Origin of the sequence: Flavobacterium sp. UBA6135 (genome assembly GCF_002428305.1) — a bacterium.
Lineage (GTDB): Bacteria > Bacteroidota > Bacteroidia > Flavobacteriales > Flavobacteriaceae > Flavobacterium.
The window spans coordinates 1-57,671 of sequence record NZ_DIVJ01000007.1 but is presented as its reverse complement, the minus strand read 5'-3'; the positions used below and the strand labels follow the sequence as shown (position 1 = coordinate 57,671).

Annotated in this window: 56 protein-coding genes (1 of these 56 running past the window's edge); 22 read left to right on the top strand and 34 right to left on the bottom strand. The window is 33.1% G+C overall.

The features are described 5' to 3' along the window. From B3L86_RS02035 to B3L86_RS01975, 13 genes are all read right to left on the bottom strand, one after another. Positions 1–1,129, bottom strand: partial view of a TonB-dependent receptor gene (locus tag B3L86_RS02035; RefSeq protein ID WP_291114522.1) — the 5' portion only. It extends 1,250 nt beyond the left edge of the window; only the first 1,129 of its 2,379 coding nucleotides appear in the window; its start codon is at positions 1,127–1,129; its stop codon lies beyond the left edge, outside the window. A 129-nt stretch (positions 1,130–1,258) separates the two neighbouring features. Next, the gene (locus tag B3L86_RS02030; RefSeq protein WP_291114571.1) at positions 1,259–3,481 is read right to left on the bottom strand and encodes an NADP-dependent isocitrate dehydrogenase; all 2,223 of its coding nucleotides are present in this window, start codon (positions 3,479–3,481) and stop codon (positions 1,259–1,261) included. A 280-nt stretch (positions 3,482–3,761) separates the two neighbouring features. Continuing rightward, positions 3,762–4,112, bottom strand: a complete 351-nt coding sequence (rplS, locus tag B3L86_RS02025) for a 50S ribosomal protein L19 (protein WP_291114519.1) — start codon at positions 4,110–4,112, stop codon at positions 3,762–3,764. 236 nt (positions 4,113–4,348) lie between these two features. Beyond that, positions 4,349–5,110, bottom strand: coding sequence for a tryptophan synthase subunit alpha (gene trpA / locus B3L86_RS02020; RefSeq protein ID WP_291114516.1), 762 nt, complete (start codon positions 5,108–5,110; stop codon positions 4,349–4,351). 2 nt (positions 5,111–5,112) lie between these two features. Further along, entirely contained in the window at positions 5,113–6,297 is a 1,185-nt protein-coding gene (trpB, locus tag B3L86_RS02015; RefSeq protein ID WP_291114513.1) for a tryptophan synthase subunit beta, read from the bottom strand. After that, on the bottom strand, positions 6,294–6,920 hold the full coding sequence (locus tag B3L86_RS02010; RefSeq protein ID WP_291114510.1) for a phosphoribosylanthranilate isomerase: 627 nt from the start codon (positions 6,918–6,920) through the stop codon (positions 6,294–6,296). The genes trpB and B3L86_RS02010 overlap by 4 nt, the downstream gene beginning before the upstream one ends. Then, complete coding sequence (trpC, locus tag B3L86_RS02005) at positions 6,917–7,702, bottom strand: indole-3-glycerol phosphate synthase TrpC (RefSeq protein WP_291114507.1); 786 nt, start codon at positions 7,700–7,702, stop codon at positions 6,917–6,919. Before trpC ends, B3L86_RS02010 begins: the two co-directional genes overlap by 4 nt. Next, positions 7,699–8,694 carry an anthranilate phosphoribosyltransferase gene (gene trpD / locus B3L86_RS02000; protein WP_291114504.1) on the bottom strand — a complete coding sequence of 332 codons (996 nt, stop codon included), beginning with the start codon at positions 8,692–8,694 and terminating at the stop codon, positions 7,699–7,701. Before trpD ends, trpC begins: the two co-directional genes overlap by 4 nt. Before the next feature lie 79 nt (positions 8,695–8,773). Beyond that, on the bottom strand, positions 8,774–9,340 hold the full coding sequence (locus tag B3L86_RS01995) for an anthranilate synthase component II (protein ID WP_291114502.1): 567 nt from the start codon (positions 9,338–9,340) through the stop codon (positions 8,774–8,776). Between the two features lie 4 nt (positions 9,341–9,344). After that, positions 9,345–10,745, bottom strand: coding sequence for an anthranilate synthase component I family protein (locus B3L86_RS01990; RefSeq protein ID WP_291114499.1), 1,401 nt, complete (start codon positions 10,743–10,745; stop codon positions 9,345–9,347). A gap of 286 nt (positions 10,746–11,031) precedes the next feature. Beyond that, positions 11,032–11,601 carry a YceI family protein gene (locus B3L86_RS01985; RefSeq protein WP_291114496.1) on the bottom strand — a complete coding sequence of 190 codons (570 nt, stop codon included), beginning with the start codon at positions 11,599–11,601 and terminating at the stop codon, positions 11,032–11,034. A gap of 24 nt (positions 11,602–11,625) precedes the next feature. After that, complete coding sequence (locus tag B3L86_RS01980) at positions 11,626–12,258, bottom strand: NAD(P)H-dependent oxidoreductase (protein WP_291114493.1); 633 nt, start codon at positions 12,256–12,258, stop codon at positions 11,626–11,628. A 12-nt stretch (positions 12,259–12,270) separates the two neighbouring features. Further along, positions 12,271–12,726 (bottom strand): MarR family winged helix-turn-helix transcriptional regulator, encoded by a 456-nt coding sequence (locus B3L86_RS01975; RefSeq protein WP_188362604.1) that lies wholly within the window; start codon positions 12,724–12,726, stop codon positions 12,271–12,273. A gap of 132 nt (positions 12,727–12,858) precedes the next feature. On the opposite strand from B3L86_RS01975, the gene B3L86_RS01970 reads away from it, so the two are divergent. The 7 genes from B3L86_RS01970 (at position 12,859) to priA (ending at position 19,129) form a co-directional block, all read left to right on the top strand. Next, the gene (locus B3L86_RS01970; protein ID WP_291114488.1) at positions 12,859–13,392 is read left to right on the top strand and encodes a TlpA disulfide reductase family protein; all 534 of its coding nucleotides are present in this window, start codon (positions 12,859–12,861) and stop codon (positions 13,390–13,392) included. 6 nt (positions 13,393–13,398) lie between these two features. Beyond that, positions 13,399–14,010, top strand: coding sequence for a thioredoxin family protein (locus B3L86_RS01965; RefSeq protein ID WP_291114485.1), 612 nt, complete (start codon positions 13,399–13,401; stop codon positions 14,008–14,010). Between the two features lie 127 nt (positions 14,011–14,137). Further along, positions 14,138–14,452 (top strand): rhodanese-like domain-containing protein, encoded by a 315-nt coding sequence (locus B3L86_RS01960; protein ID WP_291114482.1) that lies wholly within the window; start codon positions 14,138–14,140, stop codon positions 14,450–14,452. A 73-nt stretch (positions 14,453–14,525) separates the two neighbouring features. Continuing rightward, positions 14,526–14,744, top strand: coding sequence for a YgaP family membrane protein (locus B3L86_RS01955; protein WP_291114479.1), 219 nt, complete (start codon positions 14,526–14,528; stop codon positions 14,742–14,744). Between the two features lie 110 nt (positions 14,745–14,854). After that, positions 14,855–15,712, top strand: a complete 858-nt coding sequence (gene nadC, locus B3L86_RS01950) for a carboxylating nicotinate-nucleotide diphosphorylase (protein ID WP_291114476.1) — start codon at positions 14,855–14,857, stop codon at positions 15,710–15,712. A gap of 1 nt (position 15,713) precedes the next feature. Then, positions 15,714–16,640: a YihY/virulence factor BrkB family protein gene (locus B3L86_RS01945; protein ID WP_291114473.1), complete on the top strand. Its 927-nt coding sequence runs from the start codon at positions 15,714–15,716 to the stop codon at positions 16,638–16,640. A 38-nt stretch (positions 16,641–16,678) separates the two neighbouring features. Beyond that, positions 16,679–19,129, top strand: a complete 2,451-nt coding sequence (priA, locus tag B3L86_RS01940) for a replication restart helicase PriA (RefSeq protein WP_291114470.1) — start codon at positions 16,679–16,681, stop codon at positions 19,127–19,129. Here priA and B3L86_RS01935 read toward each other — a convergent pair. Further along, positions 19,126–19,821: a LytR/AlgR family response regulator transcription factor gene (locus B3L86_RS01935; protein ID WP_291114569.1), complete on the bottom strand. Its 696-nt coding sequence runs from the start codon at positions 19,819–19,821 to the stop codon at positions 19,126–19,128. The two genes, priA and B3L86_RS01935, sit on opposite strands and share 4 nt — an antisense overlap. A gap of 168 nt (positions 19,822–19,989) precedes the next feature. Between B3L86_RS01935 and rpsF the strand changes: the two genes are divergently transcribed. From rpsF to rplI, 3 genes are all read left to right on the top strand, one after another. Beyond that, positions 19,990–20,328 (top strand): 30S ribosomal protein S6, encoded by a 339-nt coding sequence (rpsF, locus tag B3L86_RS01930; RefSeq protein ID WP_291114467.1) that lies wholly within the window; start codon positions 19,990–19,992, stop codon positions 20,326–20,328. A 5-nt stretch (positions 20,329–20,333) separates the two neighbouring features. Further along, positions 20,334–20,630: a 30S ribosomal protein S18 gene (rpsR, locus tag B3L86_RS01925; RefSeq protein ID WP_112087383.1), complete on the top strand. Its 297-nt coding sequence runs from the start codon at positions 20,334–20,336 to the stop codon at positions 20,628–20,630. A gap of 62 nt (positions 20,631–20,692) precedes the next feature. After that, entirely contained in the window at positions 20,693–21,130 is a 438-nt protein-coding gene (rplI, locus tag B3L86_RS01920; protein ID WP_188362594.1) for a 50S ribosomal protein L9, read from the top strand. 56 nt (positions 21,131–21,186) lie between these two features. Here rplI and B3L86_RS01915 read toward each other — a convergent pair whose 3' ends face one another. Genes B3L86_RS01915 through tsaD form a run of 3 tightly spaced genes read right to left on the bottom strand, consistent with a single transcriptional unit; the run spans position 21,187 to position 23,559 of the window. Next, a complete protein-coding gene (locus B3L86_RS01915; RefSeq protein WP_291114463.1) occupies positions 21,187–21,822 on the bottom strand; it encodes a DUF4159 domain-containing protein in 636 nt (211 codons plus the stop codon). Between the two features lie 5 nt (positions 21,823–21,827). Then, positions 21,828–22,535 carry a 16S rRNA (uracil(1498)-N(3))-methyltransferase gene (locus B3L86_RS01910; RefSeq protein ID WP_291114460.1) on the bottom strand — a complete coding sequence of 236 codons (708 nt, stop codon included), beginning with the start codon at positions 22,533–22,535 and terminating at the stop codon, positions 21,828–21,830. 1 nt (position 22,536) lies between these two features. Beyond that, positions 22,537–23,559, bottom strand: coding sequence for a tRNA (adenosine(37)-N6)-threonylcarbamoyltransferase complex transferase subunit TsaD (tsaD, locus tag B3L86_RS01905; RefSeq protein WP_291114457.1), 1,023 nt, complete (start codon positions 23,557–23,559; stop codon positions 22,537–22,539). A gap of 77 nt (positions 23,560–23,636) precedes the next feature. On the opposite strand from tsaD, the gene B3L86_RS01900 reads away from it, so the two are divergent. From B3L86_RS01900 to B3L86_RS01880, 5 genes are all read left to right on the top strand, one after another. Next, entirely contained in the window at positions 23,637–28,112 is a 4,476-nt protein-coding gene (locus tag B3L86_RS01900) for a translocation/assembly module TamB domain-containing protein (RefSeq protein WP_291114454.1), read from the top strand. A gap of 167 nt (positions 28,113–28,279) precedes the next feature. After that, positions 28,280–29,266, top strand: coding sequence for a 6-phosphofructokinase (gene pfkA / locus B3L86_RS01895; RefSeq protein WP_291114451.1), 987 nt, complete (start codon positions 28,280–28,282; stop codon positions 29,264–29,266). 32 nt (positions 29,267–29,298) lie between these two features. After that, positions 29,299–30,300, top strand: a complete 1,002-nt coding sequence (gene gap, locus B3L86_RS01890) for a type I glyceraldehyde-3-phosphate dehydrogenase (protein WP_291114448.1) — start codon at positions 29,299–29,301, stop codon at positions 30,298–30,300. Positions 30,301–30,364: 64 nt separating this feature from the next. Then, positions 30,365–31,216, top strand: a complete 852-nt coding sequence (locus B3L86_RS01885; RefSeq protein WP_291114445.1) for an N-acetylglucosamine kinase — start codon at positions 30,365–30,367, stop codon at positions 31,214–31,216. 84 nt (positions 31,217–31,300) lie between these two features. Continuing rightward, positions 31,301–31,921, top strand: a complete 621-nt coding sequence (locus B3L86_RS01880; RefSeq protein ID WP_291114442.1) for an L-threonylcarbamoyladenylate synthase — start codon at positions 31,301–31,303, stop codon at positions 31,919–31,921. Positions 31,922–31,969: 48 nt separating this feature from the next. Here the strand turns inward: B3L86_RS01880 and B3L86_RS01875 are convergent, their stop codons facing one another. The 3 genes from B3L86_RS01875 to B3L86_RS01865 form a co-directional block, all read right to left on the bottom strand. Beyond that, on the bottom strand, positions 31,970–32,806 hold the full coding sequence (locus B3L86_RS01875; RefSeq protein ID WP_291114439.1) for an OmpA/MotB family protein: 837 nt from the start codon (positions 32,804–32,806) through the stop codon (positions 31,970–31,972). 72 nt (positions 32,807–32,878) lie between these two features. After that, positions 32,879–33,889 carry a glycosyltransferase family 2 protein gene (locus B3L86_RS01870; protein ID WP_291114436.1) on the bottom strand — a complete coding sequence of 337 codons (1,011 nt, stop codon included), beginning with the start codon at positions 33,887–33,889 and terminating at the stop codon, positions 32,879–32,881. Next, positions 33,882–34,340, bottom strand: coding sequence for a type I restriction enzyme HsdR N-terminal domain-containing protein (locus B3L86_RS01865; protein WP_291114433.1), 459 nt, complete (start codon positions 34,338–34,340; stop codon positions 33,882–33,884). The genes B3L86_RS01870 and B3L86_RS01865 overlap by 8 nt, the downstream gene beginning before the upstream one ends. Before the next feature lie 65 nt (positions 34,341–34,405). Here B3L86_RS01865 and holA point away from each other — a divergent pair, with 65 nt between their 5' ends. From holA to B3L86_RS01845, 4 genes are all read left to right on the top strand, one after another. Further along, positions 34,406–35,410, top strand: a complete 1,005-nt coding sequence (gene holA, locus B3L86_RS01860) for a DNA polymerase III subunit delta (protein ID WP_291114431.1) — start codon at positions 34,406–34,408, stop codon at positions 35,408–35,410. A 74-nt stretch (positions 35,411–35,484) separates the two neighbouring features. Then, positions 35,485–35,667 carry a CAL67264 family membrane protein gene (locus B3L86_RS01855; RefSeq protein WP_188362582.1) on the top strand — a complete coding sequence of 61 codons (183 nt, stop codon included), beginning with the start codon at positions 35,485–35,487 and terminating at the stop codon, positions 35,665–35,667. 22 nt (positions 35,668–35,689) lie between these two features. Then, positions 35,690–37,384 (top strand): energy-dependent translational throttle protein EttA, encoded by a 1,695-nt coding sequence (ettA, locus tag B3L86_RS01850; RefSeq protein WP_291114428.1) that lies wholly within the window; start codon positions 35,690–35,692, stop codon positions 37,382–37,384. Positions 37,385–37,458: 74 nt separating this feature from the next. Next, the gene (locus tag B3L86_RS01845; RefSeq protein ID WP_291114425.1) at positions 37,459–39,651 is read left to right on the top strand and encodes a tetratricopeptide repeat-containing hybrid sensor histidine kinase/response regulator; all 2,193 of its coding nucleotides are present in this window, start codon (positions 37,459–37,461) and stop codon (positions 39,649–39,651) included. Here B3L86_RS01845 and B3L86_RS01840 read toward each other — a convergent pair. From B3L86_RS01840 to B3L86_RS01830, 3 genes are all read right to left on the bottom strand, one after another. Continuing rightward, on the bottom strand, positions 39,648–40,898 hold the full coding sequence (locus B3L86_RS01840; protein WP_291114423.1) for a DEAD/DEAH box helicase: 1,251 nt from the start codon (positions 40,896–40,898) through the stop codon (positions 39,648–39,650). The genes B3L86_RS01845 and B3L86_RS01840 overlap by 4 nt on opposite strands. Positions 40,899–40,948: 50 nt before the next feature. Then, positions 40,949–41,797: an HAEPLYID family protein gene (locus B3L86_RS01835; protein ID WP_291114421.1), complete on the bottom strand. Its 849-nt coding sequence runs from the start codon at positions 41,795–41,797 to the stop codon at positions 40,949–40,951. Between the two features lie 84 nt (positions 41,798–41,881). Beyond that, positions 41,882–42,925, bottom strand: coding sequence for a formimidoylglutamase (locus B3L86_RS01830; protein WP_291114418.1), 1,044 nt, complete (start codon positions 42,923–42,925; stop codon positions 41,882–41,884). 98 nt (positions 42,926–43,023) lie between these two features. On the opposite strand from B3L86_RS01830, the gene B3L86_RS01825 reads away from it, so the two are divergent. Next, on the top strand, positions 43,024–43,908 hold the full coding sequence (locus B3L86_RS01825) for a hypothetical protein (RefSeq protein ID WP_291114416.1): 885 nt from the start codon (positions 43,024–43,026) through the stop codon (positions 43,906–43,908). Positions 43,909–44,011: 103 nt separating this feature from the next. Here B3L86_RS01825 and hutI read toward each other — a convergent pair whose 3' ends face one another. Further along, on the bottom strand, positions 44,012–45,247 hold the full coding sequence (hutI, locus tag B3L86_RS01820; RefSeq protein WP_291114413.1) for an imidazolonepropionase: 1,236 nt from the start codon (positions 45,245–45,247) through the stop codon (positions 44,012–44,014). 79 nt (positions 45,248–45,326) lie between these two features. On the opposite strand from hutI, the gene corA reads away from it, so the two are divergent. After that, the gene (gene corA / locus B3L86_RS01815) at positions 45,327–46,409 is read left to right on the top strand and encodes a magnesium/cobalt transporter CorA (protein ID WP_291114410.1); all 1,083 of its coding nucleotides are present in this window, start codon (positions 45,327–45,329) and stop codon (positions 46,407–46,409) included. 176 nt (positions 46,410–46,585) lie between these two features. Here the strand turns inward: corA and B3L86_RS01810 are convergent, their stop codons facing one another. The 9 genes from B3L86_RS01810 to B3L86_RS01770 all read right to left on the bottom strand — a co-directional run bounded on the left by B3L86_RS01810 (position 46,586) and on the right by B3L86_RS01770 (position 52,880). Further along, positions 46,586–47,170 (bottom strand): hypothetical protein, encoded by a 585-nt coding sequence (locus B3L86_RS01810; protein ID WP_291114407.1) that lies wholly within the window; start codon positions 47,168–47,170, stop codon positions 46,586–46,588. Positions 47,171–47,275: 105 nt separating this feature from the next. Beyond that, positions 47,276–48,208 carry a transglutaminase domain-containing protein gene (locus tag B3L86_RS01805; protein WP_291114404.1) on the bottom strand — a complete coding sequence of 311 codons (933 nt, stop codon included), beginning with the start codon at positions 48,206–48,208 and terminating at the stop codon, positions 47,276–47,278. A gap of 21 nt (positions 48,209–48,229) precedes the next feature. Next, positions 48,230–49,081: a substrate-binding domain-containing protein gene (locus B3L86_RS01800; protein ID WP_291114401.1), complete on the bottom strand. Its 852-nt coding sequence runs from the start codon at positions 49,079–49,081 to the stop codon at positions 48,230–48,232. A gap of 11 nt (positions 49,082–49,092) precedes the next feature. Then, positions 49,093–49,710 carry a GNAT family N-acetyltransferase gene (locus B3L86_RS01795; RefSeq protein WP_291114398.1) on the bottom strand — a complete coding sequence of 206 codons (618 nt, stop codon included), beginning with the start codon at positions 49,708–49,710 and terminating at the stop codon, positions 49,093–49,095. Next, positions 49,710–49,943: a hypothetical protein gene (locus tag B3L86_RS01790; protein ID WP_291114396.1), complete on the bottom strand. Its 234-nt coding sequence runs from the start codon at positions 49,941–49,943 to the stop codon at positions 49,710–49,712. The genes B3L86_RS01795 and B3L86_RS01790 overlap by 1 nt, the downstream gene beginning before the upstream one ends. A gap of 47 nt (positions 49,944–49,990) precedes the next feature. Further along, positions 49,991–50,857, bottom strand: a complete 867-nt coding sequence (locus tag B3L86_RS01785) for a nucleoside phosphorylase (protein WP_291114393.1) — start codon at positions 50,855–50,857, stop codon at positions 49,991–49,993. Positions 50,858–50,952: 95 nt separating this feature from the next. Then, the gene (locus B3L86_RS01780; protein ID WP_291114391.1) at positions 50,953–51,288 is read right to left on the bottom strand and encodes a translation initiation factor; all 336 of its coding nucleotides are present in this window, start codon (positions 51,286–51,288) and stop codon (positions 50,953–50,955) included. An 84-nt stretch (positions 51,289–51,372) separates the two neighbouring features. Continuing rightward, positions 51,373–51,771, bottom strand: coding sequence for a GxxExxY protein (locus tag B3L86_RS01775; RefSeq protein WP_291114388.1), 399 nt, complete (start codon positions 51,769–51,771; stop codon positions 51,373–51,375). Positions 51,772–51,929: 158 nt separating this feature from the next. Then, positions 51,930–52,880, bottom strand: a complete 951-nt coding sequence (locus B3L86_RS01770) for an isopenicillin N synthase family dioxygenase (RefSeq protein WP_291114386.1) — start codon at positions 52,878–52,880, stop codon at positions 51,930–51,932. A 190-nt stretch (positions 52,881–53,070) separates the two neighbouring features. Here B3L86_RS01770 and B3L86_RS01765 point away from each other — a divergent pair, with 190 nt between their 5' ends. Beyond that, the gene (locus B3L86_RS01765; RefSeq protein WP_291114383.1) at positions 53,071–55,047 is read left to right on the top strand and encodes an alpha-ketoacid dehydrogenase subunit alpha/beta; all 1,977 of its coding nucleotides are present in this window, start codon (positions 53,071–53,073) and stop codon (positions 55,045–55,047) included. A gap of 251 nt (positions 55,048–55,298) precedes the next feature. On the opposite strand, the gene B3L86_RS01760 is transcribed toward B3L86_RS01765, so the two are convergent. Then, on the bottom strand, positions 55,299–57,671 hold a 2,373-nt coding region (locus B3L86_RS01760; protein WP_291114380.1), incomplete at its 5' end, for a T9SS type A sorting domain-containing protein.

Here is a 57,671-nt window from a genome sequence, read left to right as displayed (position 1 = left end):
AGTTATAGTTTTTAATGCCACTATTCCATTCAAAACCAACAAAATCAAGTTCTAAACCGTAGTAATAATCAGAATATATAAACGACATATTGCTGAATAATTTATCTGAAAACAAATGATTCCATCGCAAATTCAACACTGTATTTCCGTAGGTATTCACAAACGTATTGTTCAAAGTAAAAACATCACGACCAAAATAACCTGAAAAGTAAATGTTATTATTGTCATTTATTTTGTAACTCAATTTGGTATTCAAATCATAAAAATAGGCAGAATTATCAATGTCGGTGAGTTTCAAAAAAAGATGAGCATAGGTTCCTCTTCCGGCAACTAAAAAAGAACCTCGGTCTTTCACAATCGGTCCTTCAGCAAGTAGTCTACTGGAAATTATTCCAATACCTCCATTCATGTGAAAATCTTTACTGTTTCCTTCTTTTTGATAAATATCCAAAACGGAGGATAATCTCCCGCCATAACGAGCCGGAATACCACCTTTGTATAATTTTAAATCTTTGATGGCATCGGGATTAAAAACAGAGAACAAACCAAATAAATGCGATGAATTGTAAATGGTTGCTTCATCCAATAAAATCAAATTCTGGTCAGCACCACCACCTCTAACGTTGAATCCGGATTGCCCTTCGCCGGCACTGGTAACACCCGGCAAAGTAAACAACGATTTAACGATATCAACTTCGCCTAACAAAACAGGCATTTCTTTGATTTCCTGAATGGAAAGTTTGTTCACACTCATTTCAGGTTTTCTGATTTCCGATTTAACTTTTCGGTCCGTAACAATAACTTCATTTAACTGTTGGCTGTTTTCCAAGAGTGAAAAATTCTTTCGAATATTTTTATCCAACACGATATTCTCTTCAATCGTTGCAAAACCCACATAACTAATTTGCAGCGTATATTCGCCTTTTGGCAGTGAAATGGAGTAAAAACCATATTCATTTGTAGTAGCACCTGTTTTTAATTCCGGAATGATAATATTGACCCCAATTAATGTTTCATTATTTTTTTGGTCCATAATTGTTCCACTGACAGTAAATTTTTCTTGAGCTGAAAGAGTTAATAACCCTGCTATAAATAGAAGCAATGAAAAACTTGTTTTGTTGAAAAACATAACCTTTTATTTTTAACAAAATTGACAAATTTTTTTCAGAAAATTTATACATCAGTTGTTAAAGTAGGGTTAATAAAAAAAGAGACAATCTTTTTGAAAGTCTCTTTTTTTGAAAAGAAATTTTATTTTTTAATTCAACTTCGCTAAAACAGCATTTAAAGTCTCACTCGGACGCATCGCTTTTTCTAATAATTTAAAATCAGGTTTATAATAACCACCGATTTCTTGTTTTTTGCCTTGCGAACCAATTAATTCTTCATTGATTTTAGCTTCATTTTCAGTTAATTCTTTGGCAATAGGAGTGAAGAGCGTTTTTAACTCAGCATCTTTATTTTGTTCAGTCAACGCTTGAGACCAATATAGAGCTAAATAAAAATGCGAACCTCTATTATCAATCTGACCTACTTTTCGGGCAGGCGATTTATCGGTTTCTAAGAATTTTTCGGTAGCCAAATCTAATGTTTCTGAAAGAACCAATGCTTTTGCATTATTCAACGACTGCCCTAAATGTTCTAGAGAAACGCCAAGAGCTAAAAATTCACCCAATGAATCCCAACGCAAATAGCCTTCTTCGATAAATTGTTCTACGTGCTTTGGAGCAGATCCACCGGCACCGGTTTCAAATAAGCCACCGCCATTCATAAGCGGAACGATAGATAACATTTTAGCTGAAGTGCCTACTTCCAAAATCGGAAACAAATCGGTTAGGTAATCACGTAACACGTTTCCGGTAACAGATATGGTGTCTAATCCTTTGATGATTCTTTCTAAGGTAAAAGTAGTCGCATCAACCGGATTTAAAATTCGAATGTCTAATCCGCTTGTGTCGTGGTTTTTTAAATATGAATTTACTTTTTCAACAATTTGTCTGTCGTGAGCTCTGTTTTCATCCAACCAAAAAACAGCAGGCGTGTTGGATAATCTTGCACGGTTTACGGCTAATTTCACCCAATCTTGAATAGGAGCATCTTTCACTTGACACATTCTGAAAATATCGCCTTTTTCAACGGCTTGTTGCATCAACACAGCACCTTCACCATTGATCACTTTTACAGTTCCATACTCATCCATTTGAAAGGTTTTATCGTGTGAACCATATTCTTCCGCAGCTTGAGCCATCAAACCAACGTTAGGAACACTTCCCATGGTTTTTGGATCAAAAGCTCCGTTTTTTTTACAAAAATCAATCGTAGCGGTATAAACTCCGGCATAACATCTATCCGGAATAATCGCTTTAGTATCTTGAGGTTTTCCTGCGGCATTCCACATTTGTCCTGAAGTTCGAATCATTGCCGGCATTGAAGCATCTACAATCACGTCGGAAGGAACGTGAAGGTTGGTAATTCCTTTATCAGAATTTACCATTGCAATAGCCGGTCCTTTTGCCATAGCTTCCGTTAAAGCAGCTTCCACTTCGGCTTGTTTTGGATGACCGGAAATTTTATCATACACATCACCTAAACCATTTTTAGTGTTTACACCTAGTTCTTTAAACAAATCGGCATATTTTTCAAAAACAGCTGCAAAGAAAACATCCACAATAGCTCCAAAAATAATTGGATCGGAAACTTTCATCATGGTTGCTTTTAAATGCACGGAAAACAAAACGCCTTTTGCTTTGGCATCTTCAATTTCATTTGAAATGAATTTTTTCAAAGCATTGATGTTCATCACAGAACTGTCAATAATTTCACCAGCTTTTAAAGGCGTAGAATCTTTTAAAGTTTTAGTTGAACCGTCTTTTGCTTCAAAAACAATTTTAAATGTTCCCGCTTCTAGGATTGCTACTGATTGTTCGCTTCCATAAAAGTCACCTTCATTCATGTGAGCCACATGTGTTTTGGAATCGCTACTCCAGGCTCCCATACTGTGAGGATGTTTACGAGCGTAATTTTTAACAGCTTTTGGTGCACGACGATCAGAGTTTCCTTCACGTAAAACAGGATTAACAGCAGAACCTAAAACTTTTGCAAATTTAGCTTTGATGATTTTTTCTTCTTCGGTTTGTGGATTTTCAACAAAATCAGGAATGGCATATCCTAATTTTTGTAGTTCTATAATTGCTTCTTTTAATTGAGGAACAGAAGCAGATATGTTAGGTAGTTTGATGATATTAGCTTCCGGAGTGGTTGCCAATTGACCTAATTCTAATAAATCATTATTGATGCGTTGGTCTTCTTTTAAATAGTCAGCAAAATTGGCTATGATTCTTCCTGCTAAAGAGATGTCTCTGGTTTCTACTGAAATATTTGCAGGAGCAGTAAAGGCTTTAACAATTGGTAATAAGGAATGAGTGGCAAGCATAGGAGCTTCATCCGTAATTGTATAAATAATCTTGGATTTTGACATGATGTGTGTTTGTTTGTTTTTGTTTTGTAAGCTATTCTGAAAAAATCAGGATTACAAAGATAAGAAAATCATAACTATTTTATAAACTATGCATTCACGAAATCGATTGAATTGTAGATATGTCAATCAAATCATTTTAAAATAGTAATTTAATAATTTAAGCATTGATTTTTGACAATACTTAAAAATATTTGATGAGAATTTGGTTTTATTATTTGAAGAACCAAATAAAAAAATCCCGCTCTGAATTTCAGAACGGGACTTTTTATGAGTAGAAAGTTGATTATCTTCTTCTTTCTTTGATTTTTGCTTTTTTACCAGTAAGGTCTCTGAAGTAGAAAATACGAGCTCTTCTAACTTTACCTCTTTGGTTCAATTCAATTTTTTGAAGAGCAGGCATGTTAACCGGGAAAATTCTTTCCACTCCAACAGCACCTGACATTTTACGGATTGTAAAGGTTTCAGTTGCACCAGAACCTCTTCTTTGGATTACAACTCCTTTGAAGAACTGTGTTCTTGTTTTTTCACCCTCTTTAATTTCATAATAAACAGTGATAGTATCACCAGCTCCGAATTCCGGAAAGTCTTTTTTTGTAACAAATTCGTCTTGAACGAATTTCATTAAATCTGCCATAACAATTAAGTTAAAATAGTGATTATCAGAACAACGTACACGATTTTCGTCAGAGGTTGGTCCAATTGTGGGTGCAAATTTACAATTTATTTTGAAATCAACATTAAATAGGTAGTTTTTTTAATCAAAATATTTAGGGTCGTGTTTTTTAATTATTAAAAAGGATTGAAAATTATCTAAAAAACTTGTAGTTTCATTTTGCTTTTTGGTGAATGAATACTATTGAAATAGTTTGATTAAAAAAAAATATTGATATAATTTGAGATATTTGATGCAGCATTGTCATTAATAAAATTGATAAAACTGCTTCCAATAATAGCTCCTTTCTGATGTTTGGTTGCTTGTTGAAAGGTAGTCTTGTTTGAAATTCCAAAGCCAATGATTTGAGGGTTTTTTAATTTCAAAGATGCAATTCGTTCAAAATAGTTTTCTTGAACTTCATTAAATCCGGATTGATTTCCGGTGACAGTTGATGAACTAACTAGATAGATAAAACTGTCTGAAATGGCATCAATTTTTAAAATTCGTTCTTCGGAAGTTTGTGGTGTAATTAAAAAAATGTTCTTTAAGTCATACTTTTCAAACAGTTCTTTGTACTCCGATTCATAGATTTCTAAAGGCAAATCCGGAATAATCAAGCCGTCAACACCCACTTCTTGGCATTTTTGACAGAACTTTTCCACGCCAAATTGCATCATCGGATTAAAATAACCCATAATAATCAACGGAATTTCAACGCTTTCGCGAATGTTTGTTAGTTGTTGAAACAAAAGTTCAGTTGTCATTCCGTTTTGCAACGCTTGTGAAGAACTCGCTTGTATGGTTGGTCCATCGGCTAACGGATCACTAAATGGCAATCCGATTTCAATCATATCGACACCACTTTTTTCCAATTCAGTTATGATTACTTTAGTATCATTTAAATTCGGATAACCTGCTGTAAAATAAATGGATAACAGTTTTTTGTCTTCTTGCAATTTTTTATTTATTCGATTCATTTCTAGTGTAGATTAAAATAATCAATGTAGGTACTCAAATCTTTATCACCGCGACCGGAAAGATTAATTACCACAATATCAGTAGGTTTAAACTGTTTTTTATCTAAAACCGAAAAGGCATGAGCCGTTTCAATCGCTGGAATGATACCTTCTGTTTGCGATACTTCCCAACCGGACTGCATGGCTTCTTTATCGGTTATCGCTATAAATTCCACTCGATTGGTTTGATGTAAATGCGAATGTAGCGGGCCAACTCCCGGATAATCCAAACCGGCAGAAATCGAGTAAGGCTCTGTAATTTGTCCGTCTGACGATTGCATTAAAAGCGTTTTACTTCCGTGAATGATGCCGATTTTTCCTAAAATGGATGTCGCCGCACTTTCTCCGGATTCAACTCCTTTTCCAGCCGCTTCCACCGCAATTAGGTTGACATTTTCATCTTCCAAAAAATGGTAAAAAGCTCCGGCAGCGTTGCTTCCGCCACCGACACATGCAATTACATAATCAGGAAATTCTGTTCCTTCTTTTTCCTCTAATTGAGCTTTGATTTCTTCAGAAATAACAGCTTGAAAACGGGCAACCATATCAGGATAGGGATGAGGTCCCACCACTGAACCAATGATGTAATAGGTGTTTTCGGGATTGTTAATCCAATCGCGAATCGCTTCATTGGTGGCATCTTTGAGGGTTTTTGAACCTGAAGTGGCGGGTCTGACTTCAGCACCCAACATTTTCATTCGAGCCACATTGGGAGCTTGCCGTTTGATATCGACTTCGCCCATATAAACCACACATTCCAAACCCATTAAGGCACAAACTGTTGCAGTCGCCACCCCGTGTTGACCTGCTCCTGTTTCAGCAATGATTCTGGTTTTGCCTAATCGTTTGGCAATCAGTATTTGACCAATGGTATTGTTGATTTTATGAGCTCCGGTGTGACATAAATCTTCTCTTTTTAAATAGATTTTGGTATTGTATTTTTTCGATAAACGTTTGGCGAAATAAAGAGGAGTAGGTCGCCCCACATAATCCACTAACAACTCCATAAATTCTTTCTTAAAACTCGGTTCTGCTGTTATTTTTAGGTAATTCAAACGAAGTTCTTCAATGTTCGGATAGAGCATTTCCGGAATGAACGCTCCGCCAAATTCGCCATAAAATCCTTTTTCATCTACTTGATAATTCATCGCAATTGATTTAATTTTTCTTGAAACTCTTTAATTTTTTGTTTGTTTTTAATGCCGGGTTCTTCTTCGAATTGACTATTGATATCAATAGCAAAACAGTTTTTTGCGGCTTTAGATTGAAGAAATTTTTCCAGGTCAGGCCATTCGTCTAAGCTTATACCGCCACTTAAAAAGAATGGAATATCTTCGTTATAATCGTTTAAAATTTCCCAATTAAACGTTATTCCGTTGCCGCCGGGAAGTTCACCTTTTGTATCAAAAATATAATAATCAATACAGTCTTTGTTGTAATTTAATTCATTGAAATTAAAATCATTACTTATAGTTATTGATTTTATTACTTTAACATTTGTTTTTCTAATTTCGTTACAAAAATCAGGTGATTCATTGCCGTGTAATTGCACAAAATTTAGGTTATGTGCAATAACTTTATCAACAATCTCATAGTAATCAGCATTAACAAAAACTCCGACTTTTAAAATATCGTCCGGAATATTTTCAATGATGTCTTCGCAAAAACGTATGGAATCTTTCCAAAAAATAAATCCCAAAAAGTCAGGTTGCAATTCACAGATGGAATTGGTATTCTTCTGATCATTCATGCCGCAAATTTTTAGTTTCATAGTTTCATGTTTTTAATAAATTCTTTCATCTCATTTTCAGGATTTTTACTTTTCATAAAATATTCCCCCATTAAAAACCCTTTAAATCCGTATTCTTTTAATTCTAAAATTGCTTCAACCGAATCAATTCCGCTTTCTGAAATTTTAATGAATTCTGATGGAATATGTTCTGCCAATTGCCTGCTGTATTCTAAATTTACATCAAATGTTTTCAAATTTCGGTTGTTTACACCAATCAAATCTAAAGTCGGCATCACTGATTTTTCGAGTTCTTGTTGGTTGTGAATTTCTAATAGAACTTCTATGTGCAATGATTGGGCTAATTCCGATAATGTTTTGATTTCATCTCGAGTTAAAACCGCTGCAATTAATAAAATTACATCGGCTCCAAACGCTTTGGCTTCAATGATTTGGTATTCATCTACCATAAAATCTTTTCGTAGAAGTGGTAAATTCATTGTAGCTCTTGCAAGGATTAAATCCTCCAATGAACCGCCAAAATACTGGCCGTCAGTAAGTACAGAAATTCCGGAAGCACCACCATTTTCATAACTTTTCACTATATCTTCTACGGAATGTGATTGGTTAATTACAGATTTGGATGGCGATCTGCGTTTGTGTTCAGCTATTATTCCTCTCGAACTATTGGATAAATGATGAACCAATGAATTCGTTTTTCGTTCAAATAAAAACGATTGTTCCAATTGTTTTATTGGAATAATCGATTTTTTTAACGCTACTTCTTTCTTTTTAGAAACGATTATTTGATCTAAAATAGTCATGAGCGACTCAAATTTTGAAGTATTTTTAATTTTTCAAGAGCTTTTCCGCTCAACAAACTTTCTTTAGCGATTTCTAAACTGTCATCAATTGCTATTTTTTTCATCATCGAAATGGCCAAAGCTGCATTCGCAAAAACCACCTCATTTTGCATCTGCGTTCCGTTTCCGGAAAGAATTCTCATGAAAATTTCCGCTGCTTCTTCAACGGTTTCACCACCTTTAATTTGATGTAAAGTGACTGATTTTGTGTTGAAATCTTCTGGTTTTAGGATTTTTTCAGATGTATTTGAAATGATCTTGACATTACCGGTTAGCGAGACTTCGTCAAAACCTTCTAGATCGTATAAAATAGAAAAATTGGTTGTCGTATTTTGATACAAATAAGCATACATCCGAGCCAATTCCAAACTAAAAACACCAACTAACTGATTTTTGGGAAATGATGGATTTACCATTGGACCAAGCATATTAAAAAAGGTTTTCACGCCTAATTCTTTTCGAATAGGTCCCACATTTTTCATGGCCGGATGAAATAACGGAGCGTGAAGGATGGCAATATTGGCTTCCTCTAAACATTTTTCCAAATATTCCTGCTGATTACTGAATTTTACACCCAAATTTTCCATCACATTACTTGATCCAGAAATAGATGAAACCCCATAATTTCCGTGCTTTGCGACTTTAATTCCCCCTCCGGCAACCACAAAAGAAGCTAAAGTTGAAATGTTGAATGTGTCCTTTCCATCGCCGCCGGTTCCGCATAAATCAATGGTTTCGTAGTTTGAAAAATCGATTGGGATGCAAAGTTCTAACAACGCTTCACGAAATCCGGTTAACTCTTCGATGGTAATGCTTCGCATCATATAAACCGTCATAAATACCGCCATTTGACTAGCATTGTATTGTCCGGAAGAAAGGTTAATCAACACATTTTTAGCTTCTTCTTTCGTCAGCGTTTTGTGATTGATTAAGTGATTGAGTATGTTTTTCATTTTAGTTTTTAATTAGTGAAAATGGATTATAAATTTAGATCAGTCATCGGAAAAAAGACAACCGACATCCGACAACAGATTAACTTTCCAACCAGTTCTCTAAAATCTTCTTACCATAAGGCGTTAAAATGCTTTCCGGATGGTATTGAACCCCTTTTACATCCAATGTTTTGTGTCGGATTGACATAATTTCGCCGTTTTCATCCACGGAAGTGATTTCTAAATCTTCCGGAAAATCATTGGGATTAATGACCCAGGAATGGTAGCGACCGACTTCAAATTCAGTCGGCAAATCGTTAAAAAGACTATCTTCTTTCTGTATTTTTACTTTAGATGAAACACCATGATAGACTTTTTCTAAGTTAATTAAGCTTCCGCCAAAAACTTCACCAATGGCTTGTTGACCCAAACAAATGCCGAGAATGCTTTTGGTTGAAGCATATTTTTTGATGACATCCAGCAACAAACCGGCTTCTTCGGGAATTCCTGGGCCGGGCGAAAGTAGAATTTTGTCGAATTTTTCTAATTCATTCAACTCAAATTCATCGTTTCTAAAAACGGTAACTTCTGCATTCAAATCCTCTAAATAGTGAACCAAATTATAGGTAAAACTATCGTAATTGTCGATAATGATAATTTTTTTCATCGAATTATATTTTTTCTGCCATTTCTAAGGCTTTGTTTAATGCGTTTAACTTGTTAAATACTTCTTGCAATTCACTTTCTTCTGAGGAATTTTCCACAATTCCGGCTCCGGCTTGGTAGTGCAAATAATGGTTTTTACTCAAAAACGTTCGAATCAAAATTGCGTGATTGAAATTACCACTAAAATCCATAAAACCAATGGCTCCACCGTAAAAACTTCGGTTCGTGTTTTCAATTTTTTCGATTAGTTGCATCGCTTTATGTTTTGGAGCTCCGGTTAAAGTTCCTGCGGGAAACGTTGAAGCCACTAAATCCATCGTTTTGGCTTCCGGTTTTAGCTTTCCAATGACTTTTGAAACCAAGTGAATAACATGTGAAAAGAACTGAATTTCTTTATATTTTGCTATTTTCACTTGATTGCAATTTCGACTTAAATCGTTTCTCGCCAAATCTACTAACATAACGTGTTCACTATTTTCTTTGACATCTTCGGCTAATTTTTTGGCTCGAATGGCATCGCTTTCATCATTTCCTGTTCTTTTGAATGTTCCGGCGATGGGATGAATTTCGGCTTCACGGTTTTTGACAATCAAATGTGCTTCGGGCGATGATCCAAAAAGTTTAAAATCACCATAATCAAAATAGAATAAATAGGGTGAAGGGTTGATATTTCTAAGAGCACGATACACATTAAATTCATCGCCTTTAAATTCTTGCGAAAATCTTCGGGATAAAACTAACTGAAAAACATCACCACGATGACAATGTTTTTTGGCTAAAGTGACGTGATCTTTGAAATCTTCATCCGTTAAATTAGAAATCGTTTCTCCCACTTTTGAAAAGGAAAAAGAGGCGAAATTTTTTACTTGAAGCAATTGCTCCATTTCATCAATATTAGAATAGTCTGAAATGCTGTGGCAAAAAAGATAGGCTTCGTTGTTAAAATGATTGATAGCGATAACGTTTTGGTAAATGGCATAATACATTTCAGGAATTTCAATGGAATCATCTTTTTTTGAAATTTCAATTTTTTCAAAATAACGAATGGCTTCGTAGCTGGTAAATCCAAATAATCCGTTATAAGCAAATTTTAAATTCGGACCATTTGTGGAAAATTTTAGCATGAAATTGGAAATTTCAGTAACAACCGAAGTTTCATTTTTTATGGCAGTGTTTTCTGTGTTTCCATCTGGAAAATGCCTTGTTATCACATTATTTTCAACCTTAAAACTCGCAATTGGATTACAACATATATAGGATAAACTATTGTCGCTGGTGTGATAATCGGAACTTTCTAATAATATACTGTTAGGAAACTTATCCCGAATTTTTAAGTAAACACTCACCGGTGTGATGGTGTCGGCTAAAACCGATTTATGCGTAGTATTTAATTTGTATTGCTTCATATTTATTGAATTAAAAAGAAAAAGGGCTTGTCGTGTTTGACAAGCCCTTTTGAATATTTGGAAAAATATAACTATAGGTAGCTAGCTCACGACGACTGACGTAAGTTGTTCCACCACCAAGCTGTATTTAAAAATGTGTTCATGTTTTATTTTGAATTACAAATGTAGGGATGTAATTGGAATATCCAAACGAATATTTTAAAATTATTGCTTTTTGTGATTTGTTTAAGCAAAAAAAATCCTGACACTTTCGCATCAGGATTTAGCAATTTTTCCCATGTGTTTTTTAGAAAAACAAAGTAACAGTCAATTCAAAATTGTCATTGATAGCTTTATCTCCTAAATTGTCAAAGAAACTTCCAGATCCATATTTTATATCATATTTTGTTCTATCTACCATGAATGAAGTTCTAACTCTTTCATCAGTAACAGCTAATTCAAAAGTAATTGGTTGTGTGATATTTTTGATAGTAAGATCAGCAGTTATGGTATAAGTACCATTTCCTTGGTCAGCAATTTTTTTAAAGTCTAGTTTTGCTGTTGAATGTTTATCAACACCAAAGAAATCATCAGCTTTTAAATGACCTTCTAACTTTTCTTTTCCTTTTCCGGCTTCTAAATCTAAAACAGTTATTGAGTTCATGTTTACCTCAAAAGAACCACCTTTTAATTTTTTTCCGTCAAATACCAAAGTTCCTGAGTTGAAATTAATGGTGCCATTGTGAGCTCCGGTTACTTTTTTACCAACCCATTCGATTTTACTTTTCTCAACGTTGATTTTTTTGTTTTGTGCAACTACTGAAGCAGTAGAAAATACAGCCACTAATACAATTGCGATAGTTTTTAAATTTTTCATTGTTTATTTAATTTTAGTTATAATTTATAATGTTGTGAATAATTCTTCTTTTGGTTTTCTTACTTTATTGTAATGTTGTGTTGCGTCTTCGTTGTGTCTGTATCCAATAGTTGCAATCAAAGAAGCATTTAAGCCCATTTCATTGAAACCTAAAAGTTCATTAACTTTTTCAGGTTCAAAACCTTCCATTGGTGTTACATCAATTTTTAATTCGGCAGCAGCATTTAATAAATTTCCTAGGGCTAAATAGGTTTGTTTTGATGTCCAATTATTTCTGTTTTCAACAGGCAATTCGTTGATTTTCATCTTCATAAAGTCTGCATAACCTTTTACACTTTCAACGGGAATACCTCTTGTATTGGCTAAATTAGCGATATAATTATCAATTTCGGCTTCTCCAAAGTTAGTAATATTTGCGAAAACTAACACTTCTGAAGCATCAACAATTTGAGATTGACCCCAAGCTAGTGGTTGAAGTTGTGCTCTAAGTTCCGGGTTTTCAATAATAAAAATTCGGTAAGGCTGTAATCCATAAGAGGATGTACTCAATTGAATTGCCTCTTTTAAGGTTTCGAAATCTTGTTGAGAAATTTTTTTGGTAGCATCAAATTTTTTGGTAGCATAACGCCATTTTTGGCTTTCTATAAAATTATTCATAGCAATTTTTGGTTATAAAGTTCTGTATTTTTCTAATAATATGTTCAAATTTTCTAATTCAGTTGAAGTCAAATTTTTTGCAAACAAATTTTCATGAGCTTCAATTTTTGGATCTAATTCTGATAAAAGTTGTAGTCCTTTTTCAGTAATAGTGATTTCCATTTTACGACGATTCACTTCGCAAACTTCTCGAATAACTAATCCTTTCAAAAGTAATTTATCAACCAATCGGGTAGTGTTGCTGGTTTTTGCAATCATGCGTTCTTGAATGACACACATGTTTGCAGGTTTTCCTTTTTGACCTCTTAAAATTCGCAAAACATTAAATTGTTCTGAAGACAAATCGGATGATTTCAAAAGTTCATTGAATTTATCTGCAATTACATTTTGTGAATACATAATATTTAACACAGTTCGTTTTTCAATCGAAAGTGCAGAATTAGATTTTATGATTTCTTCTATCTTCATTTGTAATTACAAAATTTGTAGGTACAAATGTATGATAATATTTTAATTGTATATACAAATGTCTATTAAATTTTTGTTAAAGATTTATTGTTGTGAAATTTTACTACTTATTTTTATAGAAATTTATACTTCATGATACTCAATTTTTATAAGTTTATAGTGCTGTTAGTAACATTACTACTTACAATCTTGGTTTCAGCTCAAAAGGGCGTGAGTAAACCATTACTTACTTATGAAAAAGAAGGAATCAAATTAAACTCTTATACTTATAGTGGTATTGAACATTTGTTTCATCAAAAGAATGACACTACTTATGTTGTCAATTTTTGGGCAACTTGGTGTTTGCCGTGTGTTGAAGAATTGCCTCATTTTGAAAAATTGAATCAAAAATACAAAGACGGAAAATTTAAAATGATTTTAGTGAGTTTGGATTTTCCAAAAATGGCAGAGAGTAGGGTTATTCCATTTATCAAAAGAAAGGATTTACAAGCAGAAGTAGTTTTGTTAAACGATCCTGACGCAAACAGTTGGATAGAAAAAGTCAGCAAAGATTGGTCAGGAGCCATTCCTGCTACAATTATTTATAGAAATGAAAAACGAAAGTTTTTTGAAAAAGCATTTACTGAAACGGAATTAGAAAACGAAATTAAATCCTTATTAAATTAAAAAACTATGAAAAAATTAAAACTAGCTTTAATGTTTATTGTGGCTGTTGTGGCAGCTTCGTTTACTTTGGTAACTTCTGAGAAAGGATATGAAATTGGTTCCATTGCTACAGATTTCACTTTAAAAAATATTGATAATCAAACAGTTTCTTTGCGAGACATGAAAGATGCCAAAGGTTGTATCGTGATTTTCACTTGTAATCATTGCCCGTATGCAGTAGCATATGAAGATCGAATTATAGCATTAGATAAAAAATACAAAAAATTAGGCTATCCTGTGATTGCTATAAACCCTAACAACCCTGAAAAACAAAAAGAAGACAGTTTTGAAAAAATGCAAGTTCGAGCCAAAGAAAAAGGATTTACTTTTCCTTATTTATTTGATGAAGGACAAAAAATTTATCCACAATATGGAGCTACAAAAACACCTCATGTTTATATTTTAGAAAAAACCAATAAAGGAAATGTAGTAAAATATATTGGAGCTATTGATGACAATCACGCTGACGAATCAGCTGTTAAAGAAAAATATGTTGAAAATGCAGTAAATGCTTTGCTAGACAATAAAGAAGTAAGCGTAAAAACTACAAAAGCTATTGGTTGTTCGATAAAAGTTTAGAAAACAGGTACTGAGTGGCTAAGGTTCTAAGTGACTAAGTTTTAATTTTTAAAAGTTAGTTATTCTTTATCTTTGTAGTCAGAACCTCAGAACCTTAGAACCTCAGACTCTTAGCACCTTTAAAAAAATGAATTTACAACAAGAAAAATGGTGGGTAGATGCCCAAAGCGATGATAACGCTATTATTTTGGACGTTAGAACTCCGGAAGAATTTGAGCGAGGCATTATTCCGAACGCAATAAACATTGACATTTATAAAGGTCAAGGTTTTATCTATATGTTGGAAGAATTGGATAAATCAAAATCCTATTATGTGTATTGTCATGCCGGAAGCAGGAGTGCAAAAGCCTGTGAAATAATGCAACAATTGGGATTTTCAACAACCTATAACCTTATTGGAGGGATTTCAGAATGGGAAGGACCAATTGTCAATCCAAACTAAATCATGATTTTTTAAGAATTGAATATTTTTTTTCTTAATTTTAGCAAAACAAATACCAAATTATTTACTAATTATGAAAAAAAATATTGGCAACACCGATCGATTTGTTAGAATCATGTTTGGGATTATATTGCTTATCTTATTTATGTCCGGAGCATTATCTGAAAATCCCACAATAAAATGGATTATACTAGGAGTCAGTGCTATTTTAATCATAACTTCTTTCACCACATTTTGTCCGCTTTATGCTGTTTTAGGAAAAAGCACCTGTGAGGTAAAGAAAAAGAAATAAAAGATTTAATGATTATGAAAAACCACGTATTTGCGTGGTTTTTTTATGGATTAATAACATAAAGATTCATTCCGATTTCCTAATTTAGCAATTCTATTAAAAAGCATTTTATGATCAGCGAAGCTCAATTTCAAAACGAATTAGAACTCATTATAAAAAACGGTATACGGGAAGATATTGGTGAAGGTGATCACAGTTCTTTGGCTTGTATTCCAAAAACAGCAATCGGAAAAGCAAAATTATTAGTTAAAGACAAAGGTATTATTGCAGGAGTTGAATTTGCAAAAATGATTTTTCAATATGTAGATCCGGCTTTGGATGTTGAAACATTTATTGATGACGGAACTACAGTGCAATACGGTGATGTTGTTTTTCATGTTTCGGGGAGTTCTCAATCCATTTTAAAAGCAGAGCGATTGGTTCTGAATTCCATGCAACGCATGAGTGCCATTGCCACAAAAACCAAAAAGTATGTTGACTTATTAAAAGGAACTTCTACAAAAGTTTTGGACACAAGAAAAACTACTCCGGGTTTTAGAGCGGCAGAAAAATGGGCAGTAAAAATAGGTGGAGGCGAAAATCACCGATTTGCCTTATATGATATGATTATGTTGAAAGACAATCACAATGATTTTGCGGGAGGAATTTCTGAAGCCATTCAAAAAACAAAAGACTATTTAAAAGAAAACAAACTGGATTTAAAAATAATCGTAGAGGCAAGAAACCTAGAAGAAGTAGGAGAAATTCTTGAAAGTGGAGGTGTTTATAGAATCTTGTTGGATAATTTTGATTTTGAAACGACCAAAAAAGCGGTGCAACTAATCGGAAACAAATGTTTAACTGAAAGTTCGGGAAATATTAATGAAAAAACCATTAGAAATTATGCTGAATGTGGTGTGAATTACATTTCTTCGGGAGCCTTAACACATTCAGTTTATAATATGGATTTGAGTTTAAAAGCAATCTAGTATGTCTATTGAAATTGAAGAACAACTTGATAAAATACCGATTTTAAAACACATCGTACGTTTTATTAAAAAGATAAAATTACCGTGGTTAGAAGGTTTGTCTTTTTATGATTTAATGGAATTGTATTTTTTAGGAATTATAAAAGGAGCCTTTTCCTATCGTGCTGGTGCTATTGCTTTTAGTTTTTTCATGGCTTTATTTCCGTTTGCTTTATTCATTTTAAATTTGATTCCTTTTATTCCAATTGAAGGATTTCAGGATGATTTTTTGAAATTTGTTGAAGACGGAGTGCCACCAAACACGTATGAAGCAATTAAAAATATAATTGACGACATTTTAAATAACAGTTATCAAGGATTACTTTCTTCGGGTTTTATATTGTCCATTTTTTTGATGTCAAATGGAATCAATGCCATTTTGGGCGGTTTTGAAACGTCGTATCATATCACCATTTCAAGAAGTTTTTTGCGTCAATATTTTATAGCTCTTGCCATGTCATTGCTGTTTTCATTATTGTTAATTGTCACAGTCGCAGCAATTTTAATCTCGGAAATTTTTATACAAAGTATTCAATTTCATGAAGTTGTTGAAGGAAATATTTCTTTAATTCAACTTTCACGTTATGGATTTGTTATAATTATGATTTTAATCACAACCTCATTATTATACAAATTTGGTGCAAAGGAAACATCTAATATATCTTTTATAAGTATTGGTTCAGTTTTTACTACAATTTTGATACTTTTATCATCCTATTTTTTTGGTATTTATGTGGTAAAATTTGCTAAATATAATGAACTTTATGGATCCATCGGAACCTTGTTAATTTTGATGTTTTATATCTGGATTAACTGCATGATTTTGTTACTTGGATTTGAATTGAATGCTTCTATCAATAAATTGAAGCGAAAAAATCTTTTTGATTAAGCTACAAAAAAATAGTATCAGCCCTTAAAAAAAGAATTATGCCTTACTTTGTTGAAGTCATTTTGCCATTAGCATTAAACAAAACCTTTACCTATTTAGTATCGGAAACAGAGTTTCATTTCATACAGCCCGGAATGCGAATTGCTGTTCCATTTGGCAAAAGTAAAATCTTTACAGCAATTGCACTTGAACTTCATCAAAATCCTCCAACATTATATGAGGCTAAAGAAATCCATCAAATATTAGACGAAAAACCTGTTGTAAACCAATGGCAATTGAAACATTGGCAGTGGATTGCAACGTATTATATGTGCTCGATTGGCGAAGTTTTTAGAGCGGCAATGCCGTCAACATTACTTTTAGAAAGCGAAACAATACTCTCTGCAAAACAAGAAACAGTCGTAGATGATTTATCGCTATCTGATGATGAGTTTCTTATTTTTGAAGCTCTTCAGCATCAAAGTTCTTTAAAAATTAATGATGTAATTGCAATTTTGAACAAAAAGAATGTTTTTCCAATTATTCAAAAATTAATCGATAAAAACATAGTGTTGCTTCAGGAAGAAATTCAGGAAGTATATAAACCCAAACAGGTGCGATACATTCGAATGCATGAAAATTATGCATCTAATGAAGCTTTAAGTGATTTATTAAATACCATAAAAGCTAAAAAGCAAAGTGAATTATTGTTGGGATTTTTTCAGTTGCAAGCAGTAGAAAAAAAACCAATTTCAGTAAAACAATTACTTGAATTTACTTCAGTTTCTTCAACGGTTCTGAAAGTTTTGATTGATAAAGCAATTTTTGAAGAATACCATTTGATTGAAGACAGAACAGACTTTAAAACAGATGCAATGGATTCCGAATTAATTTTAAGTGAAGCTCAACAGAAGACTTTATTAGAAATTAAATCGCAACTTATCCAAAAAGATATTTGTTTACTTCACGGCGTCACATCAAGTGGAAAAACCGAAATTTACAGCAAACTGATTCAAGAATCCTTAGAAACCGGCAAACAAATTTTATTTTTGTTACCCGAAATAGCATTAACAACTCAATTACTTTCAAGATTACGAAAGTTTTTCGGAAATAAAGTAGCCGTTTTTCATTCAAAATACAGCAACAATGAAAGGGTGGAGGTATGGAATCAAGTTTTAGAATACTCACCAAAAGCCCAAGTTGTGATTGGAGCTCGATCCGCAATGTTTTTGCCCTTTTCTAATCTGGGATTGGTGATAGTTGATGAAGAACACGAACAAAATTTCAAACAAGTAGATCCGGCACCACGTTATCATGCTCGAGATGCTGTGACTGTTTTGGCTAATTTTCATCAGGCAAAAGTGGTTTTGGGTTCTGCAACACCGAGTTTAGAAACCTATTACAACACTCAAAATAATAAGTACGGATTGGTAGAGCTATTTGAACGTTACAATAACGTGCCAATGCCGGAAATTCTTTTAGTTGATTTGAAAGACAAATATTTCCGCAAGCGAATGAATGGTCATTTTAGCGATACTTTATTGGAGGAAATTACAAGTGCACTTTCATTTGGCGAACAAGTTATACTTTTTCAGAATAGAAGAGGATATGCTCCTTTATTAGAATGTATCACTTGCGGACACGTGCCGCAATGTCCGAACTGCGATGTGAGTTTGACCTATCATAAGTTTAAAAACCAATTGCGTTGCCATTATTGTGGTCATTCTATTGCTAAACCTACCAATTGTCATCAATGTTCCAGTGTAGATTTAGTTACAAAAGGATTTGGAACTGAACAAATAGAGTTGGAGTTGGCCACATTATTTCCCAATAAAAAGATTCAACGAATGGATCAAGATACCACTCGTGGAAAATTTGGCTATGAGAAAATCATTGATAAGTTTCAAAATCGAGAAGTTGATATTTTGGTTGGAACACAAATGCTTGCCAAAGGATTGGATTTTGACAACGTGAGTTTGGTTGGTATTTTGAATGCGGACAATATGTTGTATTTTCCTGATTTTAGAGCTTTTGAACGTAGTTATCAAATGATGTCCCAGGTTTCAGGAAGAGCAGGAAGGTCAGAAAAAAAAGGTAAAGTTGTCATTCAAACCTATAATCCTAATCACAACACCATTCAACAGGTAACTCATACTGATTATAAAGGAATGTATAAAGAACAATTGTATGAAAGACAAATTTTCAAATACCCGCCTTTTTATAAATTAGTAAAAATTACTTTGCGGCATAAAGATTATGAAAAGGTAAAAGAAAGTGCTCTATGGTTATATCAGGTTTTGAACCAACACTTGCAAATGCCTGTTTTGGGCCCTGAAGAACCGGCAATCAGTAAAATTCGTAATGAATATATCAGAACAATTATGATTAAAATTCCTGAATCAGTTTCGCTACAAAACACAAAAAAAACTATCCAGAAAGTACTGAATAGTTTTGATGTTATCTCACAATATAGATCGGTAAAGCTTGTTGTAAATGTAGATGTTACTTAAGCAATAGCTAAAGCTTTTTTCAAATCATCTTTTTTATTTCTGCTTAAAGGAATCTTAGTAACTCCAATCTCAGCAAACTTGCTGTTGAAACGCTCGATTTTTTCAACATTAACAATGTAGGATTTGTGTACGCGTAAAAAACGTTCTTTGTCAAGATCTTGTTCAAAAGATTTCATTGTTGAAAGAACCAAATTACTGTCTTCATCGGTTACTACTTTAACATAGTCGCCATGAGCTTCAATCCATTTGATTTTTGAAGTGAATATTTTCAATTTTTTCAAATTACTTTTTATGAAAATAAAATCTCCTTCTTCGTCATGAACTTCATTTCGAAGACGATACAAGTCCATAGCACGTTTTACAGAGGCATCAAAACGCTCAACAGAAATAGGTTTTTGTAGGTAATCTGTTGCATCATAATCAAATGCTTTAACTGCATAATCTGCTTTGGATGTAATAAAAATAATCTGAGGTTTCATTTTAAGTCCATCAAGAAAATCAAAGCCACTAATAATTGGCATCTCAATATCGAGAAAGATTAGGTCAACAGAGTGAATCGACATACAACTCTTTGCCTCAATAGCATTAGAAAAATCCCCGACCAGATTGAGATTCTGGTGGTTATTAACTAATTTGGTAATGATCATTCTTTGGATAGAACTATCATCAACAACGACACAATTTAGTTTCATAATTCGTATTATTATAGATTTGGTGGAACAAACGTAATGCATTTCATCGATAAAAACAAGCATTTCTCCGATTTTTTTGCGTTACATCGAAAAAAACCTTGCCAATATTGCCATTTAAAATAAAAAGACTATTTTTGCACCCAATTTAACAATTTTAAATAATTTATTATGAATCATTATGAGACTGTTTTCATCTTGAATCCCGTTTTATCTGAACAACAGATAAAGGAAACAGTGAGTAAGTTTGAAGATTACCTTACTTCTAGAGGAGCAAAGATGGTATCAAAAGAGGATTGGGGCTTAAAAAAATTAGCTTATGAAATCCAACACAAAAAAAGTGGTTTTTACCATTTATTTGAATTCACAGCTCCAGGAGAAATCATTATTGGTTTCGAAACTGAGTTTAGACGTGACGAAAGAATTATGCGTTTCTTGACTGTAAGTCTTGACAAACACGCTATTTCTTGGGCAGAGAGAAGAAGAGAAAAATTAAAAGTTAAAGCGTAATTACTATGTCAACAATCGAGCAATCAGCTAAAGGAAAAAAAGAAGGAGATATCAGATATCTTACTCCTTTGAACATAGATACGAACAAAACTAAAAAGTATTGTCGTTTCAAAAAGTCTGGTATTAAATATATTGATTATAAAGATGCAGACTTTTTATTGAAATTCGTAAACGAACAAGGTAAAATTTTACCAAGACGTTTAACAGGAACTTCATTAAAATACCAAAGAAAAGTGTCAGTAGCTGTTAAAAGAGCTAGACATTTAGCTTTAATGCCATATGTGGCGGATTTATTAAAATAATAATTAATTAAGTTGTTGCCTCGCCATTGGCGGGCTAACTTCTATAAAAAAAGGACAACAACATGGAACTAATCTTAAAACAAGACGTTCAAAATTTAGGTTTCAAAGATGATATCGTTTCTGTAAAACCAGGATACGGAAGAAATTTTTTGATTCCTCAAGGATTTGCAGCTTTAGCAACTCCTTCTGCTAAAAAAGTTTTAGCTGAAAATTTAAAACAAAAAGCACACAAAGAACAAAAAGTGATTGATGATGCTACTAAGATAGCAGATGCGTTAAAAGCTTTAGATATTAAAATTGTTGCAAAAGCAGGTGGTGAAAAACTATTTGGTTCAGTAACTAATATGGATATTGTTGAAGCTTTAGAAAAGGCGGGTCATTCAATTGATAGAAAATTCATTACTTCAGGTACTGTTAAAAGAACAGGTAAATATGCTGCTACAGTACGTTTACACCGTTCGGTAGTATTTGAATTACCTTATGAAATTATAGCTGAGTAATTATTTAAGTTATTCAATATAAAATATCAAACCCTGCAATTTGCAGGGTTTTTTTATTAGTTATTAAATATATAGTCAATTATATTGGCACCCATTTTTAAAGCAATTTGCCTAACTTCCTCAGGATTATTGTGTACTTCGCGGTCTTCCCAACCATCCCCTAAATCGGTTTCATAAGTATATAATAAAACCAATCTGTTTTTCACAAAAATTCCGAAAGCTTGTGGTTTTTGGTTGTCGTGTTCATGAATCTTTGGAATTCCGTTAGGAAAAGAAAATGGTTTTTGAAACAAAACGTGATTGGCAGGTAATTCCACTAAATCTGTTTCAGGAAATAGTTTTTTGATCTCTCGTCTGATATATTGATCCATTCCAAAGTTATCATCAACATGTAAAAAACCTCCTGATGTAAGATAATTTCGAAGTTGTTTCACTTCTTGATCATTAAAAACTACGTTTCCGTGTCCGGTCATGTGTACAAACGGATAGGAAAAAATATCGCTACTTCCCGGCGAAACAGTAGCAGGTTTTGTACTTATTTTTGTTCCGATAGTAGCATTACAAAAGTTTATTAAATTGGGTAGCGAAGTAGGATTGGCATACCAATCACCACCACCATTATATTTTAATAAGGCAATTTCTTGAGCATTTGAAAATGTAATTACAAATAATAAGAATATTAATTTTTTCATTTTTTTTAATTTGATTGCATTACTGCCACTGTATGACAACCTATAATGGCGGCTGTTTCGGTTCTTAGACGTGTGTTCCCTAGTGAAACAGGTTTGAAATTATTTTGAATAGCTAAAATGACTTCTTCTGAAGAAAAGTCACCTTCGGGACCTATTAATAATAAAATGTCTTCCTTTAAATTGAAACTATTTTTGAAATCCATTTTTTCATCTTCATAACAATGTGCAATAAATTTTTGACTATTTTTTTCTTGCTTTATAAATTCTTTAAAAGAAATAGGCGAATTTAATTTTGGCAAAAAATATTGATTAGATTGCTTCATGGCAGAAAGTAAAATTTTTTCAAAACGTTCTATTTTGATAGTCTTACGCTCTGAATGGTCACAAATGATTGGGGTAATTTCCTGAACACCAATTTCAGTAACTTTTTCTAAAAACCACTCATACCGTTCATTCATTTTTGTTGGAGCAACTGCCAGATGTAAATGAATTTTAGGCGACTCTTGTTTTTCAAACGAAAGAATATCAACTGTACATTTGCTTTCTGAAGCAGTTGCTATTTTAGTTGAGAACAAGTAGCCTAAACCATTAGTAACAAATAAATTATCGTTTTCTTTTTTACGAAGAACTTTTACAATGTGTTTGCTTTCTTCTTTTGAAAAAGAGAAACTTTTTGTTTGTTCTGTGAGTGAAGGAAAATAAAATAATTGCATTTTATATCTCAATTCGTGGTTTCGAAACTACGTTTAATTCTTCAAATTGTTTGTTAAGATATTTATAATATCCAACAATTCCTATCATAGCAGCATTATCTGTGGTATATTCAAATTTTGGAATATAGGTTTTCCAGCCATATTTGCTTTCTGCTTCTTTTATGGTTTTTCTAATTCCTGAATTTGCAGAAACACCGCCACCAATTGCAATTTGTTTAATTTCAGTTTGTGCGACAGCCATTTTTAATTTTTCCATAACAATTTCAATTATGGCATTTTGAATGGAAGCACAAATATCATTCAAATTTTCTTCAATGAATTTTGGATTCTCTTTTACCTTTTTTTGTATAAAATATAAAATTTGAGTTTTCAAGCCTGAAAAACTAAAGTCCAATCCGGGCACTTTAGGCTTTGTAAAAGAAAATGCTTTTGGATTACCTAATTGAGCGTGTTTATCAACCAATGGACCACCGGGATAAGGCAAACCAAGTATCTTTGCTGATTTATCAAAAGCTTCACCAACTGCATCATCGGTGGTTTCACCAATAATTTCCATGGAAAAAAAGTCAGTAACTTTAATAATTTGAGTGTGTCCGCCCGAAATGGTTAATGCTAAAAATGGAAATTCGGGTTTGTCATAACCCTCTTCATCAATAAAATGAGCTAAAATATGACCTTGCATATGATGCACAGCAATCAACGGAATAGATAAAGCCATTGCTAAAGATTTTGCAAACGAACTTCCAACCAACAACGACCCCATTAATCCGGGGCCTTGAGTAAAAGCGATTGCACTTAATTGCGATTTTTGAATTCCTGCTTTTTTTAAAGCTTGGTCAACCACAGGAATCATGTTTTGTTGATGAGCTCTTGAAGCAAGCTCCGGTACAACACCACCAAAAGCTACATGAACAGACTGATTAGCTACAACATTTGACAGCACTTTATCGTTTTGTAAAACCGCTGCAGAAGTATCGTCACAAGAACTTTCAATTGCTAGTATAAAAATGGAATCATTAGCCATAGGATGGGCACGAATTTTGAATTATATTTGACAAATTTAAAACAATTAGGGGTATCAAAAAATTAAAAAAAATAGTATTGCGTTCTCTTTTGGGGATAATTCTATTATTGCTCCTATTTGGTGTATTACTATCGTTGCCTCCGGTTCAAACTTCTATAGCTAATTATTTCACAAATAAGCTAAATAAACAGTATGGTACTGATATTTCAATTGATGAAGTTGCCATTTCAATTTTTGGCAGCGTAAAATTTAAAAAAGTTGTTATTAGAGACCATCACAAAGATACTTTAATTTATGTTGACCGTTTGAGTACTAAAATTAAAGATTTAGATCCCATTTTGAAAGGAGATTTGATTTTTGATGATTTAAAATTAAATGGATTAAAGTTTTCAATAATTAATTATAAAGACGAAACACAAACAAATTTAGATGTGTTTATTGATGCTTTTGATGACGGACGCCCTTCATCCGGAAAATTTTTAATGCTTGCCAATACTATTGCTATTAGTAATAGTGCTTTTGTTTTTAAAAATGAAAACAAATTCAATCCTAAAATTCTTCAATTTACAAATTTGAACTCAAAACTGATTGATTTTAAGATCAAAGGTTCGGATGTTACTTCTAAAATTGAGAGTTTAAAGGCAATTGATTTTAGAGGTTTAGTTATCAAAAATTTAAAATCAGATTTTAGTTATACACGCAAACAAATAAAGCTTGATGATTTTGCATTGCAAACAGCTAATTCTTCATTGTTTGGAAATGTAAGTTTAAATTATAATAAAGATACTAACGATTTTGCCGATTTCTTTAATCGCGTAGTTTTTGATTTCAAAGTAAATTCAGCATCAATAAACACCAATGACATTCGGTATTTTTATAAAGAATTATCCTCCGATAAAAGTTTTGTTTTTAATTCTGATATCAACGGAACTTTAAACGACTTAAGCATTTCAAATTTAAATCTTAAAGAAGGTGAAAGAACCAAAATTATTGGAGATGTTAATTTCAAAAATCTTTTTGGTACTGAAGAAGAGACTTTTTACATGGAGTCTACTTTTTCGCATTTGTCCTCCAATTATAATGATCTAACGGCTTTATTGCCTAATATTTTAGGAAAAAAATTGCCAAGTTCAATCAATAAACTGGGACAGTTTTCTTTACGTGGTGATGCGATAGTTGCGTTTGACCGTATCAATACAAATTTTGTAATGACTTCTGATTTAGGTTCCGGTAAACTGAATTTAAACATGACTAATATTGAGTTTATTGATAATGCTTCTTATTCAGGAACTATTGTTTTGGATCGTTTTGCAATAGGTAAAATTTTAAATAGAAGTGATGTTGGCAACATTTCTATGAACATGCAAGTTGATGGAGCCGGTTTTACCGAAGATTTAATCAATACCCGATTTAAAGGATTTATTTCTCAATTGAATTATAATAAATATAATTACACCGATATAGCGATTGATGGGGTGTTTAAAAAACCACTTTTTTCAGGAAAAGTAAACGTAAATGACCCCAATCTTTTTATGGATTTTGATGGTTTGTTAGATGTATCTCAAAAAGAGAATGTTTATAAATTTACTACTCGAATTGATTATGCTGATTTATATAAATTAAATTTTATTACAACAGATTCTATTTCAATTTTTAAGGGGCATATTACTTCTGATCTTGCTGGTAATAGTTTAGATAATATTTATGGAGATGTAGCTTTCCTTAATGCATCGTATCAAAATAACCGTGATATTTTTGTGTTTGATGATTTTAAATTAAGCTCCACTTTTGATGAAAATAGAGAACGAACCATTGAAATAAATTCTCCGGATATTGTAGAAGGAAAAGTTGTGGGCAAGTTTGATTTTAATCAAATTCCAATGATGGTAGAGAATGCTCTCGGTAGTGTTTATGCCAATTATTCACCCCAAAAAGTTAAAAGCGGTCAATACTTAAAATTTAACTTTGCTATTTTCAATAAAATAATTGAAATTTTTTATCCTGATATTTCGGTGAGTAAGAACACCTACATTCGAGGAAACATCAATTCGGACGCCAATGAATTTAAGATGAATTTTTCATCACCCTTAATTTTGGCTAACGAAAATGAATTTGAAAAAATTAAATTTGAAATAGATAATAAAAACCCACTTTATAACACGTATATAGAAATTGATTCTATAAAAACCAAACATTATAAGTTCTCTGATTTCAATTTGCTGAATGTGACTTCAAAAGATACCTTGTTCATTCGAAGTGAATTTAAAGGAGGCGACAAAGCCAATGATTTTTATAACCTTAACATATATCACACCATTGATGTGAATAAAAACAATGTGGTTGGTATTCAAAAATCAGAACTTCATTTTAAAGATTACATGTGGTATTTGAATGAAGAAGAAAATTCTGAAAATAAAATTATTTTTAATAACAGATTTTCTGATTTTATATTTCAAAACATCAAAATGACGCATGAGGAGCAGTTTATCAATTTTGATGGTGAAATAAAAGGAACTAATTTTAAAGATCTAAATTTAAATTTTGAAAAAGTAAATATCGGAAAAATAATTCCCGTTTCAGATGATTTAGTGATTGAAGGAAGTTTAGACGGTCAAATTAATTTTAAACAATTAAATGAAGAATTCCGACCTTATGCATCATTAAAAGTCGAAAATTTCAATGTGAACAACATTGATTTTGGAACTTTAAATTTAGATATTATTGGTGATGATAAATTTGAAAATTTCAGAATTAATTCAAGTGTAAAAAATGAAAATTTAGAAAGTTTCTTGGCAGAAGGAACCGTTTATTTTAAAAACAGAGAACCAATTCTTGACTTAGATTTAAAACTCAATAAATTTAATGTGGGAGCTTTCAGTTCTTATGGAGGAGAAGTGATAACAAACATCAGAGGTTTGGTTTCAGGAAATGCATCTTTTCAAGGTCAGCTTCAAAATCCGGAAATAGAAGGACGTTTGTATTTGGAAGAAGCTGGACTTTCTGTACCTTATCTCGGAGTTGATTATGCTTTTGATAAAAATTCAATTGTTGATTTGACGCAACGCCAATTTTTACTTCGTAACATTACAATGACCGATTCGAAATATAAAACAAAAGGTGTTTTAAGCGGTAATATTCGTCATTTTAATCTTTCTGATTGGCGATTAGATATCGGAATTACTTCTGACTATTTGAATGTTTTAGACACACAAGATAAAGATGACACACCCTACTACGGTAATGCTTTTATAGAAGGAACTGCAACAATAACCGGACCCACAAGTTCTTTATTAATTGATGTGCAAGCCAAGTCTAAAAAAGGAACATTTATTAAAATACCGGTTTCTAACACGCAGTCAATAGGTGATAATTCGTATATCCGATTTATTACTAAAGAAGAAAAATATAATTTGGAAACTGGAACTACCGGGTTGGCTAAAAATTATAATGGATTAGAATTAAATTTTGATTTAGATATAACTGAAGATGCCGAGATAGAAGTGATTTTAGATAAAGAAACCGGACATTTAATGAAAGGAAAAGGTTTTGGAACACTTTCTATGCAAATTAATACTTTGGGTAAATTTAACATGTATGGGGATTTTAGTATCAACGAGGGAATCTATAATTTTAAATACCGAGGTTTAGTTAGTAAACAGTTTAAAGTTAAAAAATACGGCTCTATAGTTTGGGACGGTGACCCAATGCGAGCACGATTAAATATTGAAGCGGTTTATGATAATATTAGAGCAAATCCCGCATTATTGCTAGATAACCCAACGGTTAATCAAAAAGTTCAAGTGGAAGTTGTGATTGGAATTACCGGTTTTCTAAACAATCCCGAACCAGATTTTATGATTAACTTTCCAACAATAAGTTCCGTACTTAAATCAGAAATTCAAACCAAATTAGATGACAAAGATACACGTCAAACGCAAGCTTTGTATTTATTGGCCTCGGGTAATTTTTTGAGTACAGATGGAGGTTTGTCTCAAAATGCATTGTCCAACAATTTATTTGAAACTTTTACAGGAGTTTTTAATGACATTATTAAAGATGAAGAAGGTAAAATGAATGTGGGTGTTGTTGTCGATTCAGCTGATAGAACTCCCGGACGTGAAACTGACGGTAGTGTTGGATTAACTACGTCTTTCGAAATTAACGAACGAATTTCTGTTAATGGAAAATTAGGTGTGCCAATTGGAGGAATTAATGATGCAGCCGTGGTCGGTGATGTTGAAATTCTTTATCGGGTTACCAAAGATGGAAAGTTCAACCTAAGGGTTTTTAATCGTGAAAATGATATAACCTATATTGGAGAAGGAATAGGATATACGCAAGGAATTGGTGCAACTTACCAAGTTGATTTTGATACATTTAAAGAATTAATCAACGGAATTTTCAAAAGAGCAAAATTAACAAGAGATGTTGACTCATCGGGCCAAGATTCTGATTCTGATTTTAAACCTGAGTTTTTAAATTTCATAAACGAAAAGAAAAAAACGTATGAGAAACCTAAAAAAGAAGAGGAAAAACCACCAGAAATTGATTGATGATTAATTAGATATTTTATCAAAAGCTCCATTTTTAATGGAGTTTTTTTGTTAGTAAAAAACTTATCAACGAAAACGTTTGAAAATTTCGGTAATTGTCGAAATAGTTGAAATGTCAGTAAAAAAGTCATATTTGTTTGCTAAATTTACATTTTAAACAATAAAAAATGTCGAAAACAATAAAAAAAATAGGTGTATTAACTTCCGGAGGAGATTCTCCCGGAATGAATGCAGCCATTCGTTCTGTAGTAAGAACTTGTGCTTTTCATAACATTGAATGCTTTGGAATTTATCGTGGTTATCAAGGAATGATTGAAGGTGATTTCAAAGAAATGGGCCCTCGATCAGTGAATAACATTGTCAATAAAGGCGGAACAATCTTAAAATCAGCACGTTCAAAAGAGTTTATGTCTGCTGAAGGAAGAAAAAAAGCCTATGACAATTTAGTAAAAGCAGGAATTGACGCTTTTGTAGTTATTGGCGGTGACGGTAGCTTTACAGGAGCTTTAGTTTTCAATAAGGAGTTTAATTTTCCAGTGATAGGAATTCCCGGAACAATAGATAACGATATTTTTGGAACAAGTCATACCTTAGGTTATGATACCGCTTTGAACACGGTTGTTGAAGTTATAGATAAAATTAGAGATACAGCAAGTTCACACAATCGCTTGTTTTTTGTGGAGGTTATGGGGCGTGATGCGGGTCATATTGCTTTGAATGCCGGAATTGGAGCAGGAGCAGAGGAAATTCTAATTCCTGAAGAAGATTTAGGATTAGAACGATTGGTTGAATCTCTTGAAAAAAGTAAGCTTACAGGAAAATCTTCAAGTATTGTTGTGGTTGCAGAAGGTGATAAAACCGGTAAAAATGTATTCGAATTAAAAGAATATGTAGAGGAACATATGCCGGAATATGATGTTAGGGTTTCCGTTTTAGGCCATATGCAACGAGGCGGTGCTCCTTCTTGTTTTGATAGAGTTTTGGCAAGTAGGTTAGGGGTAAAAGCGGTAGAATCTTTATTAGAAAATAAAACCAACTTTATGGTTGGTTTGATCAATGATAAAGTGGCATTAACACCTTTAGAACAAGCTATTAAAGGGCATTGTGAAGTGGATAAAGAACTCTTAAGAGTTTCAGACATCATGTCAATTTAAAAAAATTAAGTATAAAAATTAATATAAAAATCATGTCAAAAGTAAAATTAGGAATTAACGGATTTGGTAGAATTGGAAGAATTGTTTTTAGAGAAACAATCAACAGAGATAATATTGAAGTAGTAGCTATCAATGATTTATTAGATGTAGAACACTTAGCTTACTTATTAAAATACGATTCAGTACACGGAAGATTTAATGGAACAGTTGAAGTGACAAATGGTGAATTGTTTGTTAACGGAAAGAAAATTCGTGTATCTGCAGAAAGAGATCCTTCTGTTTTAAAATGGGACGAAGTTGGTGTGGATATCGTTGCAGAATGTACCGGTATTTTCACCACACTTGAAACGGCAAATTCTCATATCAAAGGTGGAGCTAAAAAAGTGGTAATTTCTGCACCATCTGCCGATGCACCAATGTTTGTTATGGGTGTAAATCACGAAAAAATTACTGCAGCTGATACTATTGTTTCAAATGCATCTTGTACAACCAATTGTTTGGCTCCATTAGCAAAAGTGATTCATGATAATTTTGGAATTGTTGAAGGTTTAATGACAACTATTCATGCTACAACAGCTACCCAATTAACAGTTGACGGTCCTTCTAAAAAAGATTATAGAGGTGGAAGAGCCGCTTTATTAAATATCATTCCGGCTTCAACCGGTGCCGCTAAAGCTGTAGGTAAAGTTATTCCTGAATTAAACGGAAAATTAACAGGAATGTCAATGCGTGTTCCAACTGCAGATGTTTCTGTTGTAGATTTAACGGTTAAGGTGGCAAAAGAAACTTCATATGAAGAAATTATGAAAGTTTTAAAAACTGCTTCAGAAACTTCAATGAAAGGTGTTTTAGGATTCACAGAAGATGATGTGGTGTCTCAAGACTTCATCTCCGATCCAAGAACTTCAATTATTGATGCAAAAGCCGGAATTGGTTTAAACAGCACTTTCTTCAAATTAGTTTCTTGGTATGATAATGAATATGGTTATTCAAGTAAATTAGTTGATTTATCATTACATATTGCTAAACTTTAATAGTTACAAATAGTCCTGTTAGCACTAACCTGACAGGACTTTTTTTATACAAACAAACCAAATTATGAAACTATTAGTAGATAGTGGCTCAACAAAAGCCGATTGGATTGCCATTGATGACAATGGCAAAGTTTTGTTCACCACACAATCTTTAGGTTTGAATCCTGAAGTATTATCAAAAGATGAAATTATTGAACGATTGAATGATAAGTTTGATATTTCTCATAATAAAAATAAAGCTACTCATTTATTTTTTTATGGAGCAGGTTGCGGGACAGATAGAATGAAAAATTTTTTAACTGAAGTTTTTCAAGGTTATTTTAGCAATGCAAATGTAGTGGTTCATGAAGATACTTATGCTGCGGTTTATGCCACAACCCCAAAAAATCAAGAAGCCATTGTTTGCATTCTTGGAACAGGCTCCAATTGTAGTTACTTTGATGGTAAAGTACTTCATCAAAAAGTACAATCGTTAGGATATATTTGTATGGATGATTGTAGTGGCAATCGCTTTGGTCGCCATTTGTTGAGAGGCTATAGTTTCAATAAAATGCCGGATGATTTGAAGAAAGAGTTTGAAGAAGAATACAATCTTGATCCGGATTACATAAAAAACAATTTATACAAAGAACCCAATCCAAATGCTTATTTGGCAACTTTTGCTAAGTTTTTAATCAAACATAAAGAGGCTGATTTTTGTAAAAAATACATCAATATGGAATTGGATGATTTTGTTGAAAATTATATCAAACAATTTGATAATTATCAAACGGTTCCTGTTCATTTTGTGGGTTCCATTGCCTTTTATCTCAAAGACGAACTACAAGAAGTTTTAACCCAACATGGCATTCAACTTGGCAATGTTCTACGAAGACCTATTGATGGTTTGATAGCTTATCATATTTTAAATAATTAATAAAGTAACCGAAGTTTTAACTACTTCGGTTTTTTTTGGTTTAAAAGTTTTTTCTGATGTATTTTTACGGGAGAATTTATTATTATGGCCAGTTTTATAAAATTATATCCTGAGAATCCGAATCCTAAAGAAATAGCAAAAGTTATTAAAGTCTTAAAAGACGGTGGACTTATCATTTATCCCACTGACACTGTTTATGGATTGGGTTGTGATATTACCAACACCAAAGCTTTAGAACGCATTGCCAAAATTAAAGGAATCAAACTTGAAAAGGCTAATTTTTCATTTGTTTGTCATGATTTGAGTAATCTCTCCGATTATGTCAGACAAATTGATACGGCCACATTTAAAATTTTAAAACGAGCTTTGCCCGGACCTTATACTTTTATTTTGCCTGGAAATAATAATTTACCCAAAGAATTTAAGAAAAAGAAAACAGTAGGAATTCGTGTTCCGGATAATGCTATAACCTTGGAAATTGTCCGTCAATTAGGTAATCCAATTGTTTCCACCTCTATTCATGATGACGATGAAGTTTTAGAGTATTCAACAGATCCAGAATTGATTTTTGAAAAATGGCAGTTTTTAGTTGACTTGATTATTGATGGTGGTTATGGTGACAACCAACCTTCCACAGTTATTGATTTATCAGAAGCAGAACCCGAAGTTATCCGAGAAGGTAAAGGAAGTCTTGATATATTATAAAATAAAAACGCCTCAATTAAGAGGCGTTTTCTATATAAATTAACCGGATTATTTACCTGTTTGTTTTTTCATTTCTTTTTCAATCATGTCATAAAACTGATCAATTTTTGGCATCACAATAATTCTTGTTCTTCTGTTTGCCGCACGATTTTCAACCGTATTGTTTGCAACTAAAGGTTGAAATTCACCTCTTCCTGCTGCAATCATCTGTTTTGGATTTACTTTGTGGTCATTAGTTAATACTCGAACCACAGCAGTAGCACGTTTTGCACTTAAATCCCAGTTGTCTAACAAAACACCATTTCGGTAAGGAACGTTGTCAGTATGACTTTCTACCATACATTCAAAATCAGGTTTGTCATTTACAACTTTTGCAACTTTTCCTAAAATTTCTTTTGCTCGGTCGCTAATTTCATAACTTCCGGATTTGAATAATAATTTGTCAGCAATAGAAATCATTACAACTCCTTTTTCAACATTGATTTCAATGTCTGGATCGCTTATTCCTACAGCACCCTTTAAACTTGTTACCAATGCCAATGTCACACTGTCTTTACGTGTTAATGCATCTTGAAGTCTTGAGATTTTTAAATCTTTTTCTTTTAAACTTTCTAAAGATTTTTCAAGGTTTTCAGCACCTTTAGCAGATAATAAAGTGATGTTTCCAACATTACTGATTAAATCAGAATTGGTTTTCTTTAAATCGGCAAGTTGATTTGAAATTATGTCTTTTTCAGACAAACATAAATTCAATTTAACTGTAGTAGAGTTCAATAAATCTTGACACTCTTTGTTTTTTGCTTCTAATTCAGCAATTTTCTTTTTTGTGCCACATGATCCTAGCGTCATGGCAGCAATTGAAACGAATAAAATCAGTCTTTTCATTGGTGATGTATTTTGTTTTACAAATTTAAGGATTATTAGCAAAGACTATACCAAATTAGTGATAAAAATATATTAAAATAAGTCTTTAAAATGGTGTTTTTTTGCCCAATAATAGTCTAAAACTATACTTGAAACTGAAAAGTATTTTTTTGGAATAACTTTAACTCTCTTTCTTGAAATTTTGGGAAGCATAACATAAAATGAAAAGTGTGCTTTTAAAATAGCCATAAAATGCTGAAAATTACCTAAAAATAAAAAACGAACTCCGGCAATACCATCCAAAATCAATCTAAAAATGACAATTTGAAAAACTAGTTTTGCTGGTAAATTTTTAACCAACATCAACAATGAATTTCTAAAATTTAAATATGTTTTTTTTGGATTACTGGCCTCCAGAGTAGCACCACCCAGATGAAATACTGTTGATTTACCACAATATTTAATGGTATAATTGGCGTTAAAAGCTCGCCAACACAAATCTATTTCTTCCTGATGTGCAAAAAAATCGGTATCAAATCCACCAAGTTCTTGAAAAACAGATTTTCTAACAAAAAAACAAGCCCCTGAAGCCCAAAAAACCGTTGTGGTGTCATCGTATTGCTTGTTGTCTTTTTCGATTGTAGTAAAAATTCTACCACGACAAAACGGATAACCAAATTTATCTATAAAACCACCGCCGGCTCCGGCATATTCAAAATAATCTTTGTTTTTATAATCTAAAATTTTTGGTTGAATGATAGCTGTTTCAGGTTCATTATCAAAAAGTTCAATAATGGGTTGTAACCAATTTTCGGTTACTTCAATATCAGAATTTACTAAAGCATAAATTTCTTCCTGAACTTGTTGTAAAGCGACAGTATAGCCTCCTGCAAAACCATAATTCTCTTGGTTTTGAATTAGTGTAACTGTTGGAAAATATTCCTGTAGAAACGAAACAGAAGTATCGGTTGAATTATTATCTACCACATAAATAGTAGCATTATCAGAATAGTTTACAATAGATGGTAAAAATTTTTCAAGAAGCGAAACACCATTCCAATTTAAAATGACAATGGCTATTTTATTTTTTGATAAATTATTCAAATTGATTTAAATTAAGTTCAGGAATATCGGTTAAAAAATTATAATTGGATTGTTCCACATTTATTTCACAAAAATAATGATTCAAACCATTTGTAACCATTAAATAAGTAGCGTTTAAAATAAAATTATATTGAGCCAATTGATCAAACACTTTTTGAGTCAGTTTTACCTCGGGTGCTTTGCATTCAATAACCAGATAGATACTGCCATCCGGGCGAAAAGCTACTACATCATATCGTTTACTAATTCCGTTCTGAAGTACTTTTTTTTCTACATTAATTAATGTTTTGGGATGCTTTTTTACACTAATTAAATAATGCACAACATGTTGTCTGACCCATTCTTCAGGTGTGAGCAGCACAAATTTTTTACGAATTTCATCAAAGATAGCGACTTTATTTTCACTATTTTTGAATCGGAAGTTAAACACCGGGAAATTGAGTTTTTGCATGGTGTAAATATAAATAGTTTATGCCAAAATGAGAAAACTATAATAACAGCTTACACAAATTTACTATGGATGAAGTTATTGGTATCATCAATGATATAAAACAAAAAAAATTCAAGCCTGTTTATTTTTTAATGGGTGAAGAACCTTATTATATTGATAAAATTTCTGAATTCATTGAAAGCTCTATTCTGTCTGAAGAAGAAAGAGGCTTTAACCAGATGGTTTTATATGGTAGAGATATTTCTGTTCAAGATATTATTTCAAATGCAAAACGCTATCCGATGATGGCTGATTATCAAGTTATAATAGTAAAAGAAGCTCAAGATTTAAGCAGAACTATTGATGATCTTTCGTCTTATGTTGAAAACCCACAACCTACAACTATTTTGGTTTTTGCATACAAATACAAAACCTTAGACAAAAGAAAATCGCTTGCAAAATCGTTACAAAAAAACGGATTGTTGTTTGAAAGCAAAAAACTATATGACAACCAAGTGGGAACATGGATAGTTAGAATTTTAAAAGGAAAAGGCTATGCAATTGAACCAAAAGCTTCAGAAATGTTGGTTGAATTTTTGGGAACAGATTTGAATAAAATCAATAATGAACTAGAAAAACTTCAAATTATTCTTCCGGTCGGAACTACAATTACTGCGAATCACATAGAAGAAAACATTGGATTTAGCAAAGATTTTAATGTGTTTGAACTACGAAAGGCTATTGGTAGCAAAGCTATTTTACAGGCTTATAAAATTGCAGATCATTTTGCTCAAAACAAAAAAGAATATCCTATGGTGTTGACTACCGGACAGGTTTTTGCTTTTTTTGTTAAACTATTACAATTCCATGGATTGAACGATAAATCTGCAGCCAATGTAGCAAAAGTATTAGCTGTAAGTCCCTTTTTTGTACAAGAATATATCACGGCAGCAAAAAATTATCCCATGAAAAAAGTCAGCAACATTGTTTCCTCGCTTCGAGACATTGATTCAAAGAGTAAAGGTGTGGGAGCCAATCAAATGCATGAAGCCGATTTGTTGAAAGAAATGCTCATTAAAATTTTTAATTAAAATTGTTAGAATTTTTGATTTTGTTTTTCAATACCCTTTAAAAACACGATATTTGCTTCCTTAAAATTTATAAAATGGGAATTAATAAAAATACAATTTTGGCTTGGGCAACATTCATAATGATTTTGATGGGGTTATTGTTAATTGGCATGGGAGCATTTCGATATAATGACGTTGCAGGTTGGGGTTTTGCTGCTACTGGGATTGGTTTTTTAGCCATAGCATGGGTGTTTAATGCTTTAAAAGGAAGAGTGTAATAAAAATAAAATAATTGATTGTATGTCAGACGATAAGAAAGTAATTTTTTCAATGTCTCGGGTGAGTAAAACCTACTCGAGTACAAATAAACAGGTTTTAAAAGATATTTATCTTAGCTTTTTTTATGGAGCTAAAATTGGTATCCTTGGTTTAAATGGTTCCGGTAAATCTTCATTATTAAAGATCATAGCTGGAGTTGATAAAAATTACCAAGGTGATGTTGTTTTTGCTCCGGGTTATAAAGTAGGTTATCTTGAACAAGAACCAATTTTAGATGAAACCAAAACAGTAATCGAAATTGTTAGAGAAGGTGCCGCAGAAACAATTGCCTTGCTTGATGAATTCAATAAACTAAATGACATGTTTGGTTTACCTGAAATTTATGAAGATGCAGATAAGATGCAAAAATTAATGGACCGTCAAGCAGAGCTTCAAGATAAGATTGATGCAGCCGGTGCATGGGAAATAGACAATAAGTTGGAAGTAGCAATGGATGCCTTGCGAACTCCGGAACCTGACACTCCAATAAAGGTGCTTTCAGGAGGTGAACGCAGACGTGTTGCTTTGTGTCGTCTATTATTGCAACAACCCGATGTTTTGTTATTAGATGAGCCAACTAACCATTTAGATGCCGAATCTGTTTTGTGGTTAGAACAACATTTACAACAATATCCCGGAACTGTTATTGCAGTAACTCACGACAGATACTTCTTAGATAACGTTGCCGGTTGGATTTTAGAATTGGATAGAGGTGAAGGTATTCCTTGGAAAGGCAACTATTCATCTTGGTTAGACCAAAAAACCAAGCGAATGGAATTGGAAGAAAAAGTAGCCTCTAAACGAAGAAAAACACTAGAACGAGAACTAGATTGGGTAAGACAAGGTGCAAAAGGACGTCAAACCAAACAAAAAGCTCGTTTACAAAATTATGATAAGCTTTTAAATGAAGATCAAAAAGAGTTGGACGAAAAATTAGAATTATATATTCCAAATGGTCCTCGTTTGGGAACCAATGTGATTGAAGCCCAGGGCGTAGCAAAAGCTTATGGCGATAAATTGCTTTATGAAGATTTGAATTTCAGACTGCCACAAGCCGGAATAGTTGGAATTATTGGGCCAAATGGTGCCGGAAAAACAACCATTTTTAAAATGATTATGGGTGAAGAAAATCCGGATAAAGGAGAATTTTCAACCGGGGATACTGTAAAAATTGCCTATGTAGATCAATCACACAGTAATATTGATGTTAATAAATCAATTTGGGAGAATTTTTGTGATGGTCAAGAGTTAATTATGATGGGTGGTCGTCAGGTAAATTCGAGAGCTTATTTGAGTCGTTTTAATTTTGGCGGAAGCGACCAAAATAAAAAAGTTTCTACCTTGTCAGGTGGAGAAAGAAATCGCTTGCATTTAGCCATGACGTTAAAAGAAGAAGGAAACGTGTTGCTTTTAGATGAGCCAACCAATGACTTGGATATAAATACACTTCGTGCTCTTGAAGAAGGATTAGAAAATTTTGCAGGATGTGCCGTAATTATTTCGCACGACCGATGGTTTTTGGACCGAATCTGTACACATATTTTAGCATTTGAAGGTGATTCGCAAGTCTATTTCTTTGAAGGAAGTTTTACAGAATACGAAGAAAACAAAAGAAAACGTCTAGGTGCAGATGTGACACCTAAGCGTATTAAATATAAAAAATTAGTAAGAAATTAATTTTATTAAAATCCCGATAATTCGGGATTTTTTTTTAAATAAAATAGATTATATTTGATGAATTAAAAATAAAGATGTCCCCAAAAACAGCATTGCTTTTTATTTTTTTAGCTACTTCATTTGTTCTTTCTTCCCAAGAGAAAAGTATAACAAAAAAAGAAGTGCGTCAATTGTTACACTCCTCCGACAGTTGCCTCTATAAATCAGACTATAAAAACTCATTGTCATTTTCAAGCAAGGCACTAGATTTTGCTTTAGAAATGAAAGACGATGATTTAATTGGTAGATCTTATAATACAATTGCCGGTAATTATGAGGAAATCGTAGAGATTGATAAAGCGTTAGAATATTATGACAAGTCTGTTTATCATTTTCGAAAAGCAGTCAATGACACACTAAAAGCTGCCGTGTACAATAACATTGGTAATATTTATTTTTTTAGAAAAAAAGATTTTAAAAAAGCTATTGAGTACTATAAGAAATCTATTGAAATTTCAGAAAAAATTGACAATGTTTTTTCTATGGTATTATCAAAACTAAATTTAGCTTCACTTTATTTTGATACGAATGATTACAATCAAGGTGTTTTTCATTTAGATTATGTTGAAAAACATAGAGATCGTATCAAAATTTTAGATATTCAAGGGTATTTGTATATTTTGTTGGGAAAAAAATTCCATCATCTGAAAGATAAAGAGAAAGCGGATTTTAATTTTAATGAAGCCATTAGGATAGGTGAGGAAAATAATTCAAAAATCTATCTATCCGATGCTTATCATGACTATTCTGAGTTTTTATTTGCTATTGGTAACTATGAAAAAGCATATCTTTTTTTAAACAGACATCAGGTTTTAAAAAATGAAATTTTTGATTTAGAAAAAATTAAGAATGCCAAAATTATAGGAATGGATATTGCCTTAGACGAGTCAAAGCGACAGTTAACGGCAGTTAATCAAGAAAAACTTCTACAGGAAGATAATCTGAGAAAAACAAAAATTATTATTACACTGATACTTGTGTTTTTAATGATGTTGTTATTTTTACTTTATGTTCTGTATAAAAATAATATTTTTAGAAAAAAAGTAAATGAATATTTAGAAGTTAAAAATGAAGAATTAAAAATTGCAAAAGAAAAAGCGGAAGAAGCTTCAAAATTAAAAACGCAATTTATCTCAACTATAAGCCATGAATTAAGAACTCCGCTTTATGGTGTGGTTGGGATCACCAATATGCTTTCAGACGAACACAAAGAGTTGGCGGATAGTCCACATTTAAATTCATTAAAATTCTCAGCTCGATACCTCTTGTCCTTAGTGAATGATTTACTTCAAATCAATAAAATTGAAGAAAATAAAGTAGTTTTAGAAAATTTAACGATGAATATCCAAGATGAAATCAATATGGTTTCTAACTCGCTTTCATTTATTGCAACCCGAAATAAAAACAAAATAGTTACGCAAGTTGATGAGTCAATTCCTGAATATTTAGTTGGTGATAAGTTACGACTGTCTCAAATTTTTATGAACTTAGTTTCTAATGGACTTAAATTTACACAAAACGGGGAAGTTCGTATTAAAGCAAATTTAGAAAAAAAAGAACATTCAATATGTTATATCAAATTTGAAGTTGAAGATACCGGTGTTGGGATTGCTGAAAAGGATTTATCTAAAATTTTTGATAAATTCGTTCAAATTGATCGAAAGGAAGACGACTATCAAGGAGCGGGATTAGGGCTTTCTATTGTAAAAAAATTAGTCACTCTTTTTGACAGTGAAATTTTTGTTGAAAGTGAAGAAGGTAAAGGGTCTAAGTTTACCTTTACTATTGGTTTTAATGACGATATGTCAAAAGTAAACGAAATAATCAATAATATTAAAGTTGACCTTTCTAATGACATGATTTACAAAGTTTTAGTTGTTGAAGATAACAAAATTAATCAAATGGTTACCCGTAAAATCATGGAGAAAAATAACTATAAAACTGTGATTGTTGATGATGGTTATGCTGCAATAGAAGCTTTACAAAAAGAGTATTTTGATGTTGTATTGATGGATATCAATATGCCACTTATCAATGGATTTGAAACAACACGATTAATTAGAAAAAGAGGTATTGCAGTTCCAATAATTGCATTAACGGCTTTTGCCAAAGAAGAAGTTTCAGAAGAAGCTATTTCTGCAGGTATGAATGATGTTTTGATCAAACCATTCGAACCATCAAAACTGATGCATATAATAGAAACTTTAGTTAAAAAAAATACTGCTTAATACCAACGTTTTTTGTTCTTTTTAGAAGCGGTAGATTTTCTTGAATTATCTGTTTTTTTTGTGTTTCTTCTGTCGGGTTTAGCTGTTTCTGATATTTCTTTTGCAACTTCACTCCACGGAAAGGGATGGTCTGTAATCACTTTTGCATTGATTCTTGTCAGTTTTTGAATGTCTTTCCAATACGGTTCTTCATCTTTTCCACAAAAAGAATAAGCAATTCCTTCGTTACCGGCTCTAGCAGTTCTTCCAATTCGGTGTACATAAGTTTCCGGAATGTTGGGCAAATCAAAGTTTAAAACAAAAGGCAATAATTCAATATCAATTCCTCTAGCCGCAATATCGGTGGCAACTAAAACAGAAATTTCTTTAGCTTTAAACTGATCTAAAACCCGTTGACGAGCGTTTTGTGATTTATCGCCATGAATTGCTTCTGCACTTACACCGTGTTTTTTCAAAAATTTGACAACATTATCAGCACCGTGTTTGGTTCTAGTAAAAACCAAAAGATTGTTTAAGCTTTCATTTCTGATTATGTGGTACAAAAGTTTTCGTTTGTCTTCTTTTTCAACAAAATAAACTTTGTGTACTACTTTTTCAGCTGTTGACGATACCGGATCTACCGAAACATATTTTGCTTTTGTCAAAAAAGTATCGGCCAATTCTCTGATAGCCATTGGCATAGTTGCAGAAAATAAAAGTGTTTGTCTGTTTGAAGGTGTTAATTTGATGATTTTTTTTACATCATTAATGAATCCCATGTCCAACATTTGATCAGCTTCATCTAAAACTAAAAAATGCAAATTATCTAAATCAATAAATCCCTGTTTATGCAAATCCAACAAACGACCTGGAGTAGCAATTAAAATGTCAATTCCTTTTTTCAATTGATCCACTTGAGGCACTTGGCTAACACCACCAAAAATGGTTAATTGTCTAATGTTAGTGTATTTTCCATAGGTATCGATGCTCTCACCAATTTGTATAGCTAATTCACGGGTGGGCGTGACAATCAATGCTCTAACAAGTTTTCTTTTGCTTAAAGAACCAACAATTCGATGTAAATTATTTAAAATAGGAATAGCAAAAGCGGCCGTTTTTCCGGTTCCGGTTTGAGCACAACCCACCAAGTCTGTTCCTTCTAAAACAATTGGAATGGCTTGTTGTTGAATAGGAGTGGGGATGGTATAACCTTCGTCAGCAATAGCATGCTGTATATTTTGAAGTAAGTTAAGATCTGAAAATGACATATTTTTGTAAATTGTCTGCAAAGATAGACAATTAAATCATTTATTATCTTTTAATGACTTGGTTCATAAATTAGCCTCAAAAAGCTACTAAATCGTTGATTTTCTCTAGAAATAGGGATACCTGTAACGATTCCAACCATAATCTGGTTTGATATTTCCAAACGCATTTGAGGTCTAATGACCATATCGAAATCATTCTTGTAAACTTCTTTATTGAATTCAACACCAATAAAATTTCGTGTTCCGGAAATCATATAATGGATGTTAGAATTTATTTGCCAATTAAAATCACTATGATGTCCGTCAAAGCTTTTTTCCCAAACGGGACCCGTATATAATAAGGTATGAAAATTATTTCCCCATCTTTTTGCTACTACAAAAAAAGGGTTGTAAACATTCCCTTGAAAAAAAGTGGAGGAACTGTATTGTTTAAACGAAGTCATTTCGAACTCATGAATGTATCCTAAAGCCATTGAAGTATTCGTTTTTTCAGATACAAAAAAAGTATATTGAGCGGCTAGTTTTAAACTTTCCATTTTACTTTGTGGCGTAGTCAAATTCTCTGTTCCGTTTTGATTATAATAAAATGAAAAAGGCACTTCAATTTCTAAACCCAAGCGGTCAACAGGAGCCCATTCGTATTCAATTAAAGCCTCATAACGATCATATGAGTTATTGTCAATAAGACCAACTCCTATATTCCATTCTTTTTCACCTTTTCTTGCACCTAAATCTCGAATCAAATCAATATATAAAGGTTCTGCATGGAGTACTTTATGTTTTTCTGTTTTTTGCTCAACTTCTTGGATATAAAGACTGTCTAATATAGTTTTTTGATTCTCTTGAGCAATTGAAATAAAAGAAATCAAGAGTAAAAATAATACAGCTAAATTTTTCATATATGAATTTGAATGGTTTGAATTTACGCAAAAATATAAAACTCGAAAGGATTGAGTTTAAAAAAAAACATAAAAAATAGTTAATTAAAGTTCGGTTGCAGCTGTTTTTGCTTTTATAAAATCAGTAACCAAATAACCAATCAATTTCCCTAAAAGTTGTGGGTTTTTATCATCAAACAATTCCGGTGCTCCTTCACAAATGTGCAAATAGGCTGCATTGGAATGTTTGCCAAAATGATGAACAAAATGACGAGCTTTTTCAATTGAAAATCCACTCAATGTCATAGCACTACTGGCAACACCCGGCAAAGCATCTAAATCAAGTTCAATTCCGAAAGAGTCATTCTTTATAAAATTTAATGCTTGATTGAGTTCTTGTTCAAAATTTTTCTCACTTCGAATCGCAATTTCATCATAGGTATTAAACCGTACCCGATCTTCTAAATCTTTTAATTTCAGTAGAACATTTTTGGAAGTATAACTTTCGTGTAAACCAAAAATGAAATATTTTTTTAAAAAGCCTTCATCAAAAGCATAAGAAAATCCATTGCCACTGTGTCTTCCTTCCAAAATTCTGAAATCAGAATGTGCATCAAAGTTGACTACATTTACAGGTTTTCCTTTAGCTAAAGCGGTTCCCTTTATGTTGCCATAAGCGTTGTTGTGTCCACCACCAATAATTATGGGAATTTTACCGGCTTTAATGATAGTGAAAATAATATGTGAAACTTCTTTGTCAATTTTTTCAACTAATTTAGATAGCTTTTTCCTGTCATCTGTATTATCAAAATTTAGATTTTCAGCTGCTTTCAATTCTTCGGCTACATCTAGTGAACCTAAAATGATAATCTGGCTTCCTTTACAAAATCTATTGTGTTGAATATTGGCAATGCTGGATATTGCATTTTTCCAACCGTTTGAAGTTCCCGGTCTTCCGTTATTGGCTTTAACTCCTATATCTTCAGGAATTCCAAATAATACAAATCTTGCTTTAGATTCAGTGATAAAGTTGACAACATCAACATCTTTTGGGATGGTTATCATTTTTTCACCAAACTTAATTTCGCCACTTCTGTGATTTGTAATTTTTCCTAAATCAAGTAATGTAAAGGGGACTAAGTTTTCCATAAATATATTTGAATCCAAAAATACAATTTTTACTCAAATTTTCGTTAATATCATTACTAATGTTAAAATTTACTATAACTTTGTTAAAATTCAACAAAATGGAAAACCAAAACAACAACTCAAAATTAAAAGCAATAATACTTGTATTATCATTATTATTGCTAGCCAGTTTAGCTTATATGTTTAAGCTTAGTTCAGATAATAAGAAGTCTGAAACTGAAAATGTCAATTTAGTGACTGAAAAAGAAGCAGCACTTAATGATTTTGCTCAATTAAAAGCTACTTATGATGCTGCAATTGCAGAGAACACTTCAATGTCTGAAGAATTAATAGCAGAACGCGATAAGGTAGTTAAATTAATGGATGAATTAAAAGCTTCAAAAGGAGATGTTGCTTCTTTGAGAAAATTCAGAGAACAGTATCGTACACTCGAATCAAAAATGAATGAATTGGTAAGAGAAAATGATGCTTTGAAAAAAATGAATCAAGATTTGACTACTCAAATTGACAGTACAACAACAATTTTAGTGGAAGCCAAAGAATACAATCAAGTACTTGTTGGTCAAAACGAAGAATTATCGAAAACTGTTGAAATTGCTTCTAAACTTTCTATCTTAAACTTAAAAACCGGAGCTTATAAAGTAAGAAGTTCAGGAAAAGAGGTGGAAACAGAAAGAGCAGGTAGAGCTGACATTCTAAAAATTAGCTTTACAATTGCTGAAAACAAAGTAGCTAAGTCCGGTGACAAACAATACTATGTTCAAGTAATTGACAGTAAAAGCAATGTTTTAGGAGAAAAGAAAACCGTTGAGTTTGGTGAAAAATCACTAACATACAGTTTTATTTCTACCGTTTCCTATAAAAATGATACGGTTAGTGTGACTGAAAATTTACCGGGATCAAGTTTTGAAAAGGGAACGTACTTTGTAAACATTTTTGACAAAGGAGAGTTGGTTGGAAAAACTAGTTTTACTTTGAAATAAGATTTTGAACTACTAAGAGAAAGGAGCAATGAAAGTTGCTCCTTTTTTTTATCAAAAATTTATAAACCTTAATGTTCCTTAATTGCTTAACGGTTTAAAAAAATTAAATTGTTTTTCCTTCAATTATAACTTTATCAATCAAATTGGATCCAAATTCATACGGCAATTGATAAAAAGAGTGAATTGGTTTCGTGATGATTAAATTCGCTTTTTTTCCAATGGTAATACTTCCGTGTGTTTCAGAGATTCCCATGGCATAAGCCCCATTTATTGTAGCGGCATTTATTGCTTCTTCAGGAGTCATTTTCATTTTGATGCAAGCGGTGGCCACAACAAAATTCATGTTTCCTGATGGTGTAGTTCCCGGATTATAATCGGTTGCTAAAGCAAGTGGTAATCCTGCGGCTATCATTTTGCGAGCCGGAGTATAGGGAATGCTTATAAAATAACTGCAAGAAGGAAGTGCAACCGGTATGGTGTTAGCGTTTTTCAAAGCTTCAATATCTTCATCTGTTACAACTTCCAAATGATCTACACTCAAGGCGTTGTGTTTAACACATGCTTTGATTCCGTCAATTGCGGTAAATTGATTCACGTGAATTTTTGCAATTAAACCGAATTTTTTTCCGGCTTCCATGATTCGTTCGGTTTCTTCAACAGAAAAATAACCGGTTTCTAAAAATGCATCAATATAATCGGCTAAATTTTCATCAGCAATTTTCGGTAACATTTCATTGATAATTAAATCAATATAACCGGAATGATTGTCTTTATATTCTTTAGGAAAAGCATGAGCTCCTAAAAAAGTGGCTTTTATTTTGATGGGATAATTTTCAGCCAAACGTTTGATTACGCGAAGCATTTTTAGTTCGCCATCTACTGTTAAACCATAGCCTGATTTAATTTCGATAGCTCCGGTTCCCAGTTTCATGACTTCTTCTAATCTAACTTTTGATTGTTCATAAATTTCATCTTCACTGGTTTCATTGAGTTTTTGTGCCGAATTTAAAATGCCACCCCCTCTGTTTGCAATTTCTTCATAGGATAATCCGTTTATTCTGTCCACAAATTCCTGAACGCGATTGCCTGCATAAACCAAATGCGTATGGCTGTCACACCAAGTGGGTAATACCACACATTCGCTGGCATCAATTTCAAGCTCTGCATGGATTTCAGGGCAATTTTCCATTGCACCAAATGCTGTGATGATGTCATTTTCAATCAATACATAAGCATTTTTTAATAGGGGTAGATTGTTCATCTCTGCTCCGGAAACTTTTAAAATACTAGTTTCTCTCACTTGAAGTAACTCTTTTATATTTTTTATAAGGGTTAACATAAATGGTTTTTATATAAAAATTTATGTAAAAATAGAATGAAATAATTAAAACTCTTATTTTTATAAAAAAATAAGTACTGTGAAACGACTTAAATATAAAAAAGGCAGAAAAGTTCAACCCAATTATTTTGAATATACGGGACATCACAAAGAACAACCCGTTGAAATGCAATTGTTTGTTTACAATGAAACCGATTATGTTGAAAATATAAACGTTACCTTAGAATTTATAGAAAATGAATTGCCAAAGCAGTTTGCCACTAAGGATGTCAAGTGGTTGAATATTCACGGTTTGCATGATGTTACCTTGATTAAAAGAATTGTAGAGATTTTAGAATTAGATACTTTTATTGCAGGTGACATTTTGAATGTATCAAAACGAACCCGAATGGAAGAATTAAATGATGTCTTGTTTTTTAGTATCAAATCCATTCTTCCTGAAAAGGATGAAAAAACAGTACATGTTGAGCAAATCAGCTTTTTATTAAAAGGGAATTTGTTGGTTTCATTTCAAGAAAAGCGAGGTGATTTCTTTTCACACATCAGAGAACGCATCAAGACAAATTCCGGAATTGTTTGCAAAAAGAACAATGATTTTCTTTTGTATCTCATGTTAGATGCCGTGATGGAAAATTTTTACATTACCATTGAAAAATTTGAAGATGCGATAGAATTGTTGCAAACAGAAGCAAAAACTATCGAAAACCAAGATGTTTTAGTGCGAATTGAAAAATCAAGGGAAGAATTAAATTACTTAAAACGCTCTTTAATTCCGTTGCGAGATTCTTTATATAATTTAAAATCGATTCAAGATGATGATGATTATGCTGGAATAGAAAAGTCAAATTTTACTTTTTTTGCCCGTTTGCATCAAAAAAGTTTGGAGCTTTTGGATCAGATTGATTATGATATGAATTCTTTGGAAAGTGCTTCCAGTTTTTATTTTTCGGCACAAAGTCATCGCATGAATGAAATCATGAAAACGTTGACTATTGTTTCGGTGGTGTTTATTCCGCTCACATTTATTGTTGGAGTTTATGGAATGAACTTTGAAAACATACCGGAATTGGCCTATAAAAATGGTTATTTTGTTACCTTAGGTGTAATGTTTATTTTGGTTTTAGGAATGATTTTCTATTTCAAAAGAAAGAAATGGTTTTAACTTTTTTGACGAAATTAGGGGTTACATTTATATAAACCGCATAGGAGTAACAGAGGCTTATGAAAAAGTAAAGACGCTTTGCTTTATTTTAGTAAACATCGTTTAAAAACCAAAAATAGGTATATATATAAGTGTTATTTCAAAGCTTTTGTGTTTACTTTTTTGAAAGGATTTTTCTAATAAGGTTGTTTTATTTTTAAAAAATCCTCTAAAATATTTATTTCATCTATATTAAACGAATATGAGTTATATTCGACTGATACAAGATTAGATACATCACATTCAAAACAAATTTTATTGATTCCTACTATTTTTGATTTGTTTTTGAAAATTAAAATATCACGAAAAATTGGCATACATTCAGAGAATGATTCGTCACTTGACTTTTTGTTTTTGCATATATAGCTATTTATAAATTTTAAACTTTTCTCATTTAATTTAATTTTAGAATAATAATTACCAATTTTATCTAAATTGAGACTATCACTGATAGTATTAAAATAATCATTTAATATATTTCTTTTGATTGTATCTTTTTGACTTGTTTTATGTCCGTTAAAATTGTCAATATCTAAATGGTAATAATCAATTCTATCATATTCGAAAATAGTATTACTACACTCTTTAATTTCATATTTATCACTATTGATAGTTGGATTAGTAATTAGTAAATAGGTTGAAAACAATGTAATTACTATACCAGCAATAATAATAGTACTTGTTGAAATATAATTAAAATATGTGGACCTCTTTGTTTTCAAAATTCTAGATGTATTTGATACTTTTTTTATGAAATATTGTTTTAAACTATATTGTTTTACAATTTTAAATTTTAAACATTAAGTGATAATAGTGAATGGTTATTTTTAATTCAACGTCAACGCTCCTAAAATTTCTTCCGACATAAACGGTCCGCCGGGATAACGAGCCGTATAATCCAGATTCAACCAAATCTGTCCTCTTTCGTCTATATGGTAGTGAATTTCTTTGTTTTTACTTTCTGTCACAAAAAGCACTTCTTTGATTAAATAAACGGCAGCTTCCAAATCACTTTTTTTACCCACAAGCATTTCCGGATAGATATGACCACCGGTGTGAATGAGTCGGGGAGTGCCACCAACGGCTCTGATGCATGCGGCCATTAAGATGGCGTGATCATCACAATCGCCTGAAAAATGAATCAAACTTTCAGTAGCGTGAGCAATATATTCTTTCCCTTTTGGGTCGTTTACATAATTCCAACGGTTTCTTATTTCTTTGAAAACGGCAAAACATTGAATCATTCTCCGATGTTCTTTTTGACCTTTCACATCTTTAAAATGAAGCGTGGTTGCCGTTAATGCAAAGTTTCGCACTTTCGGATTGTCATATTCTATTGCTTTTAAAATCTGTGATTTATTTGGAAATGGCAATAATTTTGAAATCATAATATCCTGCGGATTCGGATCTTCTGTCATCGAATAAATCATATAACCATAATCTTGAAAAACCGATTCAAAACCATAATTGCTAAAAAGAGTTCCGTAAATTAAAACTATCAAATATACAGCAATTCCTAAAATCAAAATGGTTCGTATCAATCGTAGAATAAGTTGAATAACAACCAAAATAATAACTGCTAAAAGTATTCGGTCTAAATCCAACCACCAATTGAAGTCAATTATATTTTGATGGGCAATGATAAAAATTGGAATGGCAATCAATACATTCAAAACAAAAATAATCACATCATCCCAAGGTTTTTTGACCTTAAGTTTTGCCTTTATTTCCTTAAAATTGATTGTTTCGAATAGTTTCATTGTGTTAAAAACGGCAAAAAGCTAAAAGCCGTGCACGATTTCAACAAAAGTACTTTTTTTATCGATAAGGCTAAGGTCAAATAGCTGATTTTGAATTTTGTTTAACGTTTCATGACTAATAGTTGTCTGTGACCATTGTGTTTGAGACAGCCAAGCATCAATATCTTCTGTTTTTTGATTGAACCTGCTAGCCAACGTCCGGTTGATACTCGGAATGTCTTTAAACTCTTCTGTTGTGGTGTTGATGATTTCTAAAATCAATTCGATGGTGTGTGGGTGTTTTTCCAGAATTTCATTGCGAACCGCAATTACAAAACACGGCCACGGAGTAGGGCAGTCGGCAATTCTACGGAAAGTTCCATTATCAACTAATGGCTTTGTCATAAATTTTTCCCACATAAAATAATCAGCCTTCCCACCAGATAAAGCATCCACTGCTCCATCAATCGTGTTGACAATTTCAAACTGCAAATCATTAGTTTTCCAACCTTGATTTTGAGCATTTACAATTGCCATTAAATGCGAACCTGAACCCATTCTGCTAATGGCAACTTTCGTGTTTTCTAAATCCGACAGACTTTGATAGTTGGATTTAGCATCCACGTGAATTCCCCAAATGAGTGGACTTTCCACATAAACCTGCACAATTTTTGATGGATTTCCGGCATTGATGTCTTTTACAATTCCTTCGGTTAAAATCACGGCAATATCCGTTTCGCCATCTCTTAACATTTGGCACATTTTTCCGGTTCCTTCGGGAACGTCTGTCCATTGTAAATCGATTCCCGCTTCTTCAAATTCTCCGTTTTCAATGCACAAATGCCAAGGTAGGTTGAAATGTTCGGGAACGCCTGCTATTTTGATGGTTTTCATTTTTTTTAGTATTAAGATGAGCGTATTAAGATATTTAACAGACTTAAATCAGGGACGTACAACAGACAACTGATAACAGTCATCAGACAACAGACAACAGACAACAGATTTTCCATCATCCACCATTTCCAAATCACACCTTCTTTATCCGGATAATCTTCCATAAACTGAAAACCTACTTTTTGTAAAACATGGTTGGAAGCTCCGTTTTCACCATGGGTGTATGCGTGCATTTTTTCAATATTCATTTGATTAAAACCATAGTCTAACCAAGCAATGGAGGCTTCTGTAGCATACCCTTTGTTCCAAAATTTCTCATTTAAACGATAACCGTAATCGTAGAAATTGGTGTTGCCATTTTCTTCGTGGTCGTTAACGAATTTAATTCCTGTCCAACCAATGAATTCGCCGGTTTCTTTTAGAATTGTTGCAAAACGTCCAATTTTATTTTCACGATATTGCTGTTGGACGTATTCAATAGTCTTAATCGTTTCGCTAATCTCTTGCGTTGGCTTTTGCCAAAGGTATTTGTGCAAGCTGGGATTATTATCCATTTCAAAAAAAGCATTTGCATCGCTTAATTCAAGCGGTCGAAGGAGGAGGCGTTTGGTTTCGAGGGTTAGATTCATTATTCAATTTTTTCAGCAATTACAATCAATAAAATAAAAACAACTATTCCGGCAAAAAAATTCTTTTGTAAATTAGTAAATCCATTTTTATCTTTTACAAGGTTTTCAATTTCTAAATAATAATCTAAATCATTGCGATAATTTTTATCAAATAAAATATTTATTATTCTGAAAAATATCCATCTGATGATTCCACCAATTCCATTAAAAAAGCTTTGTAAAATGTAATTCATTATTCTAGGTAATGTTTTTCAGTTCCCCCTTTGGGGGTTAGGGGGCTTTACTCCGCCAATTTATCTAACGCATATTCAATCAACGCATCCACCGCTTTGTATGGGTCTTCACTAAAAGTTCCATTTGCTCGGTTAGCAATAATCGCATTCAACGATAAACATTGATGACCTAACAATTTACCTAAGCCATAAATCGCAGCGGTTTCCATTTCTAAATTGGTCATTTGAATGCCGTTATAATTGAATGCATCCATTTTAGTATTTAAATCTACATCTTGTATACCTAAACGTAAAACGCGTCCTTGTGGACCATAAAATCCGCCTGCCGTTCCGGTGAAACCTTTATGAATTTGATTGCTTTCAAACTTTTTGGCTAACGATTCACTTCCTTTAATCACATACGGACGGCCTTTTCGTAAATCCCAATTTGTTTGATTGATAAACGCTTCTTCGATGTCTTTTTCGGAAACAGCATCAATTAAGTAGGAGCGAAGCATGTTGTCTAATCCCAAACCATGCGAACTCATCACAAAACTATCCACAGGAATATCGGCTTGCAACGAACCGGAAGTTCCAATTCGAACAATGTTTAACGAAGTTAGATTTTCTTTTATGGTTCTGGTTTTTAAATCGATATTGACTAATGCATCGAGTTCGTTCATTACAATATCTATGTTATCCGGACCAATTCCGGTGGACATAACCGACATTCGTTTGCCTTTATACATTCCGGTTTGCGTTTTGAATTCTCTTTTTTGTGTAGAAAATTCAATGGAATCGAAATGCTTTGTTATTTTTTCTACCCGATTTTGATCACCCACAAAAATAATGTCGTGAGCAATGTGTTCCGGTAGTAAGTTTAAGTGATAGACACTGCCGTCGGGGTTGAGTATTAATTCGGATGATTGTATCATTTTTTCTGAGTTGCTGAGTGCCTGAGTTGCTGAGTTTCTGAGTGACTTAGTTTCAACATTGCAAACAACTTGAAACCTGAAACTTGAAACAAATTTTACCCTCCTACACGTTTGGTTTTAAATCCTTTTTCTTGGAGAAATTTCATTATCTTATCACGGTAATCGCCTTGAATGATGATTTCACCGTCTTTGAAACTTCCGCCAACGGCAAATGTACTCTTTATTTCCTTGGCTAAGATTTTGAAGTCTTCATCGGCTCCTTCATAGCCTGAAATAATTGTAGTGGGTTTGCCTTTTCGTTTTTCGTATTTACAAATCATCGGTTCTTTTTGAACGAATAATTCATGGGGTGTTTCCTCAACTTGTTCCGGTTCGTTGGAAGGTTGATGGTCGGGGAAGAGTTTTTTGAGTTGTTCACTTAAATCGTGCATGTTGTTATTTTTTTGGAACGCGGATTTAACAGATTCGCTAAAGCGAAACGCTGATGTTGACGGATTTGCTTCGCAAGGATCTGATTAAAACGGATTTTTTCTTATCTTTCTGTTATTTTCAAATACTTTTCTTCTGAACTCAGGCTTCTTGCCAAAATTAAGTAACAAACCAACTTCGCAGTCTGTTGCTCTCAAATAGTTTAATAATTGTGTTTCAAACTCTTCAACTACGCATTCAGCTGCTTTTAATTCTAATATAACAGTATCATTAACGATTAAGTCAGAATAATAATCACCAACATTATTTCCTTTATAAAAAACTTTAATCTTCTTGTTGGGAACAACATTTAAACCTTTTTCTTTTAATTCTAAAAATAAAGCATTTTGGTAAACTTTTTCCAGAAATCCGTATCCTAGTTCATTATATACTTCATAAAATGTTTTCAAAATGAGTGCTGTTAATTCTTTATGTAATAAGTGCATATAGTTATTTTTTAATGGTTTAAATCTGTAAAAATCCGCGTTTCGCTTTAGCGAATCTGTTAAATCCGCGTTCCAATATGGCGTATAGTAATATAGTGTTCCAAAAATAAAACCAAACCCCATATAAATGGAATTTGGTTATTTATTCATAAAGAAATTTACTTCTTAATCAATCCCAAATCAACCAAACGTTCGTGCAGAAATTCACCTGCAGAAATATCTTCGTATAATTTTGGATTGATTTCATTAATGCAATCTTCCAGCACATCCAAACGCATATCGCTTACGGGGTGCATAAAGAAAGGAATTGAATAACGGGAAGTGCCCCATAATTCTCTAGGTGGATTCACTACTTGATGGATGGTTGATTTTAATTTGTTGTTGGTATGACGCGACAACATATCACCTACATTAATCATTAATTCGTCTGGTTCAGCCATGGCGTCAATCCAATCGCCGTTGTGGTTTTGCACTTGCAACCCTTTTCCTTGAGCTCCCATCAATAAAGTAATCAAGTTGATATCACCATGAGCTGCAGCTCGTACCGCATCTTTAGGTTCGTCGGTAATGGGTGGGTAATGAATGGGTCGTAAAATACTGTTTCCGTCTTTGATGTAGTTGTCAAAATAAAATTCATCCAAACCTAGATACAACGCCAAGGCTCTCAACACGTAAACACCTGTTTTTTCAAGCATTTGATAAGCTTCTTTTCCTACTTCATTAAACTTAGGTAATTCAGTTACTTCTACATTATCCGGATATTCTCCTGCATATTTTGAATCTTTGCTAACGTATTGACCAAAGTGCCAAAACTCTTTTAAATCACCTGCAGATCGTCCTTTGGCATGTTCTTTACCAAAAGAAACATAACCTCTTTGGCCACCAATTCCTGGAATTTCATACTTTGATTTGGTTTCTATAGGAAGCGAAAAGAAATTACGCACTTCGCTGTACAATTCATCTACCAAACGATCATCTAAAAAATGACCTTTTAAGGCAACAAACCCTATATCTGAATAAGCTTTTCCGATTTCATTTACAAATTTTTGTTTGCGTATCGGGTCATCCGATAGGAAATCACGCAAGTCAACACTAGGAATTTTTTGCATATTAAATTATTATTTGTTAATAACTCAAAGTGAGTTGAATGCTTGTAAATACAAATGTAGATAAATATTTCAAACTGCAAAATTGAAAGTTATTAACAGCTACGAAAACGTTTTATAAAAAACTATAACATTACCAATCAGATTTGTTATTTTTTGTACTTTTGAAAGCGTTTTTAAAAATACCCCAACTATGATTTTCGATAGAAAAAACCTTTCTGATTCTGCTTTACTGAATTTGTACACCTCTTTGTTAAAGCCACGTTTGATTGAAGAAAAAATGCTCATCTTACTAAGACAAGGTAAGATTTCCAAGTGGTTTTCCGGCATTGGTCAGGAAGCGATTTCGGTGGGAATTACTTCAGCGTTGGACAAAGATGAATATATTTTACCGATGCACCGAAATTTAGGTGTTTTTACCACCAGAGATATTCCGTTGCAACGTTTATTTGCTCAATGGCAGGGAAAGAAAAGTGGTTTTACTAAAGGTCGTGACCGTTCGTTTCACTTTGGAACGCAAGACTATAAAATAGTTGGGATGATCTCGCATTTGGGTCCGCAATTGGGTGTGGCAGATGGAATTGCCTTAGCCAATAAACTCCAAAAAAACGGTAAAGTTACTGCCGTTTTCACAGGAGAAGGTGCTACTAGCGAAGGGGATTTTCACGAAGCACTAAACATTGCCGCCGTTTGGGATTTACCTGTTTTGTTTGTGATTGAAAATAATGGGTACGGACTTTCAACCCCTACGAACGAACAATACCGCTGTGCAAATTTGGCAGATAAAGGCATTGGTTACGGCATGGAAAGTCATATCATTGACGGTAATAATATTTTGGATGTGTTCACCAAAGTAGCTGATTTGAAGGCTTCATTACGTGAGAATCCGAGACCGGTTTTGTTAGAGTTTTTAACCTTTAGAATGCGTGGTCATGAAGAGGCGAGTGGCACCAAATATGTGCCACAAGAGTTGATTGATGAATGGGCTCAAAAAGATCCTATAGAAAATTACCGAGGCTATTTGAAAGAAGTTGGCTTGCTGACCAATGAGCAAGATGAGGCTATTCGGTCGTCATTCAAACAAGAAATGGACGAACATATTCGTTTGGTTTTTGACGAACCGGATATTATTGCTGATTTGAATGAAGAATTAAATGATGTGTATAAACCGTATGCTTTTGAGGCGTTTACACATTCCGATACAACCGAAAACATTCGCGTGATTGATGCCATTACTCAAAGTCTAAAACAATCCATGGAGCGTCACCCCAATTTGGTTATCATGGGGCAGGATATTGCAGAATACGGGGGAGCATTTAAAGTGACCGATGGTTTCGTAAACCTTTTTGGAAAAGAGCGTGTTCGCAATACACCTATCTGCGAAAGTGCTGTTGTTTCTGCGGGAATGGGATTATCGATTAACGGACATAAAGCCATTGTGGAGATGCAATTTGCCGATTTCGTTTCTACGGGGTTTAATCCGATTGTGAATTTATTAGCGAAGCAACATTACCGTTGGAATGAAAAAGCCGATGTGGTGGTTCGAATGCCATGTGGTGGTGGCACGCAAGCCGGACCGTTTCACTCGCAAACCAATGAAGCTTGGTTTAGTAAAACCCCGGGATTGAAAGTAGTCTATCCTGCGTTTCCGTATGACGTGAAAGGTTTATTGAATACAGCGATTAACGACCCGAATCCGGTGCTGTTTTTTGAGCACAAGCAATTGTACCGAAGTATTTATCAAGACGTTCCGACGGATTATTATACCATTCCGTTTGGAAAAGCGGCTTTATTGAAGGAAGGGACACAAGTCACCATCATTTCGTTTGGTGCGGGTGTGCATTGGGCTTTAGAAACCTTAGCTAAACATCCTAATATTAGTGCGGATGTCTTGGATTTACGAACCTTACAACCTTTAGACATTGAAGCCATTTATGCCTCAGTAAAGAAAACAAACAAGTGCATCATTCTTCAAGAAGACACGCTCTTTGGTGGAATAGCCAGTGATATTTCTGCCATGATAATGGAAAACTGTTTTGAACATTTAGACGGTCCGGTGCGAAGAGTGGGTAGTTTAGAATCGCCAATACCCTTTGTAAAAGCGTTGGAAGACCAATATTTACCGAAAACACGATTTGAGAAGGAGTTGTTGGAGTTGGTGGCGTATTAGAAAATAAATATCGTAGGTAGGTTTTTATATTTTATAAGAATTAGAATTTGCAGACGCCTACAACATAAGGTTAGGCCTACTATTTTAAAATAAAATTGGATGTTTGTAGTGTTTTTAAGTTTGATAGATGATAATCTCCAAATCCAATGGAAGTATACAAAAGACTACTTATTAATAGCAATAAAAAAGCATAAAAAAGAAGCCGTCTCACAATTGAGACGGCTTTTTAAATATAAATTGAACTAAGAACTTTACTTTTTAATCAATTTCAAATAGTCTTTATAGTTTGTTCCTAAAACTTCTACAACATACATCCCTGATTTGTAATCAGATCCAAATTCATAAGTAGACTGTGCCATTACTTTAATTGGTTTTGCAACCAATTGACCTGATGCAGTATAAATGGATACCATTAAATCCGTGTCGGAAATATTTTTCAAGAAAAAAGAAGCATCCGATGGATTTGGATAGGCTGTTACTATAATACCTGCTGAATTTGTAGGCATTTCATTCTCTGTTGTATCTGGACTTGATGGATTGGCGGTTTTGCTTAATTGTGGTGTGGTTAATCCGGACACCACTACATCTCCACCAAAAATAAATGTCTCAATAGTTTTATTGACTACCCAATTGTTTGAGTACCATAAACCACCTGCATTTCTTTGCACTGTAATCCCCACTTTATCAAGAACATTTGAAAGTCCGGTTGATGAATAATCTCCTAAATCTACTAAAAGTGTACAGTTACCTTCAATAGAAACTAACGTGGTAACCCCATCTACAACTATTTCTTCAGAAATGTTTGCCTTTGAAGTAAACTTGGCTGTAGGTGCTGTAATAGCAAGACTGGCAATCGCATTCGATCTAACAACATAAGTATGTAACTCTCCTGGCGTGTAAGCTCCGTTCTTGTCATAATAACTGTAAATTCTCAAAGATACCTTACCTTTTGGTGCATTCACTTTGTTACCTTTCATACTGTAAGCAACATCAAAGGCAGCTTCAGCTTTGTGTAAAAGTGAGCCTTTCACATAACCGGCACTTAGCACATTGGCAAGTCTTGCTCCTCCACTGATATTTCCACCGGGAACGAGTTTACCAACAATAATCTGGCTTGTTGAATTTATTTGATCAAATCCTTGTGCATTAGAGGTACTGTTTTTATAATTACCACCAATTACAACACGAATGTCATAGATTTCAGAAGTGGCATTTTGAGGAATCGACAACTGTACGATTGCTGCGACTGTTCCTCCCATACCTGGATTCTGTGGATTAACATACCCTACCGGTAAATTGGTAGCACTCGGAATATTCGTCCATGTAGAAGCTCCTGCAGGTCTAACCTGAAAAGTTACTCGTGCTGTTGCAATATCTCCACAATTATCTGTAGATTTATTTTTTAAGAATGCCTGTAACGTAACCGTAGCAGTATTACTGGTAGCAGTTGTAGTCCATACAAAGGAAGGACCGGTATAGTAAGCATTAGCTTCCGGATCGGCAGCTGCATCTTGTGCTACTACATGTACCGTAAACAACTCACTAGTAGTGCTTCCACATTGGTTGGTTACCACCACATAATAATAGTGTGTACCAACACCTATACCTAACTGGTCTCCCATATCTTCGTCATAATAACCATTAGCAGCAGGTACTTTATACTTGTTGGCTAAAGGAAGTGCTATTGGGAAGAGTGCTGTTCCACCTGAGGCATTCGGCCCTGAAGTTTTAAACCACTGATAACCAGTGATTATACCATTATTACCACTCACTTTCAGTTCAATGGCAGAATCACAACCATAAGTAACTGTAATTTCCTTTGTAGTAGTTACAACATCATCAATTTTATAATTGGTGATGGATGGCAATAGTGTTACTTGCTGTGACTTGGTTCTTGCAGAACTGGTTCCACAAGTATTACCGGCAGTAACAGTAACGTTTCCATTGGCAGTTCCAACGGTTACGGTAATGGAATTAGACCCCTGACCTGAAACAATACTCCAAGTAGAAGGTACTGTCCAATTATAAGTTACTCCTACAACATTTGTTACTGTATAGGTCTGGGTTGAACCCTGACAAACCGTTGCAAAGGTACCATGACCTCCAGAAATGGTAGAAGGTTGATTTGGAATATTAATTAACGTTACAGTTACTGCTAATCTTTCTATACTTTCACAAATGTTAGTAGTTTGACTAGCGTAATAAGTTGTCCCATTTACAAGAGCAGTTGTAGCAGAAACAATGTTACCACCAGTTGCTGCAGCATACCATTTGATGTTATTTCCTGTTGCTGTAAGATCAGACACTTTAGGTGCATCAGCTGAACAGAAAGACTGTTCTTGAGTTCCTGATGGAGCTAAAGGCATAGGATAAACCGTTATAATTCTTGTAGCAGTAGCATCAGAACATCCACCTATACCGGCTACGGTATAAGTCATGGTAGCTTCTCCGGCAGCAACACCTGTTACTTCACCAGATTGACTATCTATAGTTGCAACAGCAGTATTACTTGAAGACCAAGTACCACCAGAAACTGTTGAACTTAATGTTGTTGAACCAGCTATACAATTAGCTTGTGTACCACTTAAAGTTCCTACTGATGGAGCCGCATTGATTACAAAATC

Excerpts from the sequence above, each read along its gene's own strand:
- B3L86_RS01955 (WP_291114479.1), top strand. The coding sequence starts at position 14,526 with ATGAAAAAAAATATTGGCAACACCGATCGATTTGTTAGAATCATGTTT.
- B3L86_RS01830 (WP_291114418.1), bottom strand. The coding sequence starts at position 42,925 with ATGGAAAACTTAGTCCCCTTTACATTACTTGATTTAGGAAAAATTACA.
- B3L86_RS01975 (WP_188362604.1), bottom strand. The coding sequence starts at position 12,726 with ATGAAGATAGAAGAAATCATAAAATCTAATTCTGCACTTTCGATTGAA.
- B3L86_RS01885 (WP_291114445.1), top strand. The coding sequence starts at position 30,365 with ATGAAACTATTAGTAGATAGTGGCTCAACAAAAGCCGATTGGATTGCC.
- B3L86_RS01985 (WP_291114496.1), bottom strand. The coding sequence starts at position 11,601 with ATGAAAAATTTAAAAACTATCGCAATTGTATTAGTGGCTGTATTTTCT.
- B3L86_RS01775 (WP_291114388.1), bottom strand. The coding sequence starts at position 51,771 with ATGCACTTATTACATAAAGAATTAACAGCACTCATTTTGAAAACATTT.
- B3L86_RS01995 (WP_291114502.1), bottom strand. The coding sequence starts at position 9,340 with ATGAAAAAAATTATCATTATCGACAATTACGATAGTTTTACCTATAAT.
- B3L86_RS01970 (WP_291114488.1), top strand. The coding sequence starts at position 12,859 with ATGATACTCAATTTTTATAAGTTTATAGTGCTGTTAGTAACATTACTA.
- tsaD (WP_291114457.1), bottom strand. The coding sequence starts at position 23,559 with ATGGCTAATGATTCCATTTTTATACTAGCAATTGAAAGTTCTTGTGAC.
- hutI (WP_291114413.1), bottom strand. The coding sequence starts at position 45,247 with ATGTTAACCCTTATAAAAAATATAAAAGAGTTACTTCAAGTGAGAGAA.
- B3L86_RS01805 (WP_291114404.1), bottom strand. The coding sequence starts at position 48,208 with ATGAAACTATTCGAAACAATCAATTTTAAGGAAATAAAGGCAAAACTT.
- B3L86_RS01765 (WP_291114383.1), top strand. The coding sequence starts at position 53,071 with ATGATTTTCGATAGAAAAAACCTTTCTGATTCTGCTTTACTGAATTTG.
- B3L86_RS01960 (WP_291114482.1), top strand. The coding sequence starts at position 14,138 with ATGAATTTACAACAAGAAAAATGGTGGGTAGATGCCCAAAGCGATGAT.
- trpC (WP_291114507.1), bottom strand. The coding sequence starts at position 7,702 with ATGACTATTTTAGATCAAATAATCGTTTCTAAAAAGAAAGAAGTAGCG.
- holA (WP_291114431.1), top strand. The coding sequence starts at position 34,406 with ATGGATGAAGTTATTGGTATCATCAATGATATAAAACAAAAAAAATTC.
- B3L86_RS01910 (WP_291114460.1), bottom strand. The coding sequence starts at position 22,535 with ATGCAATTATTTTATTTTCCTTCACTCACAGAACAAACAAAAAGTTTC.
- B3L86_RS02010 (WP_291114510.1), bottom strand. The coding sequence starts at position 6,920 with ATGAAACTAAAAATTTGCGGCATGAATGATCAGAAGAATACCAATTCC.
- B3L86_RS01770 (WP_291114386.1), bottom strand. The coding sequence starts at position 52,880 with ATGCAAAAAATTCCTAGTGTTGACTTGCGTGATTTCCTATCGGATGAC.
- rpsF (WP_291114467.1), top strand. The coding sequence starts at position 19,990 with ATGAATCATTATGAGACTGTTTTCATCTTGAATCCCGTTTTATCTGAA.
- B3L86_RS01855 (WP_188362582.1), top strand. The coding sequence starts at position 35,485 with ATGGGAATTAATAAAAATACAATTTTGGCTTGGGCAACATTCATAATG.
- B3L86_RS01990 (WP_291114499.1), bottom strand. The coding sequence starts at position 10,745 with ATGAAGCAATACAAATTAAATACTACGCATAAATCGGTTTTAGCCGAC.
- rplS (WP_291114519.1), bottom strand. The coding sequence starts at position 4,112 with ATGGCAGATTTAATGAAATTCGTTCAAGACGAATTTGTTACAAAAAAA.
- trpB (WP_291114513.1), bottom strand. The coding sequence starts at position 6,297 with ATGAATTATCAAGTAGATGAAAAAGGATTTTATGGCGAATTTGGCGGA.
- priA (WP_291114470.1), top strand. The coding sequence starts at position 16,679 with ATGCCTTACTTTGTTGAAGTCATTTTGCCATTAGCATTAAACAAAACC.
- rpsR (WP_112087383.1), top strand. The coding sequence starts at position 20,334 with ATGTCAACAATCGAGCAATCAGCTAAAGGAAAAAAAGAAGGAGATATC.
- B3L86_RS01840 (WP_291114423.1), bottom strand. The coding sequence starts at position 40,898 with ATGTCATTTTCAGATCTTAACTTACTTCAAAATATACAGCATGCTATT.
- nadC (WP_291114476.1), top strand. The coding sequence starts at position 14,855 with ATGATCAGCGAAGCTCAATTTCAAAACGAATTAGAACTCATTATAAAA.
- trpD (WP_291114504.1), bottom strand. The coding sequence starts at position 8,694 with ATGAAAAACATACTCAATCACTTAATCAATCACAAAACGCTGACGAAA.
- trpA (WP_291114516.1), bottom strand. The coding sequence starts at position 5,110 with ATGAATCGAATAAATAAAAAATTGCAAGAAGACAAAAAACTGTTATCC.
- B3L86_RS01875 (WP_291114439.1), bottom strand. The coding sequence starts at position 32,806 with ATGAAAAGACTGATTTTATTCGTTTCAATTGCTGCCATGACGCTAGGA.
- B3L86_RS01935 (WP_291114569.1), bottom strand. The coding sequence starts at position 19,821 with ATGAAACTAAATTGTGTCGTTGTTGATGATAGTTCTATCCAAAGAATG.
- gap (WP_291114448.1), top strand. The coding sequence starts at position 29,299 with ATGTCAAAAGTAAAATTAGGAATTAACGGATTTGGTAGAATTGGAAGA.
- B3L86_RS01845 (WP_291114425.1), top strand. The coding sequence starts at position 37,459 with ATGTCCCCAAAAACAGCATTGCTTTTTATTTTTTTAGCTACTTCATTT.
- B3L86_RS01835 (WP_291114421.1), bottom strand. The coding sequence starts at position 41,797 with ATGAAAAATTTAGCTGTATTATTTTTACTCTTGATTTCTTTTATTTCA.
- B3L86_RS01795 (WP_291114398.1), bottom strand. The coding sequence starts at position 49,710 with ATGAATCTAACCCTCGAAACCAAACGCCTCCTCCTTCGACCGCTTGAA.
- B3L86_RS01915 (WP_291114463.1), bottom strand. The coding sequence starts at position 21,822 with ATGAAAAAATTAATATTCTTATTATTTGTAATTACATTTTCAAATGCT.
- B3L86_RS01780 (WP_291114391.1), bottom strand. The coding sequence starts at position 51,288 with ATGCACGATTTAAGTGAACAACTCAAAAAACTCTTCCCCGACCATCAA.
- B3L86_RS01790 (WP_291114396.1), bottom strand. The coding sequence starts at position 49,943 with ATGAATTACATTTTACAAAGCTTTTTTAATGGAATTGGTGGAATCATC.
- ettA (WP_291114428.1), top strand. The coding sequence starts at position 35,690 with ATGTCAGACGATAAGAAAGTAATTTTTTCAATGTCTCGGGTGAGTAAA.
- B3L86_RS01965 (WP_291114485.1), top strand. The coding sequence starts at position 13,399 with ATGAAAAAATTAAAACTAGCTTTAATGTTTATTGTGGCTGTTGTGGCA.
- B3L86_RS01865 (WP_291114433.1), bottom strand. The coding sequence starts at position 34,340 with ATGCAAAAACTCAATTTCCCGGTGTTTAACTTCCGATTCAAAAATAGT.
- B3L86_RS01825 (WP_291114416.1), top strand. The coding sequence starts at position 43,024 with ATGGAAAACCAAAACAACAACTCAAAATTAAAAGCAATAATACTTGTA.
- pfkA (WP_291114451.1), top strand. The coding sequence starts at position 28,280 with ATGTCGAAAACAATAAAAAAAATAGGTGTATTAACTTCCGGAGGAGAT.
- B3L86_RS01980 (WP_291114493.1), bottom strand. The coding sequence starts at position 12,258 with ATGAATAATTTTATAGAAAGCCAAAAATGGCGTTATGCTACCAAAAAA.
- B3L86_RS01785 (WP_291114393.1), bottom strand. The coding sequence starts at position 50,857 with ATGATACAATCATCCGAATTAATACTCAACCCCGACGGCAGTGTCTAT.
- B3L86_RS01800 (WP_291114401.1), bottom strand. The coding sequence starts at position 49,081 with ATGAAAACCATCAAAATAGCAGGCGTTCCCGAACATTTCAACCTACCT.
- rplI (WP_188362594.1), top strand. The coding sequence starts at position 20,693 with ATGGAACTAATCTTAAAACAAGACGTTCAAAATTTAGGTTTCAAAGAT.
- B3L86_RS01945 (WP_291114473.1), top strand. The coding sequence starts at position 15,714 with ATGTCTATTGAAATTGAAGAACAACTTGATAAAATACCGATTTTAAAA.
- B3L86_RS01880 (WP_291114442.1), top strand. The coding sequence starts at position 31,301 with ATGGCCAGTTTTATAAAATTATATCCTGAGAATCCGAATCCTAAAGAA.